The sequence below is a fragment of the Streptomyces sp. NPDC032822 genome (assembly GCF_055578825.1).
In genome coordinates this window covers 171,672-228,289 of sequence record NZ_JBVIOL010000009.1, presented here as the reverse complement: position 1 = coordinate 228,289, position 56,618 = coordinate 171,672, and the positions used below count along the sequence as shown (strand labels likewise).

Below are 56,618 nucleotides of genomic sequence, written 5' to 3'. Positions count from 1 at the left end.
GGTGCTCCGGGAGCAGTCCCATGAGCGCCGCCGGGTCGGCCGTGGTGCTGATCAGGGCCTCGATGGCGAGCTGGTAGCGCGGCCGGGTCCGGCCGCCGGTCATCGCGTACGGACGTACCAGCGGCTGGTCGCCCTCATCCTCGTACGGCTCCGCGTACGGATCATGAGAGGCGGTGGGCGGGGTCATGAATCCTCCGGGCGGGACAGCAAGTCGGTCAGTCAAGCCGTCAGATGAGGCCGGTGGGGGGATTGTGTCGGCCGGACGGTGATTTGGTGAGACGGGTGGATCCGAGGTGCGTCAGTGGAGCAGACTGCCTTGCAGTTCGGCGCGCAGGTCCGGCGTGAGCACCGCGCCCGCCCGGTCGACCAGAAGCGCCATCTCGTAGCCGACGAGGCCGATGTCGCAGTCCGGGTGTGCGAGAACGGCCAGTGACGAGCCGTCCGAGACGGACATCAGGAAGAGGAATCCCCGCTCCATCTCGACGACCGTCTGTGCCACGCTGCCGCCCTCGAAGATCCGGGAGGCTCCGGCCGTCAGAGAGGTGAGTCCGGACGCGACGGCCGCCAGCTGGTCGGCACGGTCGCGCGGGAAACCCTCCGACATCGCCAGCAAGAGGCCGTCGGCGGACACGACGACGGTGTGGGACACCCCGGGGGTGTTGTCCACGAAGTTGGTGATCAACCAGTTCAGGTTCTGTGCCGCCTGGCTCATCGGGCTCAACTAACGCTCCTGCTGGTGAGTGGGGCTCGGGAAGCTGCCGGTCTGGCCGGTACCGGCCTGTCGACCTTGTGCGATGCCCCGACGGAGATTGGTCAGCCGGCCGCGTACGTCGTCAGGCGCACGCGAGACCTGCGGACCGGCTTGGTGCTGTTGCTGCTGAGCGGTACCCGGGACGAGGTTCGCCCGGGGTACCCGGCGCGGCAGGCCGGAGGTGGTGACGCCGCCCGCGGCCGGCTGCCTTACGCGCTCTGCCTGCCGGACGAGATCGTCGTTCGGAGAGCTGCGCCAGGAGCTGGCTACGGGACGCTGAGGGGCGGCGGGGGCCTGCGGCTGTTGCTGCGGGGCCGCCGGGGCCGGGGCGGGAGCGGAGCCGTTCTCCGGCCGGCCGCTCTGCTGGCCGTTGTGCTGACCGTTCTGCTGCCCGTGGAACCAGTTGGTCTCCAGCGTGTCGTACAGCGGCGTACGGCCGTCGCCGGGACCCGCGGGCGGCAGCGCCTCGGGCTCCTGGTGGCCGGGCCGCTGCTGCGGACGCTGCGGGACCGGCGGACGCGGGGCACCGAAGTCGGAACCGCCGTGCGCGCCGTTCTGCTGGGGGCGCTCGAACTGGCCGGTGGAAGAGCCGTTGGTGTCGTAGCCCGGAGCCGGGAACTGGCCCGTGGAGCCGTTGTCGAACGCCTGCGGCACCGAGAACTGGCCGGTGGACGTCGGGCTCGACAGGTCGGTGTTCGCCGGGTTGCTCGTCGGCACCGGGGCGCCGAAGACGTCCGGGCGGACGAACTGGTTCGAGCTCTGCACCCCGTTCGAGCCGGGGCGGGGGAACTGGCCCGAGTCCTGCGAGCCGTTGTTCCCGCCGGAGGCCGGCGCACCAGGGCCCTGACGGTTGTCGCCGCGCGGGATCGCCGGCATCTCCGTGGTCGCGCCCGGGCCCTGCCGGTCGTCGATCCGCGGCATCCGGGAGGTCTGCGAGGCGTCCTGCTCGTCATGGCCGCGAGGCGCGTCGAGCGAGGACCGCGGCACCGGCGGCTGGGCGTTCTCGTCGCTCCAGCTGGGACGGGGCTGCGCGTTGTCGCCGCCGGGCAGCTCCGCGCGCGGACCACCACGGCCCGGCAGCTGCGGCCGACGACGCCGGCCCTGCTGCTCGTTGCCGGAGTTCGAGGGCTGGCCCTGCGGCGGAACGGGGCCACGGTTGCCGCCGAAGGCGTCCTGGCCCTGCGAGCCGTTGCCGCCCGCGGCCTGGAGACCCTGCGGGGCACCCGGTGCCTGACCGCCGAAACCGGAACCCGCCGGAGCGGGACGGCCCTGCGGAGGCATACCCGGACCCTGCGGTCCGCGACCGCCGCCCGGCGCACCGCCGGGACGCGGTCCACCGTCACGCCCGGGCAGGGCGGCACGCGTCCCCTGACCGGCGTTGAGCCGGCCACCGGGGGGCGCACCGGCACCGAGGACACCGGCGCCCGCACCGGCGGGGGCGCCACCGAGGACACCGCCGCCCTGCTGGCCGTTGCCGCGACGAGCGGACGCCATACCGGCCGGGGCCTGCCCGGCGCCCTGGCCGGGCTTGGGCTGAGGCTTCTTGCCGCCCTGGGCGACGTCGACGGGCAGCATGACCAGCGCGGTCGTACCACCGGAGTCGGACGGGCGGAGCTGGATGCGGATGCCGTGCCGCTGCGACAGCCGGCCGACCACGAACAGACCCATGCGGCGGGAGACCGAGACGTCCACGGTGGGCGGCGAGGCGAGCCGCTCGTTGATCGCGGCGAGGTCCTCGGGGGAGAGGCCGATGCCGGTGTCGTGGATCTCGATCAGCACCCGGCCGTCGGGCAGCGCGTGACCGGTGACCTTGACCTTGGTCTGCGGGGAGGAGAACGAGGTGGCGTTCTCCAGCAGCTCGGCGAGCAGGTGCACGAGGTCGTTGACGACCCGGCCGGCCACTTCGGTGGTCGGCACCGAGGAGAGCTCGATGCGCTCGTACTGCTCCACCTCGGACGCGGCGGCGCGGAGCACGTCGACCAGCGGGACCGGACGGGTCCAGCGGCGGCCGGGCTCCTCACCCGCGAGGACGAGGAGGTTCTCACCGTTACGACGCATGCGGGTCGCGAGGTGGTCGAGCTTGAAGAGCGAGGACAGCTGGTCCGGGTCGGCCTCGCGGGACTCCAGTTCGGAGATGAGCGAGAGCTGACGCTGGATGAGGCCCTGGGAGCGGCGCGAGAGGTTGGTGAACATCGCGTTGACGTTGCCCCGCAGGAGGGCCTGCTCGGCGGCCAGTCGGACGGCCTCGCGGTGCACGTCGTCGAAGGCCGCGGCCACCTGGCCGATCTCGTCCCGGGAGTGCACACCGACCGACTCCACGGACGTGTCGACGTCCTGCGGGTCGGACTCGGAGAGCTGCTTGACCAGCTCGGGCAGCCGGTCCTGGGCGACCTTGTTGGCGGTCTCCTGGAGCCGGCGCAGCGAGCGGATCATGGAACGGGCGATGACGAACGCGCCGACCAGCGAGACGCCGAGCACGAGCAGGATCAGCGCGCCGGAGATGATCGCCTCGCGCTCCGACTCGTTGCGCAGCTCGCGGGCCTTCTGCTCCATGTCCTCGAGCAGCGTGTGCTCGATGTTGCCCATCTGCTCGATCTTCGTCGAGCTGTCGTCCACCCAGTCCTTGTACGACCGCTTGTCCAGGTCGGCGAGACCGCCCGTCGTGCGCAGGGCACGGCTGGCGTAGGTGTCGGTGGACTGGATGGTCGGGTTGCCCTCTTCGATGGGCTTGAGGAGCTCGGGGGCGCTGTTGGTGCCGTAGATGCTCCGGAAGCTCGCGAGTTCCGAGTCCTCGCTCTCCAGCGCGCCCTCGGCGTACAGCCGGTCGTTGTCGGAGAGTTTGCCGAACGTGGTGTTGCCGACGGGCAGCGCCGCCGCGAGGATCGCGCGCTGGATGGACGCGTACTCCTTGGCGGACGAGAACGCCGCCAGAGCGCGCGTGCGCTGGATCATCTCGGGGTTGCTGGTCGCCTCCGCCATGTCCTGCGAGAGGTCGAGCAGGTGGGTGACGAGGCGGTGGTAGCCCTCGACCGTCTGGGAGGCGTTGTTCTCGGTCTCGTACGCGGCGCTGCGGATCTTCTCCAGGCCGCTGAGGTCGCGGACGAGGCCGACGAGGCTCTCGCGGACGCCCTGGAGGTTGCCGTCCTTGCTGGAGGCGTCGATCTCCTCGGCGGCGTCCTGGAAGGCGGTCCTGGCCCGGTCGGTCTTGTCCCGGTAGCCCTTGACCGTGAAGTCGGTCGCGGCCGAGCCGTGCGCCAGCGGACCGGCGGACTGGTCGCGCTCCTCCTGGAGCGCGGCGGCCAGCTCGGTGGCCTGCTTGGTCATCTCCGTCAGCAGCTTCATGTTGTCGAGCTGCTGGATGTCGTCCATGGAGTCGTTGATACGCAGCGCGCCCAGCGAGGTGGCCGCGACCACCGGGAGGGCGAGCAGTGACACCAGACGCGTGGAGATACGCCAGTTGCGCAGGGCTATTCGCGGGCCGGGGCCGCTCGCGTTCTTCGGCGGCTTCACGGGCGGCGTGGTCGGAGCGGCGGGGCCGGTCGACGCGGACACACCGGGGCGCCCGGAGCGCTCACCGCCGTCGCCGGACGGGCCCGGGTTCTGGGCGTGCTGGGGCGAGGAGCTGCCGGCTGTCGGACCAGTCCCGCCCTGCGGCTCCGGCTCCGCCGAAGCACTGCCATCCCTCTTGAAACGTCCCTGCACTAGCGTCGCAACCTCTGGACCAGGCGCCCCTCCGCGTGAACGGAAGGACGGTGTCGGCGTCGTAGGGGGCGTCCTGAAATACGCCCCCCATGGTGGTCGTGAGTGACCGGCGCGCTGGTTCCCCCTGTCTCACCGTCGCTGGCGCTTCTCTGCGCCCCCTGTGCGCCGGCTCGATCCTGCGGCGGTCCGTGGAATTCCAGCACAGTGCCGGATCTCCAACAAGGCCCATGGGCCATGCCGTGACCTACGTGACACCACGTGAGTGCGGTGTCACCGGACGTAGAAGCTTATCCGTCCCATACCGGACGTATGCCCGCGAGTCCCTGAGGCTCGACCGGTGTCCCAGTCGCCATGATCGGGAGCGGAATGATGGCTTCAGTGGGTCAATGTCCCTTTCGTGGGGGTGAGTTGCCCGTCCGCTATGACCTATTTGCCCCTAGGTAAGTGAGGAAACTCACACACCCATCAAGGGGTCTGCGTGACCCGTGAAGGGAAGCGCGTGTCTAGCCTGACGCTTTACACCGACGGCACTTCCGACAACCCGCGCCGCTCCCGAGGGCCTTCCGCCCGCGACCCGACCGGCGCCCCGACAGGACAGGTCTCGTACAACCGTGAAGACGACCACGCTGTTCCGCACCACCGCCAACCCGCGGCGCACGACGCTGGTGCACCTCAAGGACGCCGACGCCCTGCAGACCCCGGAGCAGCCGGAGCACTCCGTCGACCTCCCGGCCCAGACCGCCAACCCGCGCCGCACCATCCTCATGGAGATGCCGGTCACGGTCGGCGCCGTCCAGGAGTAGATCACCGAAGTAGATCACTGACGCCATCGGCGATGTCAAGGGCGCCCGCACGATTTCGTGCGAGGCGCCCGCCGCCGGCCGCGTTAGCCTGGGGCGTCAGACTTCAGTCGGCTCAGTAGAGGGGCGCAAGGATCCCGTGCGCATCGCCAGATTCTCCATCGACGGGAACGTCGCCTTCGGCGCGGTCGAGGGTGACAGGCCGGACGAACTCGTGCTCGACATCATCAAGGGCATCCCGTTCGCCGACTTCGAACTCTCCGGTACGAAGGTCCCGCTGAGCAAGGTGAGGCTGCTGCCCCCGGTGCTCCCCAACAAGGTCGTGGCCTACGGCCGCAACTACGCGGAGCACGCGCGGGAGCTGGGCAACGAGGTCCCCGACGCCCCCTTCGCCTTCTTCAAGCCCTCCACCTCGGTGATCGGCTCAGGCGACGACATCCAGTACCCCTCCTTCTCCGAGGACGTGCACCACGAGGCCGAACTGGCCGTCGTCATCGGCCGCATGTGCCGTGAGGTGCCGCGCGCCCGCGTCAATGACGTGATCCTCGGCTACACCTGCGCCAACGACATCACCGCGCGGGACGTCCAGAAGCGCGAGAAGCAGTGGGCCAGGGCCAAGGGGTTCGACACCTCCTGCCCGCTCGGCCCCTGGGTGGAGACGGACCTCGACCCGAGCGACCTCACCATCCAGCTCACGGTCAACGGGCAGCAGCGCCAGCTCGGCCGCACCAGCGAGATGATCCACTCCGTCGAGGATCTGATCGTCAACATCTCCGAGGCCATGACGCTGCTCCCCGGCGACGTGATCCTCACGGGCACCCCGGCAGGCGTCGGACCGCTCACCGTCGGCGACGAGGTCGCCGTCACCATCGAAGGCATCGGCACTCTCACCAACAAGGTTGTCAAGCGTGGCTAGCGCCCCCGGTACCCCCGGCTCCCCCGTCCGCGTCAGGTTCTGTCCGTCCCCCACCGGTAACCCCCACGTGGGCCTGGTCCGTACCGCCCTGTTCAACTGGGCCTACGCCCGTCACACCGGCGGCACGTTCGTCTTCCGCATCGAGGACACCGACGCGGCCCGCGACTCCGAGGAGTCGTACGACCAGCTGCTGGACTCGCTGCGCTGGCTGGGCTTCGACTGGGACGAGGGCCCGGAGATCGGCGGCCCGCACGCGCCGTACCGCCAGTCCCAGCGGATGGACACCTACCGGGACGTGGCCACCAGGCTCCTGGAGGCCGGCCACGCCTACCGCTGCTACTGCTCCACGGAGGAGCTGGACGCCCGCCGCGACGCGGCCCGCGCGGCCGGCAAGCCGTCCGGCTACGACGGCCACTGCCGCGAGCTGACCGACGCGCAGGTGTCGGAGTACGTCGCCGAGGGCCGCACGCCCATCGTCCGCTTCCGCATGCCCGACGAGCCGATCACCTTCACGGACCTGGTCCGTGGCGAGATCACCTACCTCCCGGAGAACGTCCCGGACTACGGCATCGTCCGCGCGAACGGCGCCCCGCTCTACACGCTGGTCAACCCGGTCGACGACGCCCTGATGGAGATCACCCACGTCCTGCGCGGCGAGGACCTGCTCTCCTCCACCCCCCGCCAGATCGCCCTGTACAAGGCGCTGACCGAGCTGGGCATCGCCAAGGAGACCCCGGCCTTCGGGCACCTCCCGTACGTGATGGGCGAGGGCAACAAGAAGCTCTCCAAGCGTGACCCGCAGTCGTCGCTGAACCTCTACCGCGAGCGCGGCTTCCTCCCCGAGGGCCTGCTCAACTACCTGTCCCTGCTGGGCTGGTCGTTCTCGGCCGACCAGGACATCTTCACGCGGGACGAGATGGTCGCGGCCTTCGACGTGACGGACGTCAACCCCAACCCGGCCCGCTTCGACCTGAAGAAGTGCGAGGCGATCAACGCCGACCACATCCGGCTGCTCGACGTGAAGGACTTCACGGAGCGCTGCGCCCCGTGGCTGCGGGCCCCGTTCGCCCCCTGGGCGCCGGAGGACTTCGACGAGGCCGCGTGGCAGGCCGTCGCGCCGCACGCGCAGACCCGCATCAAGGTCCTCTCAGAGATCACGGACAACGTCGACTTCCTCTTCCTGCCGGAGCCGGTCTTCGACGAGGCGTCCTGGACGAAGGCGATGAAGGAGGGCTCGGACGCCCTGCTCCGCACGGCCCGCGAGAAGCTGGACGCCGCGGACTGGACCTCCCCCGAGTCCCTCAAGGAGGCCGTCCTGACCGCCGGTGAGGCCCACGGCCTCAAGCTCGGCAAGGCCCAGGCCCCGGTCCGTGTCGCCGTCACCGGCCGCACGGTCGGCCTGCCGCTCTTCGAGTCCCTGGAAGTCCTCGGCCGGGAGAAGACGCTGGCCAGGATCGACGCGGCGCTGGCGAAGCTGACCGCGTAGGGCACACGCGAGTGAGGGGCGGCACCCGGAGATCCGGGTGCCGCCCCTCACCCGTGGTCAGAGGGCGTCGTTCTCGTCGAGCAGATAGGCGCTCTCGTCGAAGATCTCCAGCACCACGATCACCATGATCGCGCCCGCCACCATGTACTCCAGCATCAGTCCCGGAGCCACGTAGGCCTTGCGCAGGTGCTCGTCCGGGCCCAGCTGCGCGGTGGAGGTCTTGCGGAACGGATCGCGGGCCAGTATGCGCACCGCCTTGTCCAACTGGGCTCGGCGCTCTCCGGGCAGGGCGTCGTACGTCGCGCGGGCCTCGACGGTGAACTGGACGCGGTACTCGGTCATGGCTGTCGCTCGGTCTCCCACTCGCTGGTCCCTTCACGCTACGGCATCCGGCACCGCCGGGTCCCTGCTCCCGGAGACCCGGCCCTGAGCCCACGAGCCGCCTCGCGGGAAGCGGGAACCGACCCCCGGTCCCGGCCGTGACACTCCGACGCCGTCACCGGCCGCTGCCACGACAGGCCCATGGACGGGACCCTTCCCACCCCGCCTGCCCGGGCCGCACCCAGGTGACAACTCCCGACCGCCGGACGCGTCCCCGACCCCCGGGATACCGTCGGAGCATGAGCATCCGTGCCGTGGTCTGGGACGTCGACGACACCCTCTTCGACTACACCGCGGCCGACCGTGCCGGCATGCGGGACCACCTCACCGCCGAGGGCCTCCTCGACGGGTACGACAGCGTCGAGCAGGCCATCCGACGGTGGCGGGAGATCACGGACCGGCAGTGGGCGCGGTTCGCCGCGGGCGAGTCCACCTTCCAGGGGCAGCGCCGGGACCGGGTGCGGGTGTTCCTCGGCGAGGAACTGGCCGACGCCGAAGCCGACGCGTGGTTCGAGCGGTACGTCACGCACTACGAGACCGCCTGGGTCCTCTTCCCGGACGTCCTGCCCGTCCTGGACGCCCTCGCCGCCAGCCACCGGCACGCCGTGCTGTCCAACTCCAGCATCCGGGTCCAGGACCGCAAGCTGCGCGTCCTCGGTGTGCACGACCGCTTCGAGTCGATCCTCTGCGCGGCCGAACTCGGCGTCTCCAAACCGCAGGCCGCCGCCTTCCTCGCGGCCTGCGAGGCCCTGTCCCTGCCCCCGCACCAGGTCGCCTACGTGGGCGACCATCCGGAGATCGACGGACGGGGTGCGGCGGACGCCGGTCTGCTCTCCGTGTGGATCGACCGCCCTGGTGGCACGGCCGTGGTCGACGTCCCGTCCGGCCCGCACCGCATCGCCTCGCTCGCCGAACTCCCCGCGATCCTCGGCGCGGATACCCGTTTTGGAGCCCCGTCCACCTTCGGGTAATGTTCTTCCTGCGTCGCCGGGGAACGGGCCGAAAGGCCGGAACCGGGGGAGCACACTAGAACAAGATCCCTTCAGGGGCTTGAGTTCCAGTGGCCTATGGTGTAATTGGCAGCACGACGGTTTCTGGTTCCGTTAGTCTTGGTTCGAGTCCAGGTAGGCCAGCTCGCAGAGCTCATCTGCACCATGCGGAGATCACTTCCGCGAAGCCCCCGTTGTGTAGCGGCCTAGCACGCTGCCCTCTCAAGGCAGTAGCGCCGGTTCGAATCCGGTCGGGGGTACAGATCCTTCCCAGGAAGGCAGTCCGGGTCGCACCCGCTGCCTCTCATGCAGGATCGCTAGGGCCCCCGTTGTGTAGCGGCCTAGCACGCCGCCCTCTCAAGGCGGTAGCGCCGGTTCGAATCCGGTCGGGGGTACGCATTTCTTTACATCGCATTGGTCTATGGTGTAATCGGCAACACTACGGTTTCTGGTACCGTCATTCTTGGTTCGAGTCCAGGTAGACCAGCTCTGATCTGCGGAAACGCAGTGCGCAGGCCCCCGTTGTGTAGCGGCCTAGCACGCCGCCCTCTCAAGGCGGTAGCGCCGGTTCGAATCCGGTCGGGGGTACACGAGACGAAAGCCCTCCACTTCGGTGGAGGGCTTTCGGCGTTCCCGGACCTGGACGCCGTACGGCTCGACCAGTACTGCTCCCAGCACCGCGATCTCGGCCTTCTCGGTCTCCGGGGGGTGCGTCTCCAGGAGGTCCGGGGCGAGGACCGCCGCCTGGTGCGTCAACCGGGCGTAGGACAGCAGCAGTTCGGGCCTCCACACGTGGCCGAGCCGGCGGAGCGCGGCCACCGTCACCGCGAGCGACCGGTGGGCGGGGGGATCGTGACCAGGGGCTGGGCGTTCGACCAGTCCGGCGGCCGAAGCGGTTGATCCCTCTCGCCCTGCGCGGCCCGGACGAACGCGTCGTCAGCCGTCCGGCTCCGGAACCCGCGGCAGCGCCTACAGGGCTGGGCCCAGCCGGACCGTACGGCCCAGGGAGTCGTCGTCGACGTGCCGGAGCACCTCGCGGACCGTCGCCACCGGGACCCGGCCGACCTGGATCATCGAGCGCGCCAGCAGCAGCCGGCGCAGACGCTCGTCGTCGTACTCGGCCGCGGTCGTGCTGATCGGTCTGCGGGTCAACCACCTCTGGGCGATGCACCAGTGGCCGCCGGTCATGCTGCCGATGTTCCGCAAGCCGGCCCACGTCGTGCCCGAGGGGTCGTGTACGAGTCGATCCACTTCGACATGCCACCCTTCGGCCTCGCGGCGGTTCGCGCGCCGCTCGGCCGCGGGCGGGAAAGCGGCGGGGAGACCACCTGAGGGGGATCGGGGGCGTGAAAGAGGGCCTGCCGCGGCGTTGAGGCAGGCCCTCCTTCACTGATGTCCGATGTCCCCTCCTCGGGGAAGGAGGTCAGCCGGTGCGGCGCAGGGCCTCGGAGAGACGGCCGGCGGCGTCGATGACCGCCTGGGCGTGCATCCGGCCCGGGTGGCGCGTCAGGCGCTCGATGGGGCCGGAGACCGACACGGCGGCCACCACGCGGTTGGACGGGCCACGGACCGGCGCGGAGACGGAGGCCACGCCCGGCTCGCGCTCGCCGATGGACTGGGCCCAGCCCCGGCGCCGTACGCCGGAGAGCGCGGTGGCCGTGAAGCGGGCGCCCTGCAGGCCTCGGTGCAGGCGCTCCGGCTCCTCCCAGGCCATGAGGATCTGCGCCGAGGAGCCGGCCTTCATCGTGAGCGTCGAGCCGACCGGGACCGTGTCCCGCAGGCCCGAGAGGCGCTCGGCCGCGGCGACGCAGATACGCATGTCGCCCTGGCGGCGGTAGAGCTGCGCGCTCTCGCCCGTGATGTCCCGGACATGGGTGAGCACCGGGCCCGCCGTGGCGAGCAGGCGGTCCTCGCCGGCGGCCGCGGCCAGCTCGGCGAGGCGGGGGCCGAGAATGAACCGGCCCTGCATGTCCCGCGCCACCATGCGGTGGTGCTCCAGGGCCACGGCCAGCCGGTGGGCCGTGGGTCGTGCCAGTCCGGTGGCCGCGACCAGACCCGCGAGGGTGGCCGGACCGGACTCCAGAGCGCTCAGAACAAGGGCCGCCTTGTCCAGAACGCCGACGCCGCTACTGTTGTCCATGAAACGATACTCGCGTCTCACTCTGTGAAACGCAAGTTCAATTTTCCGTGGAACGCGCCACTCTGGAAGACACACGGCCCGCAGACCAACGGGCCGGCGGCGGTCGTCCGGGACATCCGGGAACAGGGGCGCGGGCGCCGCATCCTCAAGATCTCTAGTTGGGCCGGGGCACCTTTTCCGGCCGGAGGGAAAGCGATGGGTAGGACACTCGCGGAGAAGGTCTGGGACGACCACGTCGTCCGGCGCGCCGAGGGCGAGCCCGACCTCCTCTTCATCGATCTGCACCTGCTGCACGAGGTGACCAGCCCGCAGGCCTTCGACGGCCTCCGCAAGGGCGGTCGCCCGGTGCGCCGGCTCGACCTGACCATCGCCACCGAGGACCACAACACCCCGACCCTCGACATCGACAAGCCGATCGCGGACCCGGTCTCCCGGATCCAGCTGGAGACGCTGCGCAAGAACGCCGCCGATTTCGGCGTCCGGCTGCACCCGCTGGGCGACGTCGAGCAGGGTGTCGTCCACGTGGTGGGCCCGCAGCTGGGTCTGACCCAGCCGGGCATGACGGTCGTCTGCGGCGACTCCCACACCTCCACGCACGGCGCCTTCGGCGGTCTGGCCTTCGGTATCGGCACCTCCCAGGTCGAGCACGTGCTGGCCACCCAGACGCTGCCGCTGGTCCGTCCCAAGACCATGGCCATCACCGTCAACGGCGAACTGCCCGACGGCGTCACCGCCAAGGACCTGATCCTGGCGATCATCGCCCGCATCGGCACCGGCGGCGGCCAGGGCTACGTCCTGGAATACCGCGGCTCCGCCATCGAGAAGCTCTCGATGGAGGCCCGGATGACCATCTGCAACATGTCGATCGAGGCCGGTGCCCGGGCGGGCATGATCGCCCCCGACCAGACCACCTTCGACTACATCGAGGGCCGCCCGCACGCCCCCAAGGGCGAGGACTGGGACGCGGCCGTCGCGTACTGGAAGACGCTGCGGACGGACGCGGACGCCGAGTTCGACGCCGAGGTCTTCATCGAGGCCGCCGAACTGTCGCCGTTCGTCACCTGGGGCACCAACCCCGGCCAGGGCGCGCCGCTTTCGGCGGACGTCCCCGACCCCGCCTCCTACGAAGACGCTTCGGAGCGCTTCGCCGCCGAAAAGGCCCTGGAGTACATGGGGTTGGAGGCCGGGCAGCCGCTGCGCACCATCAAGGTGGACACCGTCTTCGTAGGTTCGTGCACCAACGGTCGCATCGAGGACCTGCGGGCCGCCGCCGAGATCGTGAAGGACCGCAAAGTCGCCGACGGCGTACGGATGCTGGTCGTGCCCGGCTCCGCGCGGGTCGGTCTGCAGGCCGTTTCCGAGGGCCTGGACGTCGTCTTCAAGGAGGCCGGCGCCGAGTGGCGGCACGCGGGCTGCTCGATGTGTCTGGGCATGAACCCGGACCAGCTGGCCCCGGGCGAGCGCTCCGCGTCCACCTCCAACCGCAACTTCGAGGGCCGGCAGGGCAAGGGCGGTCGTACGCACCTGGTGTCGCCGCAGGTCGCGGCCGCGACGGCGGTCCTGGGCCACCTGGCCTCCCCGGCCGACCTGTCCGACGCCGAGACCCGTACGCCCGCTGGAGTCTGAGAGTCATGGAAGCATTCACCACGCACACCGGCCGGGCCGTCCCGCTGCGCCGCTCCAACGTCGACACCGACCAGATCATCCCTGCTCACTGGCTCAAGAAGGTGACCAGGGACGGGTTCGAGGACGGGCTGTTCGAGGCCTGGCGCAAGGACGAGAAATTCATCCTCAACCAGCCCGAGCGCAAGGGTGCCACGGTCCTGGTCGCCGGCCCCGACTTCGGCACCGGCTCCTCTCGTGAGCACGCCGTCTGGGCGCTGCAGAACTACGGCTTCAAGGCGGTCATCTCGTCCCGCTTCGCCGACATCTTCCGCGGCAACTCGCTCAAGAACGGCCTGCTCACCGTGGTTCTGGAGCAGAAGGTCGTGGACGCGCTGCAGGAACTCGCGGAGCAGGACCCGCAGGCCGAGATCACGGTCGACCTGGAGGCCCGCGAGGTGCGCGCCGAGGGCATCACCGCCTCCTTCGAGCTCGACGAGAACGCCCGTTGGCGGCTGCTGAACGGGCTGGACGACATCTCCATCACCCTGCAGAACGAGGCCGACATCGCCGCGTACGAGGCCAAGCGCCCCTCGTACAAGCCGAGGACGCTCCAGAACTGACCCCGGAACCCACCCGGCGCAACTGAACAGGTCGAGTTTCGGCCACCGCGACACCCCCGCCGTACCCCCGATCAGCCCGATCGGGGGTACGGCTGTGTCTGCACCCGAACGGCCCTGCCCGCCGCGCCACGCCGTCTCAACTTCCCACGTTAGGGGGGTTGTTGTGGGGGTACGCGAAGATGGTGACCGCGGCTCCGACCGGTGCCCGGGAGGCCGTTCGAGGCGGCAGTTGCCCCCTGAGCAGGCGACAACTCGCCCCAGATGGCACAATCTGTGCATGGAACACGACGGCCAACTCAAGCTCTATGCGGCAGTCGCGGACCAACTCAAGGAAGCGCACACAAGAGTGCGCGCACTGCAAGTCCCGGAGGGCGTACGGATGGCGCTGGCCCGGAAGCTGCTGGTCATTACGGCCGCGGCCAAGCACGATCTCGCCGATGCGACAAGGCGTCTGGAGCGGTTCGTGGCGGACCTCGACGCGGGTCGATTCCCCGAAGAGGAACGCTGAACGAGTCCAGAACAGCCGAGTTCGTTGCGGCGCACGGGTGATAAGCCCGTTTCGTGTTTGATTTGCGGTATATATCTGCCTAACGTGCGAAAAAGCTTGAACACTTTCGTTCTGGCAATGTCTCCGAAGGGGAAGACGTGAACAAGGCGCAGCTCGTAGAAACGATTGCCGACAAGATGGGTGGCCGTCAGCAGGCCGCCGAGGCGGTGGACGCGGTCCTGGACGCCATCGTCCGTGCCACCGTCGCGGGAGACCGGGTCTCGGTCACCGGGTTCGGCTCGTTCGAGAAGGTGGACCGTCCGGCCCGTTACGCCCGCAACCCCCAGACGGGCGAGCGGGTTCGGGTCAAGAAGACCTCCGTGCCGCGCTTCCGCGCGGGTCAGGGCTTCAAGGACCTGGTGAGCGGCTCGAAGAAGCTCCCGAAGAACGACGTCGCCGTCAAGAAGGCCCCCAAGGGCAGCCTGACCGGCGGTGCTTCCGCAACGGTCAAGAAGGCCGTCGCGAAGAAGGCCGCCCCGGCGAAGAAGGCCACGGCCGCCGCCAAGAAGGCCACGGCGAAGAAGACGACGGCCAAGAAGACCACGGCCACCGCCAAGAAGGCCACGGCGAAGAAGGCGCCCGCGAAGAAGACCACGGCGACGGCCAAGTCCACCGCCGCGAAGAAGACCACCGCCAAGAAGGCGACCGCGAAGAAGGCCCCGGCGAAGAAGGCGACGGCCAAGAAGGCCCCCGCCAAGAAGTCGACGGCTCGCACCACCACCGCCAAGAAGGCCACCGCCCGCAAGAGGTAAGGGCAGCAGGGCACTCACGCGCCGGGCCGGACTCCGTACGGAGTCCGGCCCGCGGCGTGTTCAGGGGGCCGGAAGCCACCGAGGCGGCCTTCCGGGGGCGTTCAGAAGGTCTGGAGCGTCACCAGGGTGATCCGGCGGGCCCCGCCCTCGCCCTCCGTCTCGATGCGCACCCGCTGTCCGGGGCGCAGCAGCCTGAGGCCGCCCGCGTCGAACGCCGGCGCGTCGAACGGCACCGGAGTGCCGTCGTCGAGAAGTACCTGCCCGCTGCGGCTGTCGGGGTCGTACGTGTATGCGGTCGCCTGCATGGCGGCAGCCTACTGCCCGGAGATCGACAGCGGCGCGGCCGCCGCCGCCGTCCTGGGGCCCACCCCCAGCGCGAGCGCGGCGCGCAGATCGGCGCCGGTGTCCACGTCCTGGCGCACGGAATCCACCGCGTCGAGTGCGAGTTCCACGGCGCCGGACGCGCTGTGGCGGGCCCGGGAATCCGTGCCGAAGGCGGGCCGCAATTCCATGCCCGCCCGGGCGGCCAGCACCGTGGTGCCGATTGCCGCGGCGTCCGGGAGAAAAGCGCGCGGGAATTCCGCGGCCGCGTCGAGGACCCGGGCCAATTCCAGTGGACGCAGGGCCGGCAGATCGGCGTTCAGGGCGGCCACGGCGCTTTCGGGGCGCAGGTGGCGCACGACGGCCGCCGCATGTGTCAGAGCGGCGTTCAGGCCGCCGTCCGGCTCGTCGGGGACGATGTGGGCGCCCAGTGCGCCCAGCTCCCGGCCGGCCAGGGCGTCTCCCGTGACGACTGCCACATCCTTCACCGAGGGGCAGGCCAGCGCCGCCGCGACGGTGTCCTGGGCGAAGGCGAGGGCGAGGCCCGGACGCAGTCCGTCGTGGGCGGTGTCGGAGAGCCTGCTCTTGGCTCGCGCCAGAGGTTTCAGGGGTATGACCAAGGTCCACTGCACGAGCGATTCGTCCCTCTCTTCTCACGGCCATTGTCACTCAGCCGTCACCAGGGCCATCTGGCGGTCGTGGAGCCGGGGCGTACGGTGTTCTCGACAGACCGTCGGCCTGGGGCGACACTTGTGCGGCCCCCAGGCCCTAGAGGAAGGTGTCCGCGTGCCCCGCCGGAGAATCGGGTTCTGGTACCGCTTCGCAGCGGTCCTCTGCAAACCGCCGCTGGTGGTTCTGATCAAGCGGGACTGGCGCGGAATGGAGCACATTCCGGTCGAGGGCGGGTTTATCACCGCGGTGAACCACAATTCGCACATCGATCCCTTCGCCTACGGGCACTTCCAGTACAACACCGGTCGCGTTCCGAGATTCCTGGCGAAGAGCGCTCTTTTCCGCAAGGGATTCGTCGGCGCCGCGATGCGCGGTACCGGACAGATCCCCGTCTACCGCGAGAGCACGGACGCGCTCAGCGCCTTCCGCGCCGCGATCGACGCCGTGGACCGCGGTGAGTGCGTCGCCTTCTACCCCGAGGGCACCATCACCCGCGACCCCGACGGCTGGCCGATGACCGGCAAGACCGGCGCCGCCCGGGTCGCCCTGCAGACCAGGTGCCCGGTGATCCCGGTCGCCCAGTGGGGCGCCAACGAGGTGCTGCCGCCGTACGCCAGGAAGCTCGACCTCCTGCCGCGCAAGACGCACCGCGTGCTCGCGGGACCGCCCGTGGACCTGTCCCGCTTCTACGACAAGGAGATGACCCCGGACCTCCTGAAGGAGGCGACCGAGGTCATCATGGCCGCCGTCACCCGCCATCTGGAGGAGATCCGGGGCGAGAAGGCGCCCACCACGCCCTACGACCCGCGCCGCGAGCGGATCGAGCAGCGGCACCGCACCCGGGCACAGACGCAGCGCAAGGTCGAACTGGAAGAAGGGCAGGGCACGTGAGCAAGTCCGTCAAGGCGGCCGTCTTCGGCACCGGATCCTGGGGCACCGCCTTCGGCACGGTCCTCGCCGACGCGGGCTGCGAGGTGACCCTGTGGGGCCGCCGCGCCGACCTCGCCGAAGCCGTCAACTCCACCCGCACGAACCCGGACTACCTCCCCGGTGTGCAACTCCCGGAGAACCTGCGGGCGACGACGGACGCCGCCGAGGCCGCACGCGACGCCGACTTCACCGTCCTCGCGATCCCCTCGCAGACACTGCGCGCCAACCTCGCCGACTGGACACCCCTGCTGGCGCCCGACACCGTCCTCGTCTCGCTGATGAAGGGCGTCGAACTCGGTTCCGCCATGCGGATGAGCGAGGTCGTCGAGGACGTCGCCAAGGTGGGGCAGCACCGCATCGCCGTGGTCACCGGACCCAACCTCGCGCGGGAGATCGCCGCCCGGATGCCCGCCGCGTCCGTGGTCGCGTGCACCGACGAGGCCGTCGCCCAGCGGCTCCAGACCGCCTGCCACACACCGTACTTCCGCCCGTACACCAACACGGACGTCGTCGGCTGCGAACTCGGCGGCGCGGTCAAGAACGTCATCGGCCTCGCCGTCGGCATCGCGGACGGCATGGGCCTGGGCGACAACGCCAAGGGCTCGCTCATCACCCGTGGCCTCGCGGAGACGACCCGGCTCGGCCTCTCGATGGGCGCCGACCCGCTGACGTTCGCCGGACTCGCCGGGCTCGGCGACCTGGTGGCGACCTGTTCCTCGCCGCTGTCCCGCAACCACACCTTCGGCACCAACCTCGGCAAGGGCATGACCCTCCAGGAGACCATCGCGGTCACCCGGCAGACCGCGGAGGGCGTCAAGTCCTGTGAGTCCGTGCTGGATCTGGCCCGCAGGCACGGCGTCGACATGCCCATCACCGAGACGGTCGTGGGAATCGTCCACGAGGGCAAGCCTCCCGTGGTCGCCCTCAAGGAGCTGATGTCGCGCAGCGCGAAGCCCGAACGACGCTGAGCGACGCCCCCGATGGCACGCTGTATCACGGCCCTACCAACGGGTACCCTCAACGCGATATGAGCACCCAGAACCTCCCCCAGAACCCTGAGCAGCCGCCTCGCAAGCCGCGCGTGGCCGTCGTGTTCGGCGGGCGCAGCTCCGAACACGGGATCTCCGCGGTCACCGCCGGCGCCGTACTGCGGGCCATCGACCGGACGAAGTACGACGTCCTGCCGATCGGCATCACCAGGGAAGGCCGGTGGGTGCTCACCGCCGACGCACCCGAACGCATGGCGATCACCGAACGCCGTACGCCCGACGTCGAGGAGCTCGCCGAGTCGAACGAGGGCGGCGTGGTGCTCCCCGTCGACCCCGCCAACCGCGAAGTCGTCTACAGCGAACTGGGATCGGTGCCCAAGGCGCTCGGTGAGATCGACGTCGTCTTCCCGGTGCTGCACGGCCCGTACGGCGAGGACGGCACCCTTCAGGGACTCCTGGAGCTGTCCGGTGTGCCGTACGTGGGCTCGGGTGTGCTCGCCTCGGCCGTCGGCCAGGACAAGGAGTACATGAAGCGGGTGTTCACCTCCTTCGGGCTCAAGGTGGGCCCGTACGTGGTGATCCGGCCGCGCGAGTGGGAGCGCGAGGAGTCCGCCGCCCGCAAGAAGATCGTCGACCTCGCCGGCGAGCACGGCTGGCCGCTGTTCGTGAAGCCCGCGCGCGCGGGTTCGTCGATCGGCATCACCAAGGTCGACGACCTGTCCGGGCTCGACGAGGCGATCGCCGAGGCCCGGCGGCACGACCCGAAGATCCTCGTGGAGGCGGCGCTGCGGGGCCGCGAGATCGAGTGCGGGGTGCTGGAGTTCGAGGACGGCCCGCGGGCCTCCGTACCGGCCGAGATCCCGCCGCCGGACGCGCACGCGTACTACGACTTCGAGGCGAAGTACATCGACTCGACGCCCGGCCTCGTGCCCGCGCCGCTGACACCCGAGGAGACGGCCGAGGTGCGGCGGCTCGCGGTGGAGGCCTTCGACGCGGCCTCCTGCGAGGGGCTGGTCCGCGCGGACTTCTTCCTCACCGAGGACGGGGAGTTCGTGATCAACGAGATCAACACGATGCCCGGCTTCACGCCGATCTCGATGTACCCGCAGATGTGGCAGGCGACCGGGATCGGTTACCCGGAGCTGGTGGACCGGCTGATCCAGGCGGCGCTGCGGCGCTCGACCGGCCTGCGCTGACCGACGTACGACGGTCTAGTCGGCGATCCCTTCGGGGATCGCCTTCTTGACCGCCGCCGCCAGGTCGACCAGCGGGGCCATCCCGTCGGCGGTGCGGTCCTTCGGGATCGTCACCTCGACATACGCCTTACGCAGGGTCGTCGTGAACCGGAAGGCCCCGCTGTCCTGTTCCTCCAACAGCCAGCCCACGCCGTCCACATCGACCCCGTCCGCGTTCGGATCGTTCATCGCGGCAGGCCTGGGGACCCCGCAGCGCAGTATGATCGCCGGGTTCCCCCAGCCCGCGGTGAGTGCGGACGAGGGCTCGGGATCCCGGCGGTCCCGGCCGTCGATCCCGGACGGGAGCGCCTCGTCCAGTTCTCGGCAGAGTTTCGTGACCTTCGTGCCCGGACGGGGAACCGCCGTCGTCGCACTGTCGTCTGCTGAGGAGCAGCCCGCGACCGTGATCAGCAGGACGAGCGCGGGCCCGACGGGATGGCGGTGCCGGTGACGGAAGAAGTTCACCGGCCAAGGGTAGACGGGGGCTACAGATGTACGACCGGGCAGGTCAGGGTGCGGGTGATGCCGTCCACCTGCTGGACTTTCGCGACCACCATGCGGCCGAGGTCGTCGACCGTGTCCGCTTGGGCGCGCACGATCACGTCGTACGGTCCGGTCACGTCCTCGGCCTGGAGAACCCCAGGAATCTTGCCGATCGTCTCGGCGACGGTCGACGCCTTGCCGACCTCGGTCTGGATCAGGATGTACGCCTGTACCACGGAACCTCCAGGGCGGCCACGAGGATCATGTGGGGAAAAGGAACGCCACGGTATCGCGTCGCCGCTCGCCGCGGGGAGACCTGCGGCGAGCAGGGCTTGCGCGCCGGGATGCAGGCACGACAGAAGCGGACGGTCCTCGACCGTAGCGAGGACGACGGTCCCTCGACCGTATCGAGGACACTGGTGACGCGCGACCGGGCACAGACAGGTACAGAAGGGGCGTAAGGGCAATGAAGGGCACTGTTGGTGAGCTCGGTGAGTTCGGGCTCATCAGGGAGCTCACCTCCCGTCTCACCACCACCCCGGCGGTCCGGGTCGGCCCCGGCGACGACGCCGCCGTGGTGGCCGCGCCCGACCGCAGGGTCGTGGCGAGCACCGACATCCTCCTGGAGGGACGGCACTTCCGCCGGGACTGGTCCACGGCCTACGACGTCGGCCGCAAGGCCGCCGCGCAGAACCTCGCGGACATCGCCGCGATGGGCGCCGTCCCGACCGCGCTGCTGCTCGGCCTGGTCGTCCCCGCCGAGCTGCCGGTGACCTGGCCGACCGAGATGATGGACGGCCTGCGCGACGAGTGCCAGGTCGCGGGTGCCTCCGTGGTCGGCGGTGACGTCGTCCGCGGCGACACGATCATGGTGTCGATCACCGCGCTCGGCGACCTCCGCAACCACGAGCCCGTCACCCGGGGCGGCGCCCAGCCCGGCGACATCGTCGCGGTGACCGGCTGGCTGGGCTGGTCCGCGGCCGGGTTCGCGGTGCTCTCCCGCGGCTTCCGCTCGCCCCGCGCCTTCGTGGAGGCGCACCGGCGCCCCGAGCCGCCGTACCACGCGGGCCCGGCCGCCGCCGGGCTCGGCGCGACCGCGATGTGCGACGTGAGCGACGGGCTGATCGCCGACCTCGGGCACATCGCCGAGGCCAGCAAGGTCCGCATCGACGTCCGCTCCGGCGCGATCGACATCCCCTCCCAGATGAACGACATCGGGCAGGCCGTCGGCGTCGACCCCATGCAGTGGGTGCTCACCGGGGGAGAGGACCACGCCATCGTGGCGACCTTCCCGCCGGACGTGAAACTGCCGGCCCGCTGGAAGGTCATCGGCGAGGTGCTCAACCCGTCGGCGCTGCCCCAGGTGACGGTCGACGGGGCCCCGTGGACCAAGAAGGGCGGCTGGGACCACTTCGGGGACATCGAGTCATGAGCGCGCCGCCACGGGTGCTCACGGTCGCGGGCTCCGACTCCGGCGGGGGTGCGGGCGTCCAGGCCGACCTGAAGACCATGCTCGCGCTGGGCGTGCACGGCATGAGCGTCATCACGGCCGTCACCGCGCAGAACTCCCTCGGGGTGCAGGGCGCCTGGGAGCTTCCGGTGGCGGCCGTACGGGCCCAGTACCGCAGCGTGGTCGACGACATCGGCGTCCAGGCGGTCAAGACCGGCATGCTCGCCTCGGCCGAACTCGTCGAGGCCGTGGCCGAGTTGATCGGCTCCACGGACGTACCGGCCGTGATCGACCCGGTCGGTGTCTCCAAGCACGGGGACGCGCTGCTCGCCGCGTCCGCCCTCGACTCCGTACGGACGAAGCTGCTGCCGGTCGCGACCGTCGCCACCCCGAACCTCGACGAAGTGGCCCAACTCACGGGGGTGCGGGTCGAGTCGGAGGGCGATCTGCGGCGGGCCGCGGCGGCCGTGCTGTCGCACGGACCGCGCTGGGTGCTCGTCAAGGGCGGCCATCTCGCCGGTGACGCCGTCGATCTGCTCACCGACGGCTCCGAGGAGCACTGGCTGCGGGCGCCGCGCCACGACAACCGGCACACGCACGGCACGGGCTGCACCCTGGCGTCGGCCATCGCCTCCCACCTCGCGCGGGGGCGGTCCGTACCGGAGGCGGCGGTGGCGGCCAAGGAGTACGTCACCGGGGCCATCGCGGCCGGGTTCGCGCTCGGCGGGGGGATCGGGCCGGTGGACCACGGCTGGACCTTCCGGCCGGCCGACTGAACGCGGGCGGACGAACGGACGGCCGGGCGCAGGCGTGCGGCCGTCCGCAGACGTGCGGTCGGCCGTGGACGTGCAAAAAGCCGGTCCACACGAGGTGGACCGGCTCTGAGCAGCGAACCAGCAGTGGCCGCGCGCTTAGCTATACGTCAGCGCGAGACCTTGCCGGCCTTGATGCACGAGGTGCAAGCGTTCACGCGCTTCGGCGTCCCGCTCACCACGGTACGTACACGCTGGATGTTCGGGTTCCAGCGGCGGGACGTACGGCGGTGCGAGTGCGAGATGTTGTTGCCGAAGCCCGGCCCCTTGCCGCAGACGTCGCAGTTGGCAGCCACGGGTCACTCCAAAGACTTCAGATGCACTTACGGTGGATCCCGGCATGCCGGGATCGAGATCGCAGGATCAGAGATCTGAGTGGCGGTGCCAGGGGGATGGCCCGATGTGGATCGGGCAACCGGAGCAGCATACAACGACCGCGCCAGTAGAACGAAACTACCATGGCTGCTCAGGGCCTCGCTCCAGGCCCTCACCCCGGTGGGCACCCTCCCGGCTTCCGGTGGACACCGCCCCGAGGTCTACGCTGCCTCCCACGTCCGGCTTCAAGGAGGCGCAGGTGGCGCAGGTGCCGCAGACATTCTTCGATGCTCTCGCGGTGCGCACCTGGTGCGGTCTCGCGCTCCGGGCGCTGGGGCGGGCGCGCGAGGAGATCGACGCGATCAACGTCTACCCCGTGGCGGACGGGGACACCGGCACCAACCTCTATCTCACCGTCGAGTCGGCGGTCGCGGCCGTCGAGGCGGTGTTCGCGGGCCACGAGGCGGGCCTGCCGACCGCCGGGCGGCCGACCTCGGCCGACGCCGTACGGGCGATGGCCCACGGCGCGCTGATAGGCGCGCGGGGCAACTCGGGGACGATCCTCGCGCAACTGCTCCGCGGCATGGCCCAGGTGCTCGCCGCCGAGGGTGAGGCCCCTCACACCGACGGCGGGGGCCTGGCACTGGCCCTGCGGCACGCGGCCGACTCCGCCCGCCAGGCCGTGGCCCGTCCCGTCGAGGGCACGGTCCTCACCGTCGCCTCGGCCGCCGCCGACTCCGCCGCCGCAGTCGAGGGCGACTGCGCGACGGTGGCCCGCGCGGCCTACGAGGGGGCCCTCGCCGCCCTCGCCGCGACCCCCGGCCAGCTGGCCGTCCTGGAGCGTGCCGGGGTGGTCGACGCGGGCGGGCGCGGGCTGGTGGCGGTCCTCGGGGCGCTGGCGGAGACGTTCACCGGGGAGACACCGGGGCCGGCGCCCTCCGGGACCGCGCCGCACGCGCGCGGGGAGGCCGGTGCCGGGCGGGTGGACGCGGCTGACGATCGGGTGGGACCGGGCGGTGACGCCGATCCGGAACCCGAGGACTGCGCGGACGCCGGCCCGCAGGAAGGCGGGCCCGCCTTCGAGGTGATCTACCTGCTGGAGGCCGACGACACGGCCGTCGCGCGCCTGCGGCTACGGCTCGACGCCCTCGGGGACTCCCTCGTCGTGGTCGGCGGCGACGGACTGTGGAACGTCCATGTGCACGTCGACGACGCGGGAGCCGCCGTGGAGGCGGGCGTCGAGGCCGGGCGGCCCCACCGGATCCGCATCACCCACTTCGCGCTCGGCGACGTGCACACCACCGGTGCCGAGCGGCCGCCCCGGGAACGCGCCCAGCGGGCCGTCGTGGCCGTCGTGCCCGGGGAGGGGCTGGCCGGGCTGTACACGGAGGCGGGCGCCACCACCGTGCTCGCGCGCCCCGGGGAGCCGCCCGCGAGCGGGGAGCTCGTCGAGGCCGTACGGCGGGCCCACGCGCGCGAGGTGGTGCTGCTGCCCAACGACGCGGAGCTGCGCCACACCGCCGCCGCGGCGGCCGAGCAGGCCCGCACGGAGGGCATCCGGGTGGCCCTCATCCCGACGCGCTCCGCGGTCCAGGGCATCGCCGCGCTCGCCGTGCACGAGCCGGACCGCCGCTTCGACGAGGACGTCGTGACGATGACCTCGGCGGCGGGGGCCACCCGGTACGCCGAGGTCGTCCTCGCCGAACGCCAGTCCTGGACCATGGCCGGCATCTGCCAGGCCGGTGACGTCCTCGGCCTCATCGACGGCGATGTGGCCGTCATCGGGGAGGACGTCACGGTCACCGCCGAAGCGGTCCTCGACCGCATGCTCTCGGCCGGCGGTGAACTGGTCACCCTGGTCCTGGGCGACGAGGCCCCCGACTCGGCCGCCGAGTACCTCGAAGCGCGGGTACGCGAGTCGTACCTGGCCGTCGACACGGTGGTGTACCGGGGCGGGCGACAAGGGGCCCTGCTGCTCATCGGGGTCGAGTAGGCCTCAGGGCCTGTCCTGCGACCCGATCCGCCGGACGGGCCCTAGTCGGCGCGGTGTTCGTCCGCCTGCTCCTCCGTGACCTGGAGCAGCTGCCGGGCCTCGGCCAGGCGGGCCGCCGTCACCTCGTCCTCGTTGTCGTGGTCGTGGTCCTGGCTGTCCCGGCTGTCCCGGCTTTCCTGGGAGTCCTGCACGGCCGTGGTGGCGCCGTATGCCGAGAGCACCGCACGCGCGCGGGTCGCCGCCCGGGCGGGGCGGCTCAGGTCGGCCTCCAGCCAGCCCGCGGTGAGCTCGGCGCCGGTCCTGCTGTGCAGGCCGTCGGCGCCCAGGGAGGCGAACAGCACGATGGCCTCGGCCACCTGGGCCAGGGAATCCTCCAGGACGGCCCGGATCGAGTCGTCCTCGGCGTCCTCGGCGGCGGAGCGGGCCAGCAGGTCACCGAACTGGCGCCGGGTGTGGCCGAGTTCGGCGACGAGCCGCCGCCGGGCGTCCTCGTCGGTGACCTCGGGGCCGAGCGCTGCCTCGCACTCCCGGACCGCGCCCGCCATCAACTCCCGTGCCTTCTCGGGCCCTTCCTCCGGACGCAGCGCCAGCCACGCGCGGGCGCGCAGCGAGCGGACGAGACCGTGGACGTTGCCGAGCGAGCGCCACAGGTCGCCCGCGCGCGCGTAGGACCGGTCCGCCTCGGCGTGCAGACCCGCGTGCCCGAGGGACTCGGCGGCGAGGTGCGCGAGGGTCGCGTGGTCGTGCTGCTCGGGCCAGTGCCGGGCGGTCTCGGCCGCCTGGAGCCGCCGCTCGGCGGCCGCGCGGTGCTCGCCCAGCTCGCTCAGACAGTCGCCGAGCCACCACTGCGTCTGCACGATCGCGCCGTCGCCGTGCGTCTCGGCGTCCAGGTCGGGCAGCGCCGACTCCAGCACCTCCGCGGCCTCGGCCCAGCGCTCCAGCCGCAGCAGGAACCCGCCGAGCTGCTGCCGGGCCCAGGCGCCGAGGGTCGGGCCCTCGCCGGCCTCGTCGGCCCAGTGCGCCGCCTCCAGAGCGTGTTCGGCCGCCTCCTCCGCCAGCCCCTTGCCGCCGACGACCTCGGCGAGCTGGAGGTGCAGCCGGGCCCGGCCGGTCGCCTCCAGGTGCGGCCCGCCGTGCTCCAGGGCGGCCCGCAACGCCCGCTCCGTCTCGGCCAGGTCGCCGAGGTGGTGGGCGAGCCCGGCCAACCGGGCCTCGTACTCGACCGCGAACCACGGCAGCCCCGCGTCCACGAACGCCCCCGCGGCCCGCGCGAACAGCTCCGCGGCCACCTCCACGTCCCCGCTGTGCGCGGCCAGTTCGGCGAGCATGGCCTGCGCCTCGGCAGCCCGCGAGGCGAGCCGTACGTCGTCCCCCGTGCGTCCCTCGACGAGCGCCAGCACCTCCCGCGCGGCCACCTCGGCCTCGGCGAACACCGAGCCCACGGAGGAACCGCCGGCGGCCGGAGGGCCGTTCACCGGGGTCGCCGCCTCCTGCGACTCGACGACCTCCTGCACCCGCCGCATCAGGATCCGGGCCCGCCCCATCAGCACCGCCGCCGTCTGCCGTACGCCCGTGCCGTCCTCGGCGTACAGGGCGAGGACCTGGTCGTAGGGCTCCGCGACCGCCGTCAGCGCCTCGTCCACGTGACCCGTGAGGGCGCGTACGTAGGCCGCGCGGGTGTGGGCCGCCAGGGCCTCCCCGGGGTCGCCCGCCTCCGTGTACAGCTCGGCGGCCCGCGCGAAGAGGCCGATGCCCTCGGGGCCGCGGTCCATCGCCTCGTGGTCGGCGATCTCCGCCCGGTCGCGGGCGTCCAGTTCGACACCTTCCGCGGCGCGCGCGACGGCCGCCCAGGCCTCGACGGCGTTGGGCCGCAGGGTGTCCGACAGTCGCCGTGCCTCGGCGAGCAGGGTGGCCAGGCCGGGTTCCTCCGGCGGGCCGGGCACCGGCGGCGCCACCGGATGCGAGGAGACCGCGCGGGCCGACCGCACCCCCAGGGGCAGCCGCTCCACCAGCGGCCGTTGCGCCATCCGTGCGCGTGCCCGCTCGCCGACGTGCCCCGTGCCGTTGCGCTCGTCGAAGCGGGCGGCCAGCGTGAGGGCCTGCCCGCGCGCGTGGGCGGCCAGTTCGCGCGCGCTCCACGCCCGGTCGGGGGGCCCGGGCACCGGCTGGTCGCCGAGCCCGAGCTCGGTCAGCCGATCCATGAGCAGGGCGACCACGGTCATGAAGTCCAGCCCGCTGCGCGGCTGCCCGTCGTCGGTGAAGTACGCCGGCCGCTCCGCGAGCAGCTCCAGACCACGCGCCTCGTTGCCGGACAGCGCGCAGAACTCGACATGGTCCGCGTAGGCGCCGCGCATGCTCTCCATGGCCCGCACGAGCCGGAAGCCCCGCAGATGGTTGGCGCGCGCCTCCTCCGCACGGCCGAGCCGCAGCAGGGGCGCCAGGGACGAGGCGAGCACCGTGTGCGGCTCGTGGGCGCAGGTGTACGCGCCCTCCAGGACGGGCGCCCACAACTCCAGCGCCTCCGCGTCCCGCCCCCGCTCGACCTGCCACCAGCCCTGCCCGTGCAGCTCGCAGGCGTGGCAGTCGGCCATGGTGTCCCGGTCGGCCGCCAGCCACGCGGTGTACGCCCGCTCCGCGCGGGTGACGTCCCCGATGTGCGCCGCCACGCTGTGTTCGGCGCCGCGCACCGCCCGTTCGGAGTGCCCGGCCAGCCGGTAGCGGTGCTCCATCTCGCCGAGCCACTTCTCGACGGAGGCCAGCGGGACGTGCGGCTGGTCGAGCATGCCGGCCGACATCCACTTGAAGACCCAGTGCAGGGAGTGCGTCTCGTACTCGTCGAAGTCCTCGGGCCGCTCGTCCCACATGCGCAGCAGCCGCGCGAAGGGGACGAACATCTTGGCCTTCTCGGAGCTGTAGTTGTAGACCTTCAGCTGGTGCCCGAGCGCCTCGATCACCGCGAGCGGGACGTGCAGTTTCTCCGCCTCGGCGAGCAGCAGCTCCGCGCGCGCGTTGCGGGCCGCTCCCTCCGGCTGCTCGGCGTTCTCCGCCATCGACCGGCGCAGTTCGTCGAAGTCCGTGATCTCACTCATCAGTGACCGTCCTCGCCGTGGGTGGCCCATTCCAGGAGGCCGATGAACGCCCGGTTCAGCAGCGCCGAGTCCGCCGGCCTGAGCGGCCGCTGCGCCCTCAGCAGTGCCTGCCCGTACAGGGACTCCGTGGCGGTGCCGATCAGTTCCGGGTCGCCGAGCGAACCGATCCGCCGGATCAGCGGGTTGAGGTGGTTGAGCACCAGCCGCGCGCGCGGGGCGCCGCCCCGCAACGAGCCGAGGATGCCCGCCCACAGGTCGTCGGCCCGCTCCTCGGCGTCCGCCCGGGCCTGCTCGTGCCGGGCCGCCCGGTCGTCCAGGTGCAGCGCGGGCACCGAGAGCGGGTGGAAGGCGCGCAGCACGACGTCACAGCCCAGCGGGTCGAGCTTGGCCCGCGCGGCCGCCAGGAAGCCCGCCAGGGCCAGTTCCTCGGCCGGATCGACGGCGTCCAGATGGGCGGTCACGGTGTCCGCGTCCAGCTCGGCGACCACCGTCCCCGGCCGTACCGAGGGCAGCGCCTCGATCAGCTCGCTGTCGTACGTGTAGCCGCCGTTGATCACGCCGACGCCCTGCGCGGAGGCGATCGGCGCGACCTGCCGGTACTCCTCGACGGTCCGGGTGAAGTGCACCACCGGGTGCCGTTGTGCGAACTCCTCCAGGGACAGTTGCCCGTCGGTCGTCTCGAAGGGCAGCCACGGCAGCATCGTGCGCAGCATCTCCCGGTCGTGGCGGGCCAGCGACTTCACGCCCAGGTGGTGCACCGACAGGAAGGCCGCCAGCCGCTCCGGATCACCGGCCGCCAGACCCGTCAGCCAGGACCGGATCCGCTCGCCCAGGGCCTCCCGCACGGCCGCCAGCGTCTCGTCCTCGTACAGCGACTCGCGCGAGGCCGTGGGCCGCAGGCTGTCCGTGTCCAGGACACAGCGCACGAAGAACGCCCAGTCCGGCAGCAGCTGTTCGCCGCGCTCGGTCAGCAGCATGCCCTTCAGATGCACGCGATGACCCGCCCGCCGGGCCGGACTGACCGCCGACGGCAGGACGTACGCCACCCCGCGGATCCCGGCGACCGGCACGTCCAGGTCGATCGAGTCCAGCGGATTGAACCCGAACAGGTCGTAGCAGTGCCGTGCCAGGGCCACCCTTCGGGTGGCGGGGCTCGGACAGACCCGGTCCCAGGGCGCGGGCAGGTCGGTGACCGCCTCGTCGCCCACCCGCACGTCGTAGGGCAGCAGCGAACCGAAGTCCCGTGCCAGCGCGAGGACCCGCTCGGCGGACAGCCACTCCCCGGTGCCCGCCCGCGCCACCAGGTACACGGTGGTGCCCGGTTCCGGGCGGGCCTCGTCCGGCAGGGTCCGCACGGTGTACGACCCGTCGTCGCTCGCCGTCCACTCCACGGGCGGGGCATCCGGCGTACGCGCGCTGCGACTCACCACCCGGATCCGCTCGGCGACCACGAAACAGGCGAGCAGCCCGATGCCGAACTGCCCGAGGAAGTCGGAGCGGGCCTCCTGGAGCCCGTCGGCGCGCTTGGAACTGCGCCCGATGGTGGCCAGCAGGGTGTGCACGTCCGCCTCGGTGAGCCCGATCCCGGAGTCCTCGACCCGCAGGGACCCGTCCTCGGCGTACAGCCGCACCCGGGCAGGGGCGTCCGGCTCCTCGGCCCGTCGGGCGGTGATCGCGTCCACCGCGTTCTGCAGCAGTTCGCGCAGGTAGACCTTGGGGCTGGAGTAGAGGTGATGGGAGAGCAGGTCCACCAGACCGCGCAGGTCGACCTGGAACGTGTGAGGTGACTGGGGTGACGGGGATGCCGAAGAGGGCTGTGAGGTCTGGGAGTCCATCGTCGCTGCGCCGGTGGGGGGACGGACGACGGCGCGGGGTCGGGCGGCCCCATGTGAGGAGGTGACCGCGGGGGAGTGCCGTGGGCGCGTCATCCTAGAGCCCCAACCAGCCGTCTGACCAGGGGTTTCCCGGTACGTTTACGGCAATGTCAGTGGCGTGGTGTGCAATGGATCTCGTGCCCGCGCTGGAAGAACCCCTGAAACACCCGTTGAAGTCAGTGCTCGGCCCCGCCACCGCGAAGGTGATGGCCGAGCACCTCGGCCTGCACACCGTCGGCGACCTCCTGCACCACTACCCGCGCAGATACGAGGAGCGGGGCAGGCTCACCCACCTCGCCGACCTCCCCATGGACGAGCACGTCACCGTGGTCGCCCAGGTCGCCGACGCCCGCCTGCACACCTTCGCCTCCGCCAAGGCCCCGCGGGGCAAGGGCCAGCGCCTCGAAGTGACCATCACGGACGGCAACGGCCGCCTCCAGCTGGTCTTCTTCGGCCACGGCGTTCACAAGCCCCACAAGGAACTCCTGCCGGGCACCCGGGCACTGTTCGCGGGCAAGGTCTCCGTCTTCAACCGCCGCCTCCAACTGGCCCATCCGGCATACGAGTTGCTGCGAGGCGACAGCGACGACGCCGTCGACACCTGGGCCGGCGCCCTCATCCCGATCTACCCCGCCACGGCCAAGCTGGAGTCCTGGAAGATCGGCAAGGCGATCCAGACCGTCCTGCCGAGCGCCCAGGAGGCCCTGGACCCGCTCCCGGACTCGCTCCGCGAGGGCCGCGGACTCGTCCCCCTGCCCGAGGCACTCCTCAAGATCCACCGCCCGCACACCGACGCGGACATCGAGGACGCCCGCTCCCGCCTCAAGTGGGACGAGGCCTTCGTCCTCCAGGTCGCCCTCGCCCGCCGCCGCCACGCCGACGCCCAACTCCCCGCGGTCCCCCGCAGACCCGCCCCCGACGGCCTCCTCACGGCCTTCGACGCCCGCCTTCCCTTCACCCTCACCGAGGGCCAGCAGAAGGTCTCCAAGGAGATCTTCGACGACCTGGCCACGGACCACCCGATGCACCGGCTGCTCCAGGGCGAGGTCGGCTCGGGCAAGGCGCAACCCCTCGACTCGCTGGTGCTCACACCCTCCGGCTTCCGCCGGATGGGAGAGATGGGCGTGGGGGACGAGGTCGTCGTACCGAGCGGGGAGATCGCGCCGGTCGACGGTGTGTTCCCGCAGGGAGAACGTGATGTCTGGCGGCTGGTGCTGTCCGACGGAAGTTCCGTGGAGTGCGACGACGAGCACCTCTGGATCGTCGGCACGCGTCGCGGGTGGCACCGGGGCCGGGCTCCCGAGGTCATGACGACCCGGGAGATCCGTCTCGACACGATCGGGCCCGACGGCTCCCCGAAGTGGTACATCCCGGCAGCGACACCTGTCGATCTCGGAGGTGACTCAGGGGTACCGCTCGATCCGTACCTCCTGGGCCTCCTGCTGGGGGCCGGTTCGTTCCGGCACGACCTGCGCCTGTCCACGATCGACGACGAGATCCGTGAGGCCGTCGGGACGACGCTCGCGCCCGACTGGCACCTGGTTCCGGTGAAGGGTTCGAGCGGTGACTTCACGGTGCAGCCGGCACCAGGTGCCGGAGGCGTTCGCCCTTCCGTGACCCAGACCCTGCGCGACATGGACCTGTGGGGGAGGACATCGCACGACACGTTCCTTCCCGACCGGTTCAAGAACACGACGGTCAAGAACCGTCTCGCTCTGCTGCAGGGCCTTCTGGACACCGCCGGCACCATCGGCCCGGACGGGCTGGACATCTCGCTCCGCTCGGCTTCGGGCCGTCTCGCGGACGACGTCGCCTGGCTCGTGCGGTCGCTGGGAGGCCGGGCGCGGGTCCTGCCGGTGGAGGCCGCCTTCCACGTCTCGGTTGCCCTGCCTGACGCGTACGCCCCTTTCCAGCTCACACGGAAAGCGGAACGGGTACGCCCGCGACCGGAGGACGACACCTTCCGCCGGGGGATCCGCGCGGTCGAGTACGTGGGGCGCAAGCCGGTCCAGTGCATCAGCGTGGCCCATCCGAGCCACGCCTATGTCACCGACCACTTCACGGTCACCCACAACACCATGGTGGCCCTGCGCGCGATGCTCGCCGTCGTCGACGCGGGCGGCCAGGCCGCCATGCTCGCGCCCACCGAGGTCCTCGCCCAGCAGCACCATCGGTCGATCGTCGAGATGATGGGCGAGCTGGCCGAGGGCGGGATGCTGGGCGGCGCCGAGCGGGCCACCAAGGTGGTGCTGCTCACCGGGTCCATGGGGGTCGCCGCCCGACGGCAGGCGTTGCTCGACCTGGTGACCGGAGAGGCCGGGCTGGTGATCGGCACCCACGCGCTCATCGAGGACAAGGTGCAGTTCCACGACCTCGGTCTGGTCGTGGTCGACGAACAGCACCGCTTCGGCGTGGAGCAGCGCGACGCCCTGCGCGGCAAGGGCAAGCAGCCGCCCCACCTGCTCGTCATGACCGCCACCCCCATTCCGCGTACGGTCGCCATGACCGTCTTCGGCGACCTGGAGACCTCCGTCCTCGACCAGCTCCCGGCCGGCCGCTCGCCGATCGCCAGCCATGTCGTCCCGGCCGCCGACAAGCCCCACTTCCTCGCGCGGGCCTGGGACCGGGTCCGCGAGGAGGTCGAGAACGGCCATCAGGGATACGTCGTCTGCCCCCGGATCGGCGACGATGCCGACGAACCAGGCGCCCCCGGGAAGGCCGGCAAGAAGAAGTCCGCCGAGGACGAGGCCGAGAGGCGCCCGCCCCTCGCCGTCCTCGACATTGCCGACCACCTCGCCAAGGGGCCGCTCACCGGTCTCAAGGTGGAGGTCCTGCACGGCCGTATGCACCCGGACGACAAGGACGCGGTGATGCGCCGGTTCGCCGCCGGGGAGACCGACGTCCTGGTCGCCACCACGGTCATCGAGGTCGGCGTGAACGTCCCCAACGCCACCGCGATGGTGATCATGGACGCGGACCGCTTCGGTGTCTCCCAGCTCCACCAGCTGCGCGGCCGGGTGGGCCGTGGCTCGGCCGCGGGCCTGTGTCTGCTGGTCACCGAGATGCCGGAGGCGAGCCCGGCCCGACAGCGGCTGAACGCCGTGGCCGCCACCCTCGACGGCTTCGAACTCTCCCGCATCGACCTCGAACAACGCCGCGAGGGCGACGTCCTCGGCCAGGCCCAGTCCGGCGCCCGCACCAGCCTCCGGATGCTCGCCGTCATCGAGGACGAGGAGATCATCACGGAGGCGAGGGAGGAAGCGACGGCGGTGGTGGCGGCCGACCCGGACCTCACCCGCCTCCCGGCCCTGCGCACGGCCCTGGACGCCCTCCTGGACGAGGAGCGGGAGCAGTACCTGGACAAGGGGTGAGAGCGGCGCCGGACCGGGGTGCGGGGCCGTGTCCCCGTGCGGCTCCGCCGTGTGGGCGCGACCGGCCACGGCGGACCCGCACCCGCCGACGCCGATCGAGCGCCCCTTACCTCCGCCTGCCAGACTGAATCCGTAACCGTCCGCCGAACTCCGCCGAACAAGGACCCCAGATGACCCGCGTGATCGCCGGCACGGCCGGCGGACGTCGCCTGGCCGTCCCGCCAGGGACCGGCACCCGCCCCACCTCCGACCGTGCGCGCGAGGGACTCTTCTCCACCTGGCGGTCCCTCCTCGGCGGCCCCCTGGAAGGCGAACGCGTCCTCGACCTGTACGCCGGCTCGGGCGCCGTGGGCCTGGAGGCGCTGTCCCGCGGCGCCGGCCACACCCTGCTCGTCGAGGCCGACGCGCGAGCGGCCCGCATCATCCGGGAGAACGTGAAGAGCCTCGGCCTCCCCGGCGCCGAGGTCGTCGCGGGCAAGGCCCAGCAGGTGATCCAGACGCCGCCGCCACAGCCGTACGACCTCGTCTTCCTGGACCCGCCGTACGCCGTCACGGACGACGATCTTCGGGAGATCCTGCTCACACTCCGCACGGAGGGCTGGCTCGCGACCGATGCCCTCGTCACCGTGGAGCGCAGCACCAGAGGTGGCGCATTCGGGTGGCCGGACGGTTTCGACGCGATCCGGGCCCGTCGCTACGGCGAGGGAACGTTTTGGTACGGTCGCGCCGCCTCTACGTGCGAAGACGCACGATGACCGGACCGGAGAGCGAGGGATCTCAAGTGCGCCGCGCCGTCTGTCCCGGGTCGTTCGACCCGATCACCAACGGACACCTGGACATCATTTCCCGCGCCTCCCGTCTGTACGACGAGGTCTATGTCGCGGTCATGATCAACAAATCCAAGAAGGGCCTCTTCGAGGTCGACGAGCGGATCGACCTGATCCGCCAGGTCACCACCGAGTACGAGAACGTCCGCGTCGAGGCCTTCCACGGCCTCCTCGTCGACTTCTGCAAGCAGCGTGACATTCCGGCCATCGTCAAGGGCCTGCGCGCGGTGAGCGACTTCGACTACGAGCTGCAGATGGCCCAGATGAACATCGGCCTCTCGGGCGTCGAGACGCTCTTCGTGCCGACCAACCCGACGTACAGCTTCCTGTCGTCCTCCCTGGTCAAGGAAGTCGCGACCTGGGGCGGAGACGTCTCCCACCTGGTGCCGCCGGTGGTCTTCGGGGAACTGACCGAGCGCCTCAAGAAGGCCTGAGGGGCTGACGGTTCGTCAGGCGGTGTCGGTCCGCCACCCGCTGGCCGTACAGTCGTCCCGTCCGTCTCCAACACAGCTGTAGAGAGTGGCGAGCACAGGTGGACGTGCAGAAGAAGCTCGACGAGATCGTCGCCTCGGTCTCGGGTGCCCGGTCGATGCCCATGTCGGCCTCGTGCGTGGTCAACCGCGCCGAGCTGCTCTCGATGCTCGAAGAGGTGCGCCAGGCCCTGCCCGGCTCCCTCGCGCAGGCCCAGGAGCTGATCGGCGACCGTGAGCAGATGGTCGAGCAGGCCCGTCTGGAGGCCGAGCGGATCGTCGGGCAGGCGCACGCCGAGCGCGGCTCCCTGATCTCCGACACGGAGATCGCCCGCCGCTCCCAGGCCGAGGCCGACCGCATCCTCGCCGAGGCGGGCAAGGAGGCCGAGGACGTCCGCGCGGAGGCCGACGACTACGTCGACTCCAAGCTCGCCAACTTCGAGGTCGTCCTCACCAAGACCCTCGGCTCGGTGGGCCGCGGCCGCGAGAAGCTCCTCGGCACCGGACCCGGCGTCGACGAGCAGGGCTACGAGGACGAGGACGCCCCCGAGCGCAGCCACGACCCGGAGACCCTGCGCCGGTCCGCCGACGAGTACGTCGACGTCAAGCTCGGCGCCTTCGAGGCCGTCCTCGCCAAGACCCTGGAGGCCGTCGGCCGGGGCCGCCAGAAGCTGCACGGCCGGATCGCCTCCGACGACCTCGGCGCCCTCGGCGACGACCTCTCCACGGTCCAGCACTCCAGCGACGCCGACTACCTGGCCGACCTCACCGCCCTCGCGGAGGCCGACAACCAGTCCGCCCAGGCCGTCCCCGCCGAGCAGCAGCCGTACGACCAGCAGACCATGCAGCCGGCCTACGGCTACCAGCAGCAGCCCGCGGTCGATCCCTACGGCGGCTACCAGCAGCAGTACGGCGGCCAGCAGGACGCCTACGGCTACCAGCAGGCCGATCCGTACGCCTACCAGGGCTACGACGCCCAGCAGCCCGCCTACGACCCGCAGCAGGCCCAGCAGGCCCAGCAGGCCCAGCAGGGCTACCCCGAGCAGCAGCAGATGCCCGCCCTCGACGAGACCAGCCTCTTCGACACCGGCATGATCAGCGCGGAGCAGCTGCGGGCCTACGAACAGGGACGCGGAAACGGCTGACCGGCCGCCTCCGCAGGGGGCGGTGGCCGGGAGCGCACACCGGATTGGGCCGTGAGCGAAAGGTCCAGTATCCTGGCTCTTCGGTCGCGTGTACGTCCGCGATCAGCGCTGCCCGGCAACACCGAAGGGCAGCGTCCTCTGAGCTCGGAAGATCGAAAGCAGGAATGGCTCTGAACGCCCGCCTCGACCACCGCAACCCTCTCGTGTTCGACACACACGAGCTGGGGCGGCGTCCTGGCGCGCTGCAGCGCCTGACCCGTGAGATCGACGCCCCCAAGGATCTGGGGATCCAGGGGGTCATCGGAGTGCCGGAAGGCGCCCCGCTGAAGCTCACTCTCCGCCTTGAGTCGGTCATGGAAGGGGTGCTTGTCACAGGCACCGCCCGTGCACAGGCCAAGGGGGAGTGCGTAAGGTGTCTGGAGCCGCTGGAGCTGGTGCTCGAAGCGGACTTCCAGGAGATGTTCTCCTACCCTGACGCCGACGACCGGGGCCGCCCCAAAGCGGAGCCGGCCGACGACGCCGAGGAAGACGAGGACACGCTCTTCATCGAGGACGGCTTGTTCGACCTCGAACCCGTGCTGCGTGACGCGGTGGTGCTCTCACTGCCGATGCAGCCGGTGTGCCAGGACGACTGTCCGGGCCTGTGTTCCGAATGCGGAACGCGGCTCGCGGACGATCCTGGTCACCACCATGACGCCGTCGACATTCGTTGGGCGGCACTGCAGGGACTCGCCGGTTCACTCGGAGACGGCGAGAAGGACGACATGAGCGGCGACGTGCTTCCATCAGCACACGTCGACGAGAAGCAGGAGAAGTAGCCGTGGCTGTTCCGAAGCGGAAGATGTCGCGCAGCAACACGCGCCACCGCCGGTCGCAGTGGAAGGCTGCGGTCCCCACCCTGGTTGCGTGTGAGCGCTGCCACGAGCCCAAGCTGCAGCACATCGCGTGCCCGTCTTGCGGCACCTATAACAAGCGCCAGGTCCTCGAGGTCTGAGCGGCTGGTGAGAGGCACAGTGTCCACGCCCAAGAAGAACGCCGCCCGCGCGAGCGCGAGTGGCCCGGCGGACAACACGGCCTCGTCCCACACGCTGTTGGAAGGGCGGCTCGGGTACAAACTCGAGTCCGCCCTTCTGGTGCGTGCGCTGACCCACCGTTCGTACGCGTACGAGAACGGCGGTCTGCCCACCAACGAGCGACTGGAGTTCCTCGGGGACTCCGTGCTCGGCCTGGTGGTCACGGACACGCTGTACACCACCCACCCCGACCTGCCCGAAGGCCAACTGGCCAAGTTGCGGGCCGCGGTGGTCAACTCGCGTGCGCTGGCGGAGGTCGGCCGTGGCCTCGACCTGGGTTCCTTCATCCGGCTCGGCCGTGGTGAAGAGGGCACAGGAGGCCGGGACAAGGCGTCCATCCTCGCCGACACCCTGGAAGCGGTGATCGGTGCGGTCTATCTCGACCAGGGACTGGACTCGGCGGCGGAGCTGGTGCACCGCCTGTTCGATCCACTGATCGAGAAGTCCTCGAACCTCGGAGCCGGCCTGGACTGGAAGACCAGTCTCCAGGAGCTCACCGCGACCGAAGGACTCGGTGTTCCCGAGTACCTGGTCACGGAGACCGGCCCCGACCACGAGAAGACCTTCACTGCTGCCGCCCGCGTCGGAGGCGTCTCGTACGGCACCGGCACCGGCCGCAGCAAGAAGGAGGCGGAGCAACAGGCCGCGGAATCCGCCTGGCGGGCCATCCGGGCCGCCGCGGACGAGCGAGCCAAGGAGGCGGCCGAGCCCGAACCGGCCGCCGCGGACGACGACGAAGGTCCGTCGTCCGTCTCCGCCTGACCGAACAAGCGCAATCCGAGCGCCCGTCCCCTCGCCGGAGGGCGGGCGCTCGGCTCATTCACCGGTCTGTGACGGGGGAGCCCCATGCCCGAGTTGCCCGAGGTCGAGGTCGTACGGCGTGGTCTGGAGCGGTGGGTCGCCCACCGTACGGTCGCCGAGGCCGAGGTGCTGCACCCGCGTGCGGTACGCCGGCACCTCGCCGGCGCCGACGACTTCGCCCATCGGCTCAAGGGGCATCGCGTCGGCGTCCCCAGCCGGCGCGGCAAGTACCTGTGGCTGCCGCTGGAGGACACCGACCAGGCGGTCCTGGCGCACCTCGGCATGAGCGGGCAGCTCCTGGTGCAGCCGCACGCGGCGCCCGACGAGAAACACCTCAGGATCCGGGTGGGGTTCGCGGACCAGGTCGACACGGAACTGCGCTTCGTCGACCAACGCACCTTCGGCGGACTGTCGTTGCACGACACCACCCCGGACGGCCTGCCCGACGTCATCGGGCACATCGCCCGTGACCCCCTCGACCCGGAGTTCGACGACGAGGCCTTCCACCAGGCCCTGCGCCGTAAGCGCAGTACCGTCAAACGGGCCCTGCTCGACCAGTCGTTGATCAGTGGTGTGGGCAACATCTATGCGGACGAGGCCCTTTGGCGGGCCCGCGTCCACTTCGAACGTCCGACGGCCGGCTTCACCCGCCCGCGCACCGCCGAACTCCTGGGCCACGTCCGGGATGTGATGAACGCGGCGCTCGCGGTCGGCGGCACCAGCTTCGACAGCCTCTACGTCAACGTGAACGGGGAGTCGGGCTACTTCGACCGCTCACTCGACGCGTACGGACGCGAGGGTCTGCCCTGCAAGCGCTGTGCCACGCCGATGAGCCGACGCCCCTGGATGAACCGGTCCAGCTACTTCTGCCCGAGGTGTCAGCGGGCGCCGCGCGTCTTGTCGTAGGACTCACGGGCGGTGAGGACGTCGTCCATCCGCCCCTGCACGAACTGGATGAGTCCGATCAGCCGGGTGGCGACCTCGCGGCCGAGCGGGGTCAGTTCGTAGTCCACCCGGGGCGGGTTGGTGGGTTGGGCTTCGCGGTGGACCAGGCCGTCGCGCTCCAGGGCGTGCAGTGTCTGGGAGAGCATCTTCTCGCTCACGCCGTCCACCCGGCGGCGCAGTTCGTTGAAGCGGAGCGAGCCCTCGTGCAAGGCGCCCAGGGTGAGTGCGCCCCAGCGCCCGGTGACGTGCTCCAGGATGCCGCGGGAGGGGCAGGCCTTGGCGAACACGTTGTAGGGGAGGTTCTGCTCCTCCGTGTCCTCGTGCAGGGTGCTCATGAGTCCAGCGTACGCGAGTAAAGCGCTTACCATAAGGGTGCGCTAACCAGTGGTTAGCGCACCCTTCGTGTTCGCCTCGCAGTGAACCCGCTCGAAGTCCTCTCGTCGCCGATATCTTCGCCATGGCACTCGGCGAACCGCCGCTGGAGCAACACGTCCTTGGCAACGTCTCCTTCGACACCTGCGTCTACCACCGGCCCGGGATCGACCTCCTGCTGGACGTCGTCCCGGCCCGCAACATCCTCTTCGCCTCGGAGATGATCGGCGCCGTCCGAGACATCGACCCCTGTACCGGCCACCACTTCGACGACACCCGCCGCTCAGTGAAGAACGCGGGGCTGAGCGCCGACCGGCCGGCCGACGTCCAGGAGCGCAACGCCGGCGCGGTCCGTCCCCGGCCGGACATCCGGCTCGCACGCCAGGGTCGCTGACCCGCGGCGGGGCGAAGGGGTGCCGGCTCAGGGCGTGGCGAAGGGGCGCCTGGGGCGAGGGCGCTGGTCCAGGGCAGGGCGACGCGTCGCGTGCTCACGGCGGGCCGAAGGGAGGCGAAGGGGCGCCTGCTCATGCCGGGCGGCGAACGGGCGTCGGCCCGGGCCGTGGCGAAGGGGCGGACCCGTGATCGGGGCCGCCCCTTCGCCGTATGCCTGTCGGTTCTAGTAGCCGAAGTCCTGCGTCCACCAAGGGCCGCCGGAGGCGATGTGCACGCCGACGCCCAGGGTCTTGAAGTCGCAGTTCAGGATGTTGGCCTTGTGGCCGGGGCTGTTCATCCAGGCCTCCATCACCGCGGCCGCGTCGGCCTGCCCCCGGGCTATGTTCTCGCCGCCGAGGTCGGTGATGCCGGCCTTCGCGGCGCGGTCCCACGGGCTCAGGCCGTCGGGGTCGGTGTGGTCGAAGAAGCCGCGCTCGGCCATGTCCTCGCTGAAGGCCTGGGCGAGGTCGGCGAGCGCGCTGTTCGCGGCGACCGCGCTGCAGCCCACCTTCGACCGCTCCTCGTTGACCAGCTTCAGCACCTCGGCCGCGGCGGCGGTCTCCGCGGACACGGTCACGGGCTCGCCGGCGTCCTCGGCCGGCGCCTTCGCCTCCGGACTCGAAGGGGTGGCCGTGGGCTTCGTGCTGGGTGTGGTCGCCGGTTTCTTCGACGGGGTCTCGGTCGGGGTGGCCGACGACGTCGAGGGGGAGGGCGAGGGCGAGGCCGAGCGGTCGGCGTCACGGCTGGTCGACGAGCCGTCGTCGCGGCCCTCGTCGGCACTGCCGGAGGTGCCGCCCTGCTCGGCCGGGCTGTTGGTCGGCGAACTCGCGGCCTGCACACTGCCGCCGCCACCGTTGTTGCCGTCGCCGAACTTGTAGTTCTCCAGACCGGGCACGGCGCCCGTGGCGACCGCCACCGTGCCGAGGGCGACCGCGGCGGAGACGCCGAGCAGACCGGTCTTCACGGGTGTGACGGCACTCCGCTTCCGGCGGCGGTGCGAGCCGGACCGTCGGCTGCCGCCGTCGGGCGTGTAGCCCTCGCCCCGGTAGAGGGCGTACTCCTCCTCCGTCGCGAAGAGATAGGCGTCACTTCGCGCGTTGGCCTCGGCCGGTCCCTCCGGGTTCAGGTAGGGCGCGGTGCCTGTCGTGGGGTGTTCGCCCCGGTACGAGTCGTGGCGCCCGTGGCTCTCCGAGTACGAGCCGTACGTATCTGTGACCCCCGTGGCGCGGCCCGTGGCGGCGCGGCCGGCGGCGGAGCGTCGGTGGCGTCCCATGTCCTTGCCTTCCTGGTCCAGCGGTCGACACGTCCCCCCGGTCAACCAAGCTCACGAAACCCACACGATCGAGTGAGTTTCGTATGAGATTCATTGGGTGGGGACGGTACCGCATGGCGCCAGGGGAGGAAGTGTCCGGAGAGACATTGGCCGGTTAGGTTGCACTCATGAGCGAGGATGTGCGACTGGTCGCCTGGGTGCGGGGACGCGTCCAAGGTGTGGGTTTCCGCTGGTTCACCCGGGCCAAGGCCCTGGAGATCGGCGGCCTGAGTGGTTTTGCTCTCAATTTGGGCGACGGACGGGTCCAAGTGGTCGCCGAAGGGCATCGCGCGGGATGCCAGGGACTCCTCGACTGGCTCCAGGGCGACGACACGCCCGGCCGCGTGGACGGCGTCACCGAGATCTGGGACACACCTCGCGGGGGCTACGACGGCTTCGCCATCCGCTGACCCGATTCCGTGAATAGGCCCGGACGGAAGCGGAGGGGCATGCCACCGGCACCTGCCCGGAGCGGAAAGGGCCTGGTGGTTGCCAAGAAACGCTTGCCGTGGCAGGCTCCGCACGTAAAGATGATCGCCACGCCCAAGGGCCCCGCAGGAGTCGCAGCGCCGCCGTTTCCGGCCGCGTAGAACCGGGTTGCCCGCCAATACGGGGCGTGATCGTGTTGACCGTCAAACTTTTTGGTGAGACGCTGAAAACCCCGCGCACCTTAGCTGTTTGGCATGGATGAACGGCAGCACAAACTCAAGATTGCCAAGCACCGCGGGTGCGATTCCCTCACGACCCACACCGCTTCGGTCGGTCACTCAGTGTGGAGGACCATCCATCATGGCAAAGGCGCTTCTCGGTTACGTCGGCGGCTCCGACCCTCGACTCCTCGCCGAGATGCGACGGCTTCAGCAGCGCGTCCAGGACCTGGAATCCGAGCTTGTACGGATCCAGGCCGAGAACGACACGCTCGCGGCTGCCGCTTCTCACGACAGGATCATGGAGAGCATCGACGCACACCAGGCGGAGCCCGCGCTCACCTGATCACTGCATCGCTACGGCACCACTACACGGCGGCTCGTGCAGTGGTTGGGCAGCCTGTACCAACCGCTTGAGTTGTCAGAGTTTGCAAGGGACGCTTCGGCGTCCCTTCTTTCTTTCCCCCGTGCGCCCTTCCACTCTCTTTAACGTCTGGTGTGCCCTGCACGTTCAGCGGTGAAACCGTGGGTTCATGGAGTGAGACACCCCCGGGAGGTAGAGTCCGGCGGCGTGCACCTCAAGGCCCTGACCCTCCGCGGGTTCAAGTCGTTCGCTTCCGCGACCACGCTCAGGTTCGAGCCGGGGATCACGTGTGTCGTCGGGCCCAACGGCTCGGGCAAGTCCAATGTGGTGGACGCGCTCAGCTGGGTCATGGGCGAGCAGGGCGCCAAGTCACTGCGCGGCGGCAAGATGGAGGACGTCATCTTCGCCGGCACCACCGGCCGCCCCCCGCTGGGCCGCGCCGAGGTGTCCCTCACCATCGACAACTCCGACGGCGCGCTGCCCATCGAGTACGCCGAGGTCACCATCACGCGGATCATGTTCCGCAACGGCGGCAGCGAGTACCAGATCAACGGCGACACCTGCCGCCTCCTCGACATCCAGGAACTCCTGTCCGACTCCGGCATCGGCCGCGAGATGCACGTCATCGTCGGCCAGGGCCAGCTCGACTCCGTGCTGCACGCCGACCCCATGGGCCGCCGCGCCTTCATCGAGGAAGCCGCCGGCGTCCTCAAGCACCGCAAGCGCAAGGAGAAGGCGCTGCGGAAGCTGGACGCGATGAAGGCCAACCTCGCGCGCGTGCAGGACCTGACCGACGAACTGCGCCGACAGCTCAAGCCCCTCGGCCGACAGGCCGCGGTCGCGAGAAGGGCCGCCGTGATCCAGGCGGATCTGCGCGACGCCCGGCTCCGGCTCCTCGCCGACGATCTCGTACGACTGCGGGGGGCGCTGCAGGCCGAGGTGGCCGACGAGGCCGCCCTCAAGGAACGCAAGGAAGCCGCCGAGCTGGAGCTGCGGAAGGCCCTCCAGCGGGAGGCGCTCCTGGAGGACGAGGTCCGCCGGCTCGCCCCGCGCCTCCAGCGGGCGCAGCAGAGCTGGTACGAACTCTCCCAGCTGGCCGAACGGGTGCGCGGCACGATCTCGTTGGCCGACGCGCGGGTGACGAGCGCGACCTCCGCACCCCCCGAGGAGCGGCGCGGCCGCGACCCCGAGGACATGGAACGCGAAGCGGCCCGGATCCGTGAACAGGAGGCCGAACTCGAAGCGGCCCTGGAGGCGGCCGAGCGCGCTCTGGAGGACACGGTCGCGCACCGCGCCGATCTGGAACGCGAGCTGGCGCACGAGGAACGACGGCTGAAGGACGTGGCCCGTGCCATCGCCGACCGTCGCGAGGGCCTGGCCCGGCTGAACGGCCAGGCGAACGCGGCCCGCTCGCGTGCCGCCTCCGCCCAGGCGGAGATCGACCGGCTGGCCGCCGCGCGGGACGAGGCCCAGGAGCGGGCCTTCCGGGCGCAGGAGGAGTACGAGACCCTCCAGGCCGAGGTCGACGGCCTGGACGCCGGCGACGCGGAACTCGCCGAGCGGCACGACACGGCCAAGGAGCGGCTCGCCGAGGCGGAGACCGACCTCACCGCGGCCCGCGAGGCGGTCACCGCCGCCGAACGCCGACGGGCCGCGACGCAGGCCCGCCACGAAGCACTGGCCCTCGGGCTGCGCCGCAAGGACGGCACCGGCGCCCTGCTCGGCGCGCAGGACCGCCTCACCGGGCTCCTCGGTCCGGCCGCCGAACTCCTCACCGTCACGCCGGGCCACGAGGTCGCGCTCGCCGCCGCCTTCGGCGCCGCCGCGGACGCCATCGCGGTCACCACCCCGGCCTCGGCCGCCGACGCGATCCGCCTGCTGCGCAAGCAGGACGCGGGCCGGGCGGCCCTGTTGCTGGCCGGAGCACCGGAGGACACGGACGCGCCTGCCGAGCGGACCGGACGCGGCGCACGGGCGGGTTCCCCTATGGGCTCCGGCCGCGCACCGGAGGACACGGGCGTGGTCGCGGCGGGAGCCGGGGGTGGCGTGCGGGAGCGTGCGGCGGCGGACACCGCAACCGGCGTCGACTCCGGGACAGGTCCGGAGGACACCGGCGGGGACGCCGACGCCCGGGCCGGAAACGGCGCGCAGCCGCGCTCGGCGACGGAGCCCACCTACGCCGACTCCACGCACGCCCACTCCACGCGCACCGACGCCGGGCCCGCCGACTCCACGCACGCCGGGTCCGGCGACGGCGAGGCCCCGCCCGTCGCGCCCGTCGCCGACGACATCACCTCCCTCAAGGGCACGCGCCCGGATGACGTGGCCCACTCCGGAGGTGGCCGGTACCCGGGTGCCGGTTCCGAGAGGTCGCGTCCCGAGGGTGTTCCCCTCGCCGCCGACCTCGTCCGCGGCCCTTCCGATCTCATGCCCGCCGTACGCCGGCTGCTGCGTGGGATCGTCGTCGTCGGCACGCTCGAAGACGCCGAGGACCTTGTCTACGCGCGGCCCGACCTGACCGCCGTCACCGCGGAGGGCGACCTGCTCGGCGCGCACTTCGCGCAGGGCGGGTCCGCCGGGGCGCCGAGTCTGCTCGAAGTGCAGGCGTCCGTGGACGAGGCCGCCGGGGAACTCGAAGAGCTGGCCGTGCGGTGCGAGGAGCTGACCGAGGCGCAGCGCGGGGCGGGGGAGCGGCGAAAGGAGTGTGCCGCGCGGGTCGAGGAGCTGGGGGAGCGGCGCCGGGCCGCCGACCGGGAGAAGTCGGCCGTCGCGCAGCAGCTGGGGCGGTTGTCCGGGCAGGCGCGCGGGGCCGCGGGCGAGGCGGAGCGGTCCGTCGCCGCCGCCGCGCGGGCGCAGGAGGCCCTCGACAAGGCCCTCCAGGATGCCGAGGAACTCGCCGAACGGCTGGCCGTCGCCGAGGAGATGCCGGTCGAGGAGGAGCCCGACACCTCCGTACGGGACCGGCTCGCCGCCGACGGGGCCAACGCCCGGCAGACCGAGATGGAGGCCCGCCTCCAGGTCCGTACGCACGAGGAAAGAGTCAAGGGTCTGTCCGGACGGGCCGAGTCGCTCGACCGGGCCGCCCGCGCGGAACGCGAGGCACGCGCGCGTGCCCAGCAGCGGCTGGCCCGCCTCCGGCACGAGGCGGCCGTCGCGGAAGCCGTCGCCTCCGGTGCCCGCCAGCTGCTCGCGCACGTCGAGGTCTCCCTCGCCCGCGCCGACGCGGAACGCACCGCCGCCGAGGCCGCCAAGGCCCGCCGCGAGCAGGAGCTGACCGCCGCCCGGAACGCGGGGCGCGACCTCAAGGCGGAACTCGACAAGTTGACGGATTCAGTTCACCGGGGCGAGGTACTCGGCGCCGAGAAACGGCTGCGGATCGAGCAGTTGGAGACCAAGGCGCTGGAGGAGCTCGGTGTGGAACCGGCGGGGCTCGTGGCCGAGTACGGCCCGCAGCAGTTGGTGCCGCCCTCGCCCGCCGCCGAGGGCGAGGAGCTGCCGGAGGACCCGGAGCATCCGCGCAACCAGCCCAGGACGTTCCACCGGGCGGAGCAGGAGAAGCGGCTCAGGGCGGCCGAACGGGCGTACCAGCAGCTCGGGAAGGTGAACCCGCTGGCCCTGGAGGAGTTCGCGGCGCTGGAGGAGCGCCACAAGTTCCTCAGCGAGCAGCTCGAAGACCTGAAGAAGACCCGGGCCGACCTGCTCCAGGTCATCAAGGAGGTCGACGAGCGCGTCGAGCAGGTGTTCACCGAGGCCTACCGGGACACGGCACTCCAGTTCGAGGGCGTGTTCAGCAGGCTGTTCCCGGGTGGTGAGGGGCGGCTGATCCTGACCGACCCCGACAACATGCTCACCACGGGTGTGGACGTCGAGGCCCGGCCGCCGGGCAAGAAGGTCAAGCGGCTGTCCCTGCTGTCGGGCGGCGAGCGCTCGCTGACCGCCGTGGCGCTGCTCGTGTCGATCTTCAAGGCGCGGCCCAGCCCCTTCTACGTCATGGACGAGGTCGAGGCGGCGCTCGACGACACCAACCTCCAGCGGCTGATCCGGATCATGCAGGAGTTGCAGGAGGCCTCCCAGCTGATCGTGATCACGCACCAGAAGCGCACGATGGAGGTCGCCGACGCGCTGTACGGCGTCTCCATGCAGGGCGACGGTGTGTCGAAGGTCATCTCGCAGCGCCTGCGCTAGACCCGTGCGGTCTACACCTATCGCTACCTGCGTATTCTCAATCTCTTCAATTCTTGAACACAAGTGTGGGTGGATTCGTCTCCGATCTCACACCGAACTCGCTGTTGACTTCGAAACTTGAAGGCATAGTCTCTGCAACGTTGTTTTCACCTTCAGGTGGTGGGCAGTGCCGAGCTGTGCGCCACTGGAAGGGTCGCCCCCACGCCGGCAGCGTTGCCGGTGGCCCGAGGAGTACACGTGACCAGCACTGAGCAGGCACCCCAGTCAGGAGCCTCACCGGCTCACCCCGATCATCTCGGGCATGTCATCTTCATCGCGGCCGCCGCCGCGATGGGCGGTTTCCTCTTCGGCTACGACAGCTCCGTCATCAACGGCGCGGTCGAGGCCATCCGGGACCGCTACGACATCGGTTCGGCGGCCCTGGCCCAGGTCATCGCCATCGCCCTGATCGGCTGTGCCATCGGCGCCGCGACCGCGGGCCGCATCGCCGACCGCATCGGCCGTATCCGCTGCATGCAGATCTCGGCGGTCCTGTTCACCGTCAGCGCGGTCGGCTCGGCGCTCCCCTTCTCGCTCTACGACCTCGCCTTCTGGCGGGTCATCGGCGGCTTCGCCATCGGCATGGCCTCGGTCATCGGCCCCGCCTACATCGCGGAGGTCGCCCCTCCGGCCTACCGCGGTCGCCTCGGCTCCTTCCAGCAGGCCGCGATCGTCATCGGCATCGCCATCTCCCAGCTGGTCAACTGGGGTCTGCTGAACGCCGCCGGCGGCGACCAGCGCGGCAAGCTGATGGGCATCGAGGCCTGGCAGGTCATGCTCGGCGTCATGGTGATCCCGGCCGTCCTCTACGGCCTGCTCTCCTTCGCCATCCCCGAGTCCCCCCGCTTCCTGATCTCCGTCGGCAGGCACGAGCGGGCCCGCGAGATCCTCGAAGAGGTCGAGGGCGACAAGATCGACCTGGACGCGCGTGTCACCGAGATCGAGCACGCGATGAAGAGCGAGCACAAGTCCACCTTCAAGGACCTGCTCGGCGGTTCCTTCTTCTTCAAGCCGATCGTCTGGGTCGGTATCGGCCTGTCGGTCTTCCAGCAGTTCGTCGGCATCAACGTCGCGTTCTACTACTCCTCGACGCTGTGGCAGTCCGTCGGCGTCGACCCGACCGAGTCGTTCTTCTACTCCTTCACGACGTCGATCATCAACATCGTCGGCACCGTGATCGCGATGATCTTCGTGGACCGGATCGGCCGCAGGCCGCTGGCCCTCATCGGTTCCGTCGGCATGGTGATCGGCCTCGGCCTGGAGGCGTGGGCGTTCTCCTTCGACCTGGTCGACGGCAAGCTGCCGGCCACCCAGGGCTGGGTCGCCCTGATCGCCGCCCACGTGTTCGTCCTCTTCTTCGCCCTGTCCTGGGGTGTCGTCGTCTGGGTCTTCCTCGGCGAGATGTTCCCGAACCGGATCCGCGCCGCCGCCCTGGGCGTCGCCGCCTCCGCGCAGTGGATCGCCAACTGGGCGATCACCGCGAGCTTCCCGTCGCTGGCCGACTGGAACCTCTCCGTGACCTACGTGATCTACACGGTCTTCGCCGCGCTCTCCATCCCGTTCGTCCTCAAGTACGTCAAGGAGACGAAGGGCAAGACCCTGGAGGAGATGGGCTGAGCCTCGCAGCGAGGCCCCCGGGTTCGAGGAGCCGGGCCACGTCCCCGCCGCCCGCTCCCCGACACCCGTAGGACGTACCGCCCCGGCCCGCGCGCCTCACGCGCCGAGCCGGGGCAGTACGTTCTCGCAGAACAGATGCAGGCTGCGCCACCCCTCGTCCACCGGCATCCCGCCCGCCAGCGGATGCAGCACGAGGTTGTCCAGACCCTGCGCCACGCACTCGTCGGGCGTGAGGACCCGGTACACGCCCTCGGCCCGCAGCTCGTCCACCGTGGTGGCCGCCGACCGCACCGCCGAGCGGATGTCGCCGGACTGCCAGGAGGCGTACGTCCGGGCCTCGTGCAGGAAGTGCTCGCCGTGGGCGGCCCACACCTCGTCGGGGTCCTCGGCGAGATGCAGCAGCGGCGTCTCGGCGGCGGGCATCATGGTCCAGCCCTCGGTGCCGTACTCGACCAGCCGCTCCTTGTAGTAGGCCTCCAGCTCCGGCAGATGCGCGCTGGGGAAGAAGGGCAGGCCCAGCCGGGCGGCCCGGCGGGCGGCGGCCCGCGAGGACCCGCCGACCAGGAGGAGCGGGTGCGGGTCGGAGTACGGGCGCGGGGTGACCCGTACGGTACGGCCCCGGTAGGTGAAGGGCTCGCCCGTCCAGGCCTTCAGCAGCGTCTCCAGCACCTCGTCCTGGATCCGGCCGCGCCGCTTCCACTCCACGTCGAACTGCGCGTACTCCTCGGGCCGGTACCCGATCCCGGCGACCGTCACCAGCCGCCCGCCGCTCAGCAGATCCAGTACGGCGACGTCCTCGGCCAGCCGGAGCGGGTCGTGCAGCGGGCCGATGATCGCGGAGACCGTGACCGCGATCCGGCGAGTGGCCCCGAACACCGCGCCCGCGAAGGCGAACGGCGAGGGCAGCCAGTTGTTGGCGACACCGTGGTGCTCCTCGGTCTGCACGGTGGTGATCCCGCGGTCGTCGGCGTACGCGGCCATCTCCAGGGCGGCCCGGTAGCGGGCGCTGAGCGAGGCGGGGGTGGCGCCGGGCTCGACCAGGTTGAAACGTACGACCGTGACGGGCATGGGAACGTCCCCCTTCACACGTGGGTGAACGGTGGCTGGGAAGGCGGACGGTAGCTGACGGTGCGTCAGACGGCCAGAGGCGCGAACGGGCGCGGATGCCCTCTTTGGAGGAAGCTCCGAAGACTCCCTCGCCGGCAGAAGGTTGCCTCCTGGGTGAGGGAGGGATACTGGGACGCGTTATGGAAACCGTCATCCTTGCTGTAGTCATCGCCGTGGTCGTGCTCGGCGCGCTCGGCGGGCTCGTCGTCGGCAGCCGGCGCAAGAAGTCGCTGCCTCCGCCGCCGCCCTCCACGCCCGACATCTCCGCCCCTCCGGCCGAGCCGCACGTCGGCGACGAAGCCGAGACGCCGCGCGACGAACCGCGCCGGACGATAGAGGAGGTGGACCTCCCGGACGGCTCGGCTCCCGTCGTGGTGGAGGAGCCCCCCTCTCTCGAAGCCCCCGACATCGAGATCCCCGAGCCGACCGAGGGCCGCCTGGTCCGCCTGCGCTCCCGGCTCTCCCGTTCGCAGAACGCCCTCGGCAAGGGGCTGCTCGCGCTGCTCTCCCGCGAGCACCTCGACGAGGACACCTGGGAGGAGATCGAGGAGATCCTCATCACCGCCGACGTCGGCGTCGCACCGACCCAGGAGCTGGTCGACGCCCTGCGCGAGCGGGTGAAGATCCTCGGCACCCGCACCCCCGAGGAGCTGCGCGGCCTGCTGCGCGAGGAGCTGCTCAAGCTGGTCGGCACCGACTTCGACCGCACGGTGAAGACCGAGCCCGAGAACAGCAAGCCCGGCATCGTGATGGTCGTCGGCGTCAACGGCACCGGCAAGACCACCACCACCGGCAAGCTCGCCCGCGTCCTGGTGGCCGACGGCCGTACCGTCGTCCTCGGCGCCGCCGACACCTTCCGTGCCGCCGCCGCCGACCAGCTGCAGACCTGGGGCGACCGGGTCGGCGCCCACACCGTGCGCGGCCCCGAGGCCGGCGACCCGGCCTCCGTCGCCTTCGACGCGGTCAAGGAGGGCAAGGAGATGGGCGCGGACGTCGTGCTCATCGACACCGCCGGGCGGCTGCACACCAAGACCGGCCTCATGGACGAGCTCGGCAAGGTCAAGCGGGTCGTCGAGAAGCACGCGCCGCTCGACGAGGTGCTCCTCGTCCTCGACGCCACGACGGGACAGAACGGTCTGACGCAGGCCCGCGTCTTCGCCGAGGTCGTCGCCATCACCGGGATCGTCCTCACCAAGCTGGACGGCACCGCCAAGGGCGGCATCGTGGTCGCGGTCCAGCGCGAACTGGGGGTGCCGGTCAAGCTGGTGGGCCTCGGCGAGGGTGCCGACGATCTGGCGCCGTTCGAACCGGAGGCGTTCGTGGATGCCCTTATCGGGGAGTGACCTCCGGAAATCCGTAGGTGGTCGAAGAAGCGCCCGCCCCCGAGCTGTCGTCGGGGACGGGCGCTTCGTTGTGTACGACCGGTCGCGCGTGCGGCGCGTCCGGCTGTCCGGTCAGGCCCGCGACCGGTGCGCCACGTAGGCCAGCGTCCCCAGCAGCAGCCTCGCCGCCGGTGGCTTCGTCGCCGTGTCCAGGGACGGGGGGCGCAGCCAGCGCACCGGGCCGAGGCCGGCCCGGTCGGAGGGCGGGGCCGTGATGTGGGTGCCGGGTCCCAGGCCGTGCAGGTCGAGGGAGGTCGGGTCGTCCCAGCCCATGCGGTAGAGCAGCTCGGGGAGGTCGGCGGCGCCGCCGGGGGCGACGAAGAAGTGGGCGCGACCCTCGGGAGTGGCGGCCACCGGGCCGAGGGGGAGACCCATGCGCTCCAGGCGGACCAGGGCCCGGCGCCCGGCGGGCTCCGCCACCTCGATCACGTCGAAGGCCCGGCCGACCAGCAGCATCACCGAGGCGCCGGGGAACTCTGCCCAGGTCCTGGTGGCCGCGTCCAGAGTCGCCCCGGCCGGCAGCGGTGGCGCGAAGTCGAGTGGATGGGCGCCCGGCGCCGCGCAGTCGGCTCGCCCGCACGAGCAGACGCCCGCCGCGGCACGCGCCCCCGGGGCGACGTCCCAGTCCCAGAGTCCGGTGTACTCGGCGACGGTCGTGCACTCCGACAAACGCCCGCGCCGACGCGAGCCGGAGCGGATCTCCCGGATACCGCCGATCGTGAAGCCCATGCCCCCTCCAACGTGTCCGGCCTGCCGGTGGTTACGTGACGAACGCGAACTGTGACTCTCCGTCGCCATTCCCGCCGACACGTCCGGGTGATGGCGGCGCCTGGAGGCGCCCGGGGGAGTGTGCTCCGCCTCGCGCGCCCCTGAGTGCACCGCTCTGCCCACCCCCGGTCGTCCTCTGTCAAGTGAATCCTGTGGAGGCGGCCGGGAGTTCATTCGAAGGGGTGGCGAATGGTGGCGTTTCCGGGATCGCCATGGCTGGACGCGTGATCGTAGGATTACTTTGAGTGCACGAGTCCTGGGGGCACATGCACTCATGGGTATGCCGGAGGCAACTCGGGTTCCCGTTCGAAGGATGACAACCACCGTACGGGCGGCCGTATTTACCGGCATTCTGATAAGGCTTGGCGCACGCGGTGACAAGTGGTCTCAGGGATGGGGGCGTTCCAGTGAGCGGCAACGGCGGTAGCGGGACGAGCGCGGCACACGCAACGAACGCTGACAAGCGCCCCAACGAGCTGCTCACCTCCTGGTTCGTGCGCAGCGGGTGGTCCAAGGGCGAGCTCGCCCGGCAGGTCAACCGCAGGGCCCGGCAGTTGGGCGCCAGTCACATCTCGACCGACACCTCGCGGGTGCGCCGTTGGCTGGACGGCGAGAATCCCCGTGAGCCGATTCCCCGGATCCTGTCCGAGCTGTTCTCCGAGCGGTTCGGCTGTGTCGTCTCCGTCGAGGACCTCGGCCTGCGCGCCGCCCGCCAGTCGCCGTCCGCGACCGGCGTCGACCTGCCCTGGACGGGCCCGCAGACGGTGGCCCTGCTCAGCGAGTTCTCGCGCAGCGACCTGATGCTGGCGCGGCGCGGCTTCCTCGGAACCTCGCTGGCCCTGTCCGCGGGCCCGTCCCTCATCGAGCCCATGCAGCGCTGGCTGGTCCCCGGGCCCTCCGCCACGCGCCACGAACCCGAGCCCGCGACGTCGCTCGCGGCCCGCCGTGGCCGCCTCTCCAGGCCCGAGCTGGACCTCCTGGAGTCGACGACCGAGATGTTCCGCCAGTGGGACGCCCAGTGCGGCGGCGGTCTGCGCCGCAAGGCGGTCGTCGGCCAGCTGCACGAGGTGACCGACCTCCTCCAGGAACCGCAGCCGGAGGCCACCAATCGGAGGCTGTTCAAGGTCGCCGCCGAACTCGCCGAACTGGCCGGCTGGATGTCGTACGACGTGGGGCTGCAGCCCACCGCGCAGAAGTACTTCGTCCTCGCCCTGCACGCGGCCAAGGAGGCGGGGGACAAACCGCTCGGCTCGTACGTGCTGTCCAGCATGAGCCGTCAGATGATCCACCTCGGCCGGCCCGAGGACGCACTGGAACTGATCCACCTCGCGCAGTACGGAAGCCGGGACTGCGCGAGCCCGCGCACCCAGTCCATGCTGTATGCGATGGAGGCCCGCGCCTACGCCAACATGGGCCAGCCCGGCAAGTGCAAGAGGGCGGTCCGGATGGCCGAGGACACCTTCGCCGACGCCGCCGACTGGGACGAGCCGGACCCCGACTGGATCCGCTTCTTCTCCGAGGCCGAGCTGTACGGCGAGAACTCCCACTCCTACCGCGACCTCGCCTACGTCGCCGGCCGCAGCCCCGCCTACGCCTCCCTGGCCGAGCCCCTGATGCGGCGGGCCGTCGAGCTCTTCGCCGACGACGGCGAGCACCAGCGGTCGTACGCACTGAACCTGATCGGCACGGCCACCGTGCACCTGCTGCAGCGCGAGCCCGAACAGAGCATCGTTCCGGCCGTGCGGGCCATGCAGATCGCCAAGAAGGTGCGCTCCGAGCGCGTCAACACTCGTATTCGAAAAACGGTCGACACGGCCGTACGCGATTTCGGTGATCTCGCCGTGGTCGTGGACCTCACCGAGCAGCTCGCCATCGAGTTGCCCGAGACCGCCGAGGCGGTCTGACACCGCGGGGAATCCCCTGAACTCCGGCCGCGGCCGGCCCTCCCGAACTGCCCGACTCGGCTCCCCCATGCCAGGTCATCGGAAGGCCGGCCGCGGCCGGTTCGCGTCCTCCCCCGAAGGTTGCGCCACGATAACGATCGTCGCGACCCATATCTGCCAGTTCATCGACGTGTAACACACAAGGCGCCTTCGTCACGGCGGCGAAACAACGAGGGGCTTCGACCGAAACCGCGCTGCGCCAATCTCATGGCGCATAACCGGCCCACCCCTCAATCCGCTCAGGCTTCGCCCGCACGGGGCCGTACCAACGACGAGGAGACGCCGATGGCACCAGCCATCACGCTGGCGGCAGATGAGCTGTCGTCCGCCAACACAGGCTTCATGCTTATCTGTTCCGCCCTGGTGCTGATCATGACGCCGGGTCTTGCCTTCTTCTACGGAGGCATGGTCCGCGTCAAGAGCACGCTGAACATGCTCATGATGAGCTTCATCAGCATAGGGATCGTCACCATCCTGTGGGTGCTGTACGGCTTCTCCATGGCCTTCGGTACGGACTCCGGCAGCCTCATCGGCTGGAACTCCGACTGGGTCGGCCTCAGCAACATCGGCCTCACCCAGCTGTGGGACGGCTACACCATCCCGATCTTCGTCTTCCTGGTCTTCCAGATGATGTTCGCCATCATCACGCCCGCCCTGATCAGCGGCGCCCTGGCCGACCGCGTGAAGTTCACCGCCTGGGCGCTGTTCGTCGCCCTGTGGGCCACGGTCGTCTACTTCCCGGTCGCACACTGGGTCTGGGGCACCGGCGGCTGGGCCTTCGAGCTGGGCGTCATCGACTTCGCCGGTGGTACGGCGGTGCACATCAACGCGGGTGCCGCGGCGCTCGGCGTGATCCTCGTCATCGGCAAGCGGGTCGGCTTCAAGAAGGACCCGATGCGCCCGCACAGCCTCCCGCTGGTCATGCTCGGCGCCGGTCTGCTGTGGTTCGGCTGGTTCGGCTTCAACGCCGGCTCGTGGCTCGGCAACGACGACGGCGTCGGCGCGCTGATGTTCGTCAACACGCAGGTCGCCACCGCCGCCGCCATGCTCGCCTGGCTCGTCTACGAGAAGATCCGCCACGGCGCGTTCACCACGCTGGGCGCCGCCTCCGGCGCGGTCGCCGGTCTGGTCGCCATCACCCCGTCCGGCGGTGCGGTCTCCCCGCTCGGCGCCATCGCGGTCGGCGCCATCGCCGGTGTCCTGTGCGCCATGGCCGTCGGCCTGAAGTACAGGTTCGGCTACGACGACTCGCTCGACGTCGTCGGTGTCCACCTGGTCGGCGGTGTCGTCGGCTCCCTGCTGATCGGCTTCTTCGCCAGCGGCCACGGCCAGTCCGAGGTCCAGGGCCTCTTCTACGGCGGCGGCCTGGCCCAGTTCTGGAAGCAGTGCGCCGGCGTCTTCGCGGTCCTCGCGTACTCGCTGATCGCCTCCGCGATCCTCGCCTTCCTCATCGACAAGACCATCGGTATGCGGGTCTCCGAGGACGACGAGGTCGCCGGCATCGACCAGGTCGAGCACGCCGAGACCGCATACGACTTCAGCGGTGCCGGTGGCGGTGCCGCCCGGACCGCCGTGCCGACCGCGGCCGACACCGCCAAGAAGGTGGACGCATGAAGCTCATCACCGCAGTCGTCAAGCCGCACCGGCTCGACGAGATCAAGGAAGCCCTCCAGGCCTTCGGGGTCCACGGTCTGACGGTCACCGAGGCGAGCGGCTACGGTCGTCAGCGGGGCCACACCGAGGTCTACCGTGGCGCCGAGTACACCGTCGACCTGGTCCCCAAGATCCGCATCGAGGTGCTGGCCGAGGACGACGACGCCGAGGGTCTGATCGACGTCATCGTCAAGGCGGCCCGCACCGGCAAGATCGGTGACGGCAAGGTCTGGTCCCTCCCGGTCGAGACCGCCGTACGGGTCCGCACCGGCGAGCGCGGCCCGGACGCGCTCTGACCGAAGAACAGAACAGGAGTCACTGGGTGACGAGTACGGACGTGCGCAAGGATGCAGAGGACTCGGGACCCAGCGGCTACGCGGCGGCCCGGCTGCGCCTCCTCACCGAGGGGGCGCGGTCCGGGCCGCCGCGCCGTGCCGCCCTCGCCGAACTGACCGACGACTGGCTGTCGGGCCTGTTCGACGCGGCGGGGGAGGAGCTGCGCGGGGTCTCCCTGATCGCCGTCGGCGGCTACGGCCGCGGCGAACTCTCCCCGCGCAGCGACCTGGACCTGGTCCTGCTGCACGACGGCGCCGACTCCGGCGCGGTCGCCGCCCTCGCCGACCGCCTCTGGTACCCGGTGTGGGACCTCGGTCTGGCCCTCGACCACTCGGTCCGCACCCCGGCCGAGGCCCGCAAGACGGCCGCCGAGGACCTGAAGGTGCAGCTGGGCCTGCTGGACGCCCGCCACCTCGCCGGCGACCTGGGCCTGACCGCCGGGCTGCGCACGACCGTCCTCGCCGACTGGCGCAACCAGGCGCCGAAACGTCTCCCCGAGCTGCAGGAGCTGTGCGCCGAGCGCGCCGAGCGGCAGGGCGAGCTGCAGTACCTCTTGGAGCCCGATCTCAAGGAGGCCCGCGGTGGTCTGCGCGACGCCACCGCGCTGCGTGCCGTGGCCGCCTCCTGGCTGGCCGACGCCCCGCGCGAGGGCCTCGACGACGCCCGACGACGGCTCCTCGACGTCCGTGACGCCCTGCACCTGACCACCGGGCGGGCCACCGACCGGCTGGCCCTCCAGGAACAGGACCAGGTCGCGGCCGAACTCGGCCTGCTCGACGCCGACACCCTGCTGCGGCAGGTGTACGAGGCGGCGCGGGTCATCGCGTACGCCAGCGATGTCACCTGGCGTGAGGTCGGGCGCGTGCTCAGGTCGCGTGCCGTACGGCCGCGGCTGCGCGCCATGCTGGGCGGTGGCAAGCCCGTCACCGAGCGGTCCCCGCTGGCCGAGGGTGTGGTGGAGCAGGACGGCGAGGTGGTGCTCGCCCGCGCCGCGCGTCCCGAACGCGACCCCGTGCTCCCGCTGCGGGCCGCGGCCGCCGCCGCGCAGGCCGGTCTGCCGCTCTCACTGCACGCCGTACGGCGTATGGCGGCCACCGCACGCCCCCTGCCCACGCCCTGGCCCGCCGAGGCGCGCGAACAGCTCGTGACCCTGCTCGGCTCCGGCCGGCCCACCGTCGACGTGTGGGAGGCGCTGGAGGCGGAGGGTCTCATCACCCGCCTGCTGCCCGACTGGGAACGGGTGCGCTGCCGGCCGCAGCGCAACGCCGTGCACGTCTGGACCGTCGACCGGCACCTCATCGAGACCGCCGTCCGCGCCTCCGAGTTCACCCGCCGCGTCAGCCGCCCCGACCTGCTGCTGGTCGCCGCGCTGCTGCACGACATCGGCAAGGGCTGGCCCGGCGACCACTCGGTGGCCGGCGAGATCATCGCCAAGGACGTGGCCGCCCGGATCGGCTTCGACCGCGCCGACGTGACGGTCCTCTCCACCCTGGTCCGCCATCACCTGCTGCTCATCGACACCGCCACCCGGCGCGACCTGGAGGACCCGGCCACCGTGCGCGCGGTCGCCGACGCGGTCGGCTCGCAGAGCACGCTGGAGCTGCTGCACGCGCTGACCGAGGCGGACGCACTGGCCACCGGCCCCGCCGCCTGGTCGTCCTGGCGGGGCTCGCTCGTCGCCGACCTGGTCAAGCGGGTCCACGCGGTGCTCTCCGGCGACCTGGCGGACGACCCCGAGTCCGCCGCGCCCACCGCCGAGCAGGAGCGGCTCGCCATCGAGTGCGCCGCCACCGGTGGCCCCGTCCTGGCGCTGCGCGCGCAGACCGAACCGCCGGCGACCGAGGAGGCGCCGACCGGCGACCCCGAGCCGCTCGGCGTGGAACTGCTCATCGCCGTACCGGACCAGTCGGGCGTGCTGCCCGCGGTGGCCGGTGTCCTCGCCATGCACCGCCTCACGGTCCGCACGGCGGAGCTGCGCGCCCTGGACCTGCCGGACGGCGTCGAGGGCTCCGTCCTGCTGTTGAACTGGCGGGTCGCCGCCGAGTACGGCTCGCTGCCCCAGGCCGCCCGGCTGCGCGCCGACCTCGTCCGCGCCCTCGACGGCTCCCTGGACATCGCGGGCCGGCTCGCCGAGCGCGACGCCGCCTATCCGCGCCGCCGGGGCGTCGTGGCGCCGCCGCCGCGGGTCACCGTCCATCCGGCCGCGTCCCGGCTGGCCACGGTCATCGAGGTCCGCGCCCAGGACGTCCCCGGCCTGCTGCACCGCATCGGGCACGCGCTGGAGGAGGCCGGGGTGCGGATGCGGAGCGCGCATGTGAGCACGCTGGGCGCCAACGCGGTGGACGCCTTCTACGTGACCGGCCCGGAGGGGACGCCGCTGCCGAACGAGGAGGCGGCGAGCGTGGCGCGGAAGCTGGAGGAGACGTTGCGGGGGTGACGCGCGGGCGCGTTCCGCGTCGGCGGTGCGTGCTCCCCGATTCCGCGGGTTTTCCGTCCCCGTCCGCTGAACACAGCGGGCGGGGACGATTTGCTTGCGGGGCCGGATACCCTGGAGGGCAGCCCAAATTGTCGCCGACCCCAAGGACCGACGCCGCCGTGTTCGATACCCTTTCCGACCGCCTGCAAGCGACTTTCAAGACCCTCAGGGGCAAAGGTCGGCTCAGCGAAGCGGACATCGACGCCACGGCACGCGAGATCCGCATCGCGCTCCTTGAGGCGGACGTGGCCCTGCCCGTCGTGCGGACCTTCATCAAGAACGTGAAGGAGAGGGCCCTCGGGAGCGAGGTCTCCAAGGCCCTCAACCCCGGCCAGCAGGTCCTCAAGATCGTCAACGACGAGCTGGTCCGGATTCTCGGCGGTGAGACCCGCCGCCTCCGCTTCGCCAAGAACCCGCCGACCGTGATCATGCTGGCGGGTCTGCAGGGTGCCGGTAAGACCACCCTGGCGGGCAAGCTCGGCCGCTGGCTGAAGGAGCAGG

At 71.1% G+C, this 56,618-nt stretch carries 49 protein-coding genes, 4 tRNA genes and 1 pseudogene (2 of these 54 cut by a window edge); 37 read left to right on the top strand and 17 right to left on the bottom strand.

Features of this window, described 5'->3' with window-relative positions:
- From ACZ5VD_RS26085 to ACZ5VD_RS26075, 3 genes are all read right to left on the bottom strand, one after another.
- Nucleotides 1-187, bottom strand: partial view of a DUF742 domain-containing protein gene (locus ACZ5VD_RS26085; RefSeq protein WP_468548644.1) — the 5' end (the start) only. The gene continues 209 nt to the left of window position 1, outside the view; only the first 187 of its 396 coding nucleotides appear in the window; it begins with the start codon at nt 185-187; its stop codon lies off the left edge, out of view.
- Between the two features lie 111 nt (nt 188-298).
- On the bottom strand, nt 299-712 hold the full coding sequence (locus ACZ5VD_RS26080) for a roadblock/LC7 domain-containing protein (RefSeq protein WP_030611534.1): 414 nt from the start codon (nt 710-712) through the stop codon (nt 299-301).
- Nucleotides 713-721: 9 nt separating this feature from the next.
- Entirely contained in the window at nt 722-4,453 is a 3,732-nt protein-coding gene (locus ACZ5VD_RS26075) for a sensor histidine kinase (protein ID WP_468683489.1), read from the bottom strand.
- Between the two features lie 611 nt (nt 4,454-5,064).
- Between ACZ5VD_RS26075 and ACZ5VD_RS26070 the strand changes: the two genes are divergently transcribed.
- The 3 genes from ACZ5VD_RS26070 (at nt 5,065) to gltX (ending at nt 7,655) form a co-directional block, all read left to right on the top strand.
- Nucleotides 5,065-5,256 carry a hypothetical protein gene (locus ACZ5VD_RS26070; protein WP_468548642.1) on the top strand — a complete coding sequence of 64 codons (192 nt, stop codon included), beginning with the start codon at nt 5,065-5,067 and terminating at the stop codon, nt 5,254-5,256.
- A gap of 136 nt (nt 5,257-5,392) precedes the next feature.
- Nucleotides 5,393-6,169 carry a fumarylacetoacetate hydrolase family protein gene (locus ACZ5VD_RS26065; RefSeq protein ID WP_468683488.1) on the top strand — a complete coding sequence of 259 codons (777 nt, stop codon included), beginning with the start codon at nt 5,393-5,395 and terminating at the stop codon, nt 6,167-6,169.
- Complete coding sequence (gene gltX / locus ACZ5VD_RS26060; protein WP_468683487.1) at nt 6,153-7,655, top strand: glutamate--tRNA ligase; 1,503 nt, start codon at nt 6,153-6,155, stop codon at nt 7,653-7,655. The genes ACZ5VD_RS26065 and gltX overlap by 17 nt, the downstream gene beginning before the upstream one ends.
- Nucleotides 7,656-7,712: 57 nt before the next feature.
- Here the strand turns inward: gltX and ACZ5VD_RS26055 are convergent, their stop codons facing one another.
- Complete coding sequence (locus ACZ5VD_RS26055) at nt 7,713-7,997, bottom strand: type II toxin-antitoxin system RelE family toxin (RefSeq protein ID WP_468548639.1); 285 nt, start codon at nt 7,995-7,997, stop codon at nt 7,713-7,715.
- Nucleotides 7,998-8,275: 278 nt separating this feature from the next.
- On the opposite strand from ACZ5VD_RS26055, the gene ACZ5VD_RS26050 reads away from it, so the two are divergent.
- The 5 genes from ACZ5VD_RS26050 (at nt 8,276) to ACZ5VD_RS26030 (ending at nt 9,613) form a co-directional block, all read left to right on the top strand.
- A complete protein-coding gene (locus ACZ5VD_RS26050) occupies nt 8,276-9,007 on the top strand; it encodes an HAD family hydrolase (protein ID WP_468548638.1) in 732 nt (243 codons plus the stop codon).
- Between the two features lie 90 nt (nt 9,008-9,097).
- Nucleotides 9,098-9,169 (top strand) — tRNA-Gln (locus ACZ5VD_RS26045).
- Nucleotides 9,170-9,212: 43 nt separating this feature from the next.
- Nucleotides 9,213-9,285: transfer RNA gene (locus ACZ5VD_RS26040), tRNA-Glu, on the top strand.
- A gap of 62 nt (nt 9,286-9,347) precedes the next feature.
- Nucleotides 9,348-9,420: transfer RNA gene (locus ACZ5VD_RS26035), tRNA-Glu, on the top strand.
- Nucleotides 9,421-9,540: 120 nt separating this feature from the next.
- Nucleotides 9,541-9,613, top strand: a tRNA-Glu gene (locus ACZ5VD_RS26030).
- A gap of 381 nt (nt 9,614-9,994) precedes the next feature.
- Here ACZ5VD_RS26030 and ACZ5VD_RS26025 read toward each other — a convergent pair.
- Nucleotides 9,995-10,213 carry a MerR family transcriptional regulator gene (locus ACZ5VD_RS26025; protein WP_468683485.1) on the bottom strand — a complete coding sequence of 73 codons (219 nt, stop codon included), beginning with the start codon at nt 10,211-10,213 and terminating at the stop codon, nt 9,995-9,997.
- Between the two features lie 235 nt (nt 10,214-10,448).
- A complete protein-coding gene (gene ndgR, locus ACZ5VD_RS26020) occupies nt 10,449-11,165 on the bottom strand; it encodes an IclR family transcriptional regulator NdgR (RefSeq protein ID WP_355867791.1) in 717 nt (238 codons plus the stop codon).
- Between the two features lie 195 nt (nt 11,166-11,360).
- On the opposite strand from ndgR, the gene leuC reads away from it, so the two are divergent.
- From leuC to ACZ5VD_RS26000, 4 genes are all read left to right on the top strand, one after another.
- A complete protein-coding gene (leuC, locus tag ACZ5VD_RS26015) occupies nt 11,361-12,791 on the top strand; it encodes a 3-isopropylmalate dehydratase large subunit (protein WP_468548636.1) in 1,431 nt (476 codons plus the stop codon).
- 5 nt (nt 12,792-12,796) lie between these two features.
- Nucleotides 12,797-13,390 carry a 3-isopropylmalate dehydratase small subunit gene (leuD, locus tag ACZ5VD_RS26010; RefSeq protein WP_468548635.1) on the top strand — a complete coding sequence of 198 codons (594 nt, stop codon included), beginning with the start codon at nt 12,797-12,799 and terminating at the stop codon, nt 13,388-13,390.
- Nucleotides 13,391-13,667: 277 nt separating this feature from the next.
- Complete coding sequence (locus ACZ5VD_RS26005) at nt 13,668-13,898, top strand: SCO5555 family protein (RefSeq protein WP_468548634.1); 231 nt, start codon at nt 13,668-13,670, stop codon at nt 13,896-13,898.
- Between the two features lie 137 nt (nt 13,899-14,035).
- Entirely contained in the window at nt 14,036-14,689 is a 654-nt protein-coding gene (locus ACZ5VD_RS26000) for an HU family DNA-binding protein (RefSeq protein WP_468548633.1), read from the top strand.
- Nucleotides 14,690-14,790: 101 nt separating this feature from the next.
- Here the strand turns inward: ACZ5VD_RS26000 and ACZ5VD_RS25995 are convergent, their stop codons facing one another.
- Both ACZ5VD_RS25995 and cofC read right to left on the bottom strand, forming a co-directional pair.
- Complete coding sequence (locus ACZ5VD_RS25995) at nt 14,791-14,994, bottom strand: hypothetical protein (RefSeq protein ID WP_468548632.1); 204 nt, start codon at nt 14,992-14,994, stop codon at nt 14,791-14,793.
- Nucleotides 14,995-15,003: 9 nt separating this feature from the next.
- On the bottom strand, nt 15,004-15,642 hold the full coding sequence (cofC, locus tag ACZ5VD_RS25990) for a 2-phospho-L-lactate guanylyltransferase (protein WP_468683484.1): 639 nt from the start codon (nt 15,640-15,642) through the stop codon (nt 15,004-15,006).
- A 154-nt stretch (nt 15,643-15,796) separates the two neighbouring features.
- Here cofC and ACZ5VD_RS25985 point away from each other — a divergent pair, with 154 nt between their 5' ends.
- From ACZ5VD_RS25985 to ACZ5VD_RS25975, 3 genes are read left to right on the top strand one after another with little or no spacing between them, the layout of a single operon-like run.
- Nucleotides 15,797-16,573 carry a lysophospholipid acyltransferase family protein gene (locus tag ACZ5VD_RS25985; protein WP_468548630.1) on the top strand — a complete coding sequence of 259 codons (777 nt, stop codon included), beginning with the start codon at nt 15,797-15,799 and terminating at the stop codon, nt 16,571-16,573.
- The gene (locus ACZ5VD_RS25980) at nt 16,570-17,580 is read left to right on the top strand and encodes an NAD(P)H-dependent glycerol-3-phosphate dehydrogenase (protein ID WP_468548629.1); all 1,011 of its coding nucleotides are present in this window, start codon (nt 16,570-16,572) and stop codon (nt 17,578-17,580) included. The genes ACZ5VD_RS25985 and ACZ5VD_RS25980 overlap by 4 nt, the downstream gene beginning before the upstream one ends.
- A 59-nt stretch (nt 17,581-17,639) precedes the next feature.
- The gene (locus ACZ5VD_RS25975; protein WP_468683483.1) at nt 17,640-18,797 is read left to right on the top strand and encodes a D-alanine--D-alanine ligase family protein; all 1,158 of its coding nucleotides are present in this window, start codon (nt 17,640-17,642) and stop codon (nt 18,795-18,797) included.
- Nucleotides 18,798-18,812: 15 nt separating this feature from the next.
- On the opposite strand, the gene ACZ5VD_RS25970 is transcribed toward ACZ5VD_RS25975, so the two are convergent.
- Nucleotides 18,813-19,301, bottom strand: coding sequence for a DUF3515 domain-containing protein (locus ACZ5VD_RS25970; protein ID WP_468683482.1), 489 nt, complete (start codon nt 19,299-19,301; stop codon nt 18,813-18,815).
- A gap of 20 nt (nt 19,302-19,321) precedes the next feature.
- The gene (locus ACZ5VD_RS25965; RefSeq protein WP_468548626.1) at nt 19,322-19,555 is read right to left on the bottom strand and encodes an Lrp/AsnC family transcriptional regulator; all 234 of its coding nucleotides are present in this window, start codon (nt 19,553-19,555) and stop codon (nt 19,322-19,324) included.
- 230 nt (nt 19,556-19,785) lie between these two features.
- Here ACZ5VD_RS25965 and ACZ5VD_RS25960 point away from each other — a divergent pair, with 230 nt between their 5' ends.
- Together ACZ5VD_RS25960 and thiD are read left to right on the top strand one after the other, a co-directional pair.
- Nucleotides 19,786-20,751 carry a thiamine-phosphate kinase gene (locus ACZ5VD_RS25960; protein ID WP_468548625.1) on the top strand — a complete coding sequence of 322 codons (966 nt, stop codon included), beginning with the start codon at nt 19,786-19,788 and terminating at the stop codon, nt 20,749-20,751.
- Nucleotides 20,748-21,545: a bifunctional hydroxymethylpyrimidine kinase/phosphomethylpyrimidine kinase gene (gene thiD / locus ACZ5VD_RS25955; RefSeq protein ID WP_468683480.1), complete on the top strand. Its 798-nt coding sequence runs from the start codon at nt 20,748-20,750 to the stop codon at nt 21,543-21,545. The genes ACZ5VD_RS25960 and thiD overlap by 4 nt, the downstream gene beginning before the upstream one ends.
- A 146-nt stretch (nt 21,546-21,691) precedes the next feature.
- On the opposite strand, the gene rpmB is transcribed toward thiD, so the two are convergent.
- Nucleotides 21,692-21,877, bottom strand: a complete 186-nt coding sequence (rpmB, locus tag ACZ5VD_RS25950; protein WP_003973430.1) for a 50S ribosomal protein L28 — start codon at nt 21,875-21,877, stop codon at nt 21,692-21,694.
- Between the two features lie 278 nt (nt 21,878-22,155).
- Between rpmB and ACZ5VD_RS25945 the strand changes: the two genes are divergently transcribed.
- On the top strand, nt 22,156-23,889 hold the full coding sequence (locus ACZ5VD_RS25945; RefSeq protein WP_468548623.1) for a DAK2 domain-containing protein: 1,734 nt from the start codon (nt 22,156-22,158) through the stop codon (nt 23,887-23,889).
- A 41-nt stretch (nt 23,890-23,930) separates the two neighbouring features.
- Here the strand turns inward: ACZ5VD_RS25945 and ACZ5VD_RS25940 are convergent, their stop codons facing one another.
- Both ACZ5VD_RS25940 and ACZ5VD_RS25935 read right to left on the bottom strand, forming a co-directional pair.
- Complete coding sequence (locus tag ACZ5VD_RS25940) at nt 23,931-26,978, bottom strand: tetratricopeptide repeat protein (RefSeq protein WP_468683479.1); 3,048 nt, start codon at nt 26,976-26,978, stop codon at nt 23,931-23,933.
- Nucleotides 26,978-28,813: an HSP90 family protein gene (locus ACZ5VD_RS25935; protein WP_468548621.1), complete on the bottom strand. Its 1,836-nt coding sequence runs from the start codon at nt 28,811-28,813 to the stop codon at nt 26,978-26,980. The genes ACZ5VD_RS25940 and ACZ5VD_RS25935 overlap by 1 nt, the downstream gene beginning before the upstream one ends.
- 167 nt (nt 28,814-28,980) lie before the next feature.
- On the opposite strand from ACZ5VD_RS25935, the gene ACZ5VD_RS25930 reads away from it, so the two are divergent.
- The 8 genes from ACZ5VD_RS25930 (at nt 28,981) to mutM (ending at nt 37,445) form a co-directional block, all read left to right on the top strand.
- A complete protein-coding gene (locus ACZ5VD_RS25930; RefSeq protein WP_468683478.1) occupies nt 28,981-32,223 on the top strand; it encodes a helicase-related protein in 3,243 nt (1,080 codons plus the stop codon).
- A 170-nt stretch (nt 32,224-32,393) separates the two neighbouring features.
- Entirely contained in the window at nt 32,394-32,978 is a 585-nt protein-coding gene (gene rsmD / locus ACZ5VD_RS25925; protein ID WP_468683476.1) for a 16S rRNA (guanine(966)-N(2))-methyltransferase RsmD, read from the top strand.
- Nucleotides 32,979-33,004: 26 nt separating this feature from the next.
- Entirely contained in the window at nt 33,005-33,484 is a 480-nt protein-coding gene (gene coaD / locus ACZ5VD_RS25920; RefSeq protein WP_468548618.1) for a pantetheine-phosphate adenylyltransferase, read from the top strand.
- Nucleotides 33,485-33,582: 98 nt separating this feature from the next.
- Nucleotides 33,583-34,665, top strand: a complete 1,083-nt coding sequence (locus tag ACZ5VD_RS25915) for a cell division initiation protein (RefSeq protein WP_468683475.1) — start codon at nt 33,583-33,585, stop codon at nt 34,663-34,665.
- Nucleotides 34,666-34,829: 164 nt separating this feature from the next.
- Nucleotides 34,830-35,483: a YceD family protein gene (locus ACZ5VD_RS25910; protein WP_468548616.1), complete on the top strand. Its 654-nt coding sequence runs from the start codon at nt 34,830-34,832 to the stop codon at nt 35,481-35,483.
- 2 nt (nt 35,484-35,485) lie between these two features.
- Nucleotides 35,486-35,659, top strand: coding sequence for a 50S ribosomal protein L32 (gene rpmF / locus ACZ5VD_RS25905; RefSeq protein ID WP_007493396.1), 174 nt, complete (start codon nt 35,486-35,488; stop codon nt 35,657-35,659).
- A gap of 19 nt (nt 35,660-35,678) precedes the next feature.
- The gene (rnc, locus tag ACZ5VD_RS25900) at nt 35,679-36,500 is read left to right on the top strand and encodes a ribonuclease III (protein ID WP_468548774.1); all 822 of its coding nucleotides are present in this window, start codon (nt 35,679-35,681) and stop codon (nt 36,498-36,500) included.
- Between the two features lie 84 nt (nt 36,501-36,584).
- A complete protein-coding gene (gene mutM / locus ACZ5VD_RS25895) occupies nt 36,585-37,445 on the top strand; it encodes a bifunctional DNA-formamidopyrimidine glycosylase/DNA-(apurinic or apyrimidinic site) lyase (protein ID WP_468548615.1) in 861 nt (286 codons plus the stop codon).
- Here the strand turns inward: mutM and ACZ5VD_RS25890 are convergent.
- Nucleotides 37,418-37,819, bottom strand: a complete 402-nt coding sequence (locus ACZ5VD_RS25890) for a winged helix-turn-helix transcriptional regulator (RefSeq protein WP_468683474.1) — start codon at nt 37,817-37,819, stop codon at nt 37,418-37,420. The genes mutM and ACZ5VD_RS25890 overlap by 28 nt on opposite strands.
- Before the next feature lie 119 nt (nt 37,820-37,938).
- Here ACZ5VD_RS25890 and ACZ5VD_RS25885 point away from each other — a divergent pair.
- A pseudogene (locus tag ACZ5VD_RS25885) lies at nt 37,939-38,250 on the top strand (amidohydrolase family protein); the annotation flags it as partial.
- Nucleotides 38,251-38,472: 222 nt separating this feature from the next.
- On the opposite strand, the gene ACZ5VD_RS25880 reads toward ACZ5VD_RS25885, so the two are convergent.
- A complete protein-coding gene (locus tag ACZ5VD_RS25880; protein ID WP_468548613.1) occupies nt 38,473-39,561 on the bottom strand; it encodes a CAP domain-containing protein in 1,089 nt (362 codons plus the stop codon).
- 167 nt (nt 39,562-39,728) lie between these two features.
- Between ACZ5VD_RS25880 and ACZ5VD_RS25875 the strand changes: the two genes are divergently transcribed.
- The 4 genes from ACZ5VD_RS25875 to ACZ5VD_RS25860 all read left to right on the top strand — a co-directional run bounded on the left by ACZ5VD_RS25875 (nt 39,729) and on the right by ACZ5VD_RS25860 (nt 46,452).
- Nucleotides 39,729-40,010 carry an acylphosphatase gene (locus ACZ5VD_RS25875; protein ID WP_468548612.1) on the top strand — a complete coding sequence of 94 codons (282 nt, stop codon included), beginning with the start codon at nt 39,729-39,731 and terminating at the stop codon, nt 40,008-40,010.
- A 379-nt stretch (nt 40,011-40,389) separates the two neighbouring features.
- The gene (locus ACZ5VD_RS25870; RefSeq protein WP_053747983.1) at nt 40,390-40,593 is read left to right on the top strand and encodes a hypothetical protein; all 204 of its coding nucleotides are present in this window, start codon (nt 40,390-40,392) and stop codon (nt 40,591-40,593) included.
- A 225-nt stretch (nt 40,594-40,818) separates the two neighbouring features.
- Nucleotides 40,819-44,796, top strand: a complete 3,978-nt coding sequence (locus ACZ5VD_RS25865) for an AAA family ATPase (RefSeq protein ID WP_468683473.1) — start codon at nt 40,819-40,821, stop codon at nt 44,794-44,796.
- 237 nt (nt 44,797-45,033) lie between these two features.
- Nucleotides 45,034-46,452, top strand: coding sequence for a sugar porter family MFS transporter (locus ACZ5VD_RS25860; protein ID WP_468683471.1), 1,419 nt, complete (start codon nt 45,034-45,036; stop codon nt 46,450-46,452).
- Nucleotides 46,453-46,548: 96 nt separating this feature from the next.
- Here ACZ5VD_RS25860 and ACZ5VD_RS25855 read toward each other — a convergent pair whose 3' ends face one another.
- Nucleotides 46,549-47,520, bottom strand: coding sequence for an LLM class flavin-dependent oxidoreductase (locus ACZ5VD_RS25855; RefSeq protein WP_468548609.1), 972 nt, complete (start codon nt 47,518-47,520; stop codon nt 46,549-46,551).
- Nucleotides 47,521-47,699: 179 nt separating this feature from the next.
- Between ACZ5VD_RS25855 and ftsY the strand changes: the two genes are divergently transcribed.
- The gene (gene ftsY, locus ACZ5VD_RS25850) at nt 47,700-48,902 is read left to right on the top strand and encodes a signal recognition particle-docking protein FtsY (RefSeq protein WP_468683470.1); all 1,203 of its coding nucleotides are present in this window, start codon (nt 47,700-47,702) and stop codon (nt 48,900-48,902) included.
- 111 nt (nt 48,903-49,013) lie between these two features.
- On the opposite strand, the gene ACZ5VD_RS25845 is transcribed toward ftsY, so the two are convergent.
- Nucleotides 49,014-49,670, bottom strand: a complete 657-nt coding sequence (locus tag ACZ5VD_RS25845) for a bifunctional DNA primase/polymerase (protein WP_468683468.1) — start codon at nt 49,668-49,670, stop codon at nt 49,014-49,016.
- Between the two features lie 446 nt (nt 49,671-50,116).
- Between ACZ5VD_RS25845 and nsdA the strand changes: the two genes are divergently transcribed.
- From nsdA to ffh, 5 genes are all read left to right on the top strand, one after another.
- Nucleotides 50,117-51,613, top strand: coding sequence for a transcriptional repressor NsdA (gene nsdA / locus ACZ5VD_RS25840; RefSeq protein ID WP_468683467.1), 1,497 nt, complete (start codon nt 50,117-50,119; stop codon nt 51,611-51,613).
- A 324-nt stretch (nt 51,614-51,937) separates the two neighbouring features.
- Complete coding sequence (locus ACZ5VD_RS25835) at nt 51,938-53,266, top strand: ammonium transporter (RefSeq protein WP_468548605.1); 1,329 nt, start codon at nt 51,938-51,940, stop codon at nt 53,264-53,266.
- Entirely contained in the window at nt 53,263-53,601 is a 339-nt protein-coding gene (locus tag ACZ5VD_RS25830; protein WP_006379495.1) for a P-II family nitrogen regulator, read from the top strand. Before ACZ5VD_RS25835 ends, ACZ5VD_RS25830 begins: the two co-directional genes overlap by 4 nt.
- 26 nt (nt 53,602-53,627) lie before the next feature.
- Nucleotides 53,628-56,078, top strand: coding sequence for a [protein-PII] uridylyltransferase (locus ACZ5VD_RS25825; protein ID WP_468548604.1), 2,451 nt, complete (start codon nt 53,628-53,630; stop codon nt 56,076-56,078).
- Nucleotides 56,079-56,236: 158 nt separating this feature from the next.
- On the top strand, nt 56,237-56,618 hold the start of the coding sequence (ffh, locus tag ACZ5VD_RS25820; RefSeq protein ID WP_468548603.1) for a signal recognition particle protein. It continues 1,172 nt past the right edge of the window; the window shows 382 of its 1,554 coding nt (coding positions 1-382); the start codon lies at nt 56,237-56,239; the stop codon falls past the right edge of the window.

Coding starts and splice junctions, on each gene's coding strand:
- mutM (WP_468548615.1), top strand. CDS start 36,585: ATGCCCGAGTTGCCCGAGGTCGAGGTCGTACGGCGTGGTCTGGAGCGG.
- ACZ5VD_RS25890 (WP_468683474.1), bottom strand. CDS start 37,819: ATGAGCACCCTGCACGAGGACACGGAGGAGCAGAACCTCCCCTACAAC.
- ACZ5VD_RS25835 (WP_468548605.1), top strand. CDS start 51,938: ATGGCACCAGCCATCACGCTGGCGGCAGATGAGCTGTCGTCCGCCAAC.
- ACZ5VD_RS26055 (WP_468548639.1), bottom strand. CDS start 7,997: ATGACCGAGTACCGCGTCCAGTTCACCGTCGAGGCCCGCGCGACGTAC.
- leuC (WP_468548636.1), top strand. CDS start 11,361: ATGGGTAGGACACTCGCGGAGAAGGTCTGGGACGACCACGTCGTCCGG.
- ndgR (WP_355867791.1), bottom strand. CDS start 11,165: ATGGACAACAGTAGCGGCGTCGGCGTTCTGGACAAGGCGGCCCTTGTT.
- ACZ5VD_RS25930 (WP_468683478.1), top strand. CDS start 28,981: ATGGATCTCGTGCCCGCGCTGGAAGAACCCCTGAAACACCCGTTGAAG.
- ACZ5VD_RS25830 (WP_006379495.1), top strand. CDS start 53,263: ATGAAGCTCATCACCGCAGTCGTCAAGCCGCACCGGCTCGACGAGATC.
- ACZ5VD_RS26025 (WP_468683485.1), bottom strand. CDS start 10,213: ATGACCGGCGGCCACTGGTGCATCGCCCAGAGGTGGTTGACCCGCAGA.
- ACZ5VD_RS25870 (WP_053747983.1), top strand. CDS start 40,390: ATGGCAAAGGCGCTTCTCGGTTACGTCGGCGGCTCCGACCCTCGACTC.
- ftsY (WP_468683470.1), top strand. CDS start 47,700: ATGGAAACCGTCATCCTTGCTGTAGTCATCGCCGTGGTCGTGCTCGGC.
- ACZ5VD_RS25880 (WP_468548613.1), bottom strand. CDS start 39,561: ATGGGACGCCACCGACGCTCCGCCGCCGGCCGCGCCGCCACGGGCCGC.
- ACZ5VD_RS26080 (WP_030611534.1), bottom strand. CDS start 712: ATGAGCCAGGCGGCACAGAACCTGAACTGGTTGATCACCAACTTCGTG.
- thiD (WP_468683480.1), top strand. CDS start 20,748: ATGAGCGCGCCGCCACGGGTGCTCACGGTCGCGGGCTCCGACTCCGGC.
- ACZ5VD_RS25940 (WP_468683479.1), bottom strand. CDS start 26,978: ATGAGTGAGATCACGGACTTCGACGAACTGCGCCGGTCGATGGCGGAG.
- ACZ5VD_RS25855 (WP_468548609.1), bottom strand. CDS start 47,520: ATGCCCGTCACGGTCGTACGTTTCAACCTGGTCGAGCCCGGCGCCACC.
- ACZ5VD_RS25910 (WP_468548616.1), top strand. CDS start 34,830: ATGGCTCTGAACGCCCGCCTCGACCACCGCAACCCTCTCGTGTTCGAC.
- ACZ5VD_RS25975 (WP_468683483.1), top strand. CDS start 17,640: ATGAGCACCCAGAACCTCCCCCAGAACCCTGAGCAGCCGCCTCGCAAG.
- ACZ5VD_RS25875 (WP_468548612.1), top strand. CDS start 39,729: ATGAGCGAGGATGTGCGACTGGTCGCCTGGGTGCGGGGACGCGTCCAA.
- ACZ5VD_RS25960 (WP_468548625.1), top strand. CDS start 19,786: ATGAAGGGCACTGTTGGTGAGCTCGGTGAGTTCGGGCTCATCAGGGAG.
- leuD (WP_468548635.1), top strand. CDS start 12,797: ATGGAAGCATTCACCACGCACACCGGCCGGGCCGTCCCGCTGCGCCGC.
- ACZ5VD_RS25935 (WP_468548621.1), bottom strand. CDS start 28,813: ATGGACTCCCAGACCTCACAGCCCTCTTCGGCATCCCCGTCACCCCAG.
- ACZ5VD_RS26050 (WP_468548638.1), top strand. CDS start 8,276: ATGAGCATCCGTGCCGTGGTCTGGGACGTCGACGACACCCTCTTCGAC.
- ACZ5VD_RS25845 (WP_468683468.1), bottom strand. CDS start 49,670: ATGGGCTTCACGATCGGCGGTATCCGGGAGATCCGCTCCGGCTCGCGT.
- ACZ5VD_RS25995 (WP_468548632.1), bottom strand. CDS start 14,994: ATGCAGGCGACCGCATACACGTACGACCCCGACAGCCGCAGCGGGCAG.
- ACZ5VD_RS26005 (WP_468548634.1), top strand. CDS start 13,668: ATGGAACACGACGGCCAACTCAAGCTCTATGCGGCAGTCGCGGACCAA.
- rsmD (WP_468683476.1), top strand. CDS start 32,394: ATGACCCGCGTGATCGCCGGCACGGCCGGCGGACGTCGCCTGGCCGTC.